The organism is Modestobacter italicus (assembly GCF_019799965.1).
GTDB lineage: Bacteria > Actinomycetota > Actinomycetes > Mycobacteriales > Geodermatophilaceae > Modestobacter > Modestobacter italicus_A.
Genome location: NZ_JABGCJ010000003.1, coordinates 455,242 through 512,365 on the forward strand (window position 1 = coordinate 455,242; position 57,124 = coordinate 512,365).

General features: G+C 74.7%; 55 protein-coding genes (2 of these 55 running past the window's edge). 13 read left to right on the plus strand and 42 right to left on the minus strand.

Annotated features, from left to right (window positions below; translation table 11 throughout):
• Together trpS and hisC are read right to left on the minus strand one after the other, a co-directional pair.
• Positions 1–297 carry the 5' end (the start) of a tryptophan--tRNA ligase gene (gene trpS / locus HLA93_RS09710; protein ID WP_439957972.1) on the minus strand. Its footprint begins 732 nt before the window's first position, so only the first 297 of its 1,029 coding nucleotides appear in the window; it begins with the start codon at positions 295–297; its stop codon lies beyond the left edge, outside the window.
• Positions 298–324: 27 nt separating this feature from the next.
• Positions 325–1,449: a histidinol-phosphate transaminase gene (hisC, locus tag HLA93_RS09715; RefSeq protein ID WP_222194171.1), complete on the minus strand. Its 1,125-nt coding sequence runs from the start codon at positions 1,447–1,449 to the stop codon at positions 325–327.
• Positions 1,450–1,509: 60 nt separating this feature from the next.
• Here hisC and galE point away from each other — a divergent pair, with 60 nt between their 5' ends.
• Positions 1,510–2,460 carry a UDP-glucose 4-epimerase GalE gene (gene galE / locus HLA93_RS09720; protein WP_222194172.1) on the plus strand — a complete coding sequence of 317 codons (951 nt, stop codon included), beginning with the start codon at positions 1,510–1,512 and terminating at the stop codon, positions 2,458–2,460.
• Between the two features lie 62 nt (positions 2,461–2,522).
• Here the strand turns inward: galE and HLA93_RS09725 are convergent, their stop codons facing one another.
• Complete coding sequence (locus HLA93_RS09725; protein WP_222194173.1) at positions 2,523–3,857, minus strand: hemolysin family protein; 1,335 nt, start codon at positions 3,855–3,857, stop codon at positions 2,523–2,525.
• A 200-nt stretch (positions 3,858–4,057) separates the two neighbouring features.
• Between HLA93_RS09725 and HLA93_RS20885 the strand changes: the two genes are divergently transcribed.
• A complete protein-coding gene (locus HLA93_RS20885) occupies positions 4,058–4,873 on the plus strand; it encodes a CAP domain-containing protein (RefSeq protein ID WP_308128040.1) in 816 nt (271 codons plus the stop codon).
• 76 nt (positions 4,874–4,949) lie between these two features.
• On the opposite strand, the gene HLA93_RS09735 is transcribed toward HLA93_RS20885, so the two are convergent.
• The 5 genes from HLA93_RS09735 to HLA93_RS09755 all read right to left on the minus strand — a co-directional run bounded on the left by HLA93_RS09735 (position 4,950) and on the right by HLA93_RS09755 (position 9,498).
• On the minus strand, positions 4,950–5,831 hold the full coding sequence (locus tag HLA93_RS09735) for an endonuclease domain-containing protein (RefSeq protein ID WP_222194174.1): 882 nt from the start codon (positions 5,829–5,831) through the stop codon (positions 4,950–4,952).
• Positions 5,832–6,038: 207 nt separating this feature from the next.
• A complete protein-coding gene (locus tag HLA93_RS09740; RefSeq protein ID WP_222194175.1) occupies positions 6,039–7,253 on the minus strand; it encodes an NADP-dependent isocitrate dehydrogenase in 1,215 nt (404 codons plus the stop codon).
• Between the two features lie 38 nt (positions 7,254–7,291).
• Positions 7,292–8,245 (minus strand): malate dehydrogenase, encoded by a 954-nt coding sequence (gene mdh, locus HLA93_RS09745; RefSeq protein ID WP_222194176.1) that lies wholly within the window; start codon positions 8,243–8,245, stop codon positions 7,292–7,294.
• 60 nt (positions 8,246–8,305) lie between these two features.
• On the minus strand, positions 8,306–8,632 hold the full coding sequence (locus HLA93_RS09750) for a DUF3017 domain-containing protein (protein WP_222194177.1): 327 nt from the start codon (positions 8,630–8,632) through the stop codon (positions 8,306–8,308).
• Positions 8,629–9,498, minus strand: a complete 870-nt coding sequence (locus HLA93_RS09755) for a bifunctional methylenetetrahydrofolate dehydrogenase/methenyltetrahydrofolate cyclohydrolase (RefSeq protein ID WP_222194178.1) — start codon at positions 9,496–9,498, stop codon at positions 8,629–8,631. Before HLA93_RS09755 ends, HLA93_RS09750 begins: the two co-directional genes overlap by 4 nt.
• Positions 9,499–9,593: 95 nt before the next feature.
• On the opposite strand from HLA93_RS09755, the gene HLA93_RS09760 reads away from it, so the two are divergent.
• Positions 9,594–10,328, plus strand: coding sequence for a hypothetical protein (locus HLA93_RS09760; RefSeq protein WP_222194179.1), 735 nt, complete (start codon positions 9,594–9,596; stop codon positions 10,326–10,328).
• A gap of 74 nt (positions 10,329–10,402) precedes the next feature.
• Here the strand turns inward: HLA93_RS09760 and purH are convergent, their stop codons facing one another.
• The 9 genes from purH to HLA93_RS09805 all read right to left on the minus strand — a co-directional run bounded on the left by purH (position 10,403) and on the right by HLA93_RS09805 (position 19,526).
• On the minus strand, positions 10,403–11,953 hold the full coding sequence (gene purH, locus HLA93_RS09765) for a bifunctional phosphoribosylaminoimidazolecarboxamide formyltransferase/IMP cyclohydrolase (RefSeq protein WP_222194180.1): 1,551 nt from the start codon (positions 11,951–11,953) through the stop codon (positions 10,403–10,405).
• Positions 11,950–12,603: a phosphoribosylglycinamide formyltransferase gene (gene purN, locus HLA93_RS09770; RefSeq protein WP_222194181.1), complete on the minus strand. Its 654-nt coding sequence runs from the start codon at positions 12,601–12,603 to the stop codon at positions 11,950–11,952. The genes purH and purN overlap by 4 nt, the downstream gene beginning before the upstream one ends.
• A 105-nt stretch (positions 12,604–12,708) precedes the next feature.
• Positions 12,709–13,902 (minus strand): cell division protein PerM, encoded by a 1,194-nt coding sequence (locus HLA93_RS09775; RefSeq protein WP_222194182.1) that lies wholly within the window; start codon positions 13,900–13,902, stop codon positions 12,709–12,711.
• Positions 13,903–13,963: 61 nt separating this feature from the next.
• Complete coding sequence (locus tag HLA93_RS09780; RefSeq protein WP_222194183.1) at positions 13,964–14,638, minus strand: hypothetical protein; 675 nt, start codon at positions 14,636–14,638, stop codon at positions 13,964–13,966.
• Entirely contained in the window at positions 14,625–15,692 is a 1,068-nt protein-coding gene (locus HLA93_RS09785) for a hypothetical protein (RefSeq protein ID WP_222194184.1), read from the minus strand. The genes HLA93_RS09780 and HLA93_RS09785 overlap by 14 nt, the downstream gene beginning before the upstream one ends.
• A gap of 175 nt (positions 15,693–15,867) precedes the next feature.
• A complete protein-coding gene (gene sucD / locus HLA93_RS09790) occupies positions 15,868–16,746 on the minus strand; it encodes a succinate--CoA ligase subunit alpha (RefSeq protein WP_222194185.1) in 879 nt (292 codons plus the stop codon).
• A gap of 29 nt (positions 16,747–16,775) precedes the next feature.
• Entirely contained in the window at positions 16,776–17,936 is a 1,161-nt protein-coding gene (gene sucC / locus HLA93_RS09795; RefSeq protein WP_222194186.1) for an ADP-forming succinate--CoA ligase subunit beta, read from the minus strand.
• 104 nt (positions 17,937–18,040) lie between these two features.
• Entirely contained in the window at positions 18,041–18,451 is a 411-nt protein-coding gene (locus HLA93_RS09800; RefSeq protein ID WP_222194187.1) for a cobalamin B12-binding domain-containing protein, read from the minus strand.
• Between the two features lie 34 nt (positions 18,452–18,485).
• The gene (locus tag HLA93_RS09805; RefSeq protein WP_308128041.1) at positions 18,486–19,526 is read right to left on the minus strand and encodes a hypothetical protein; all 1,041 of its coding nucleotides are present in this window, start codon (positions 19,524–19,526) and stop codon (positions 18,486–18,488) included.
• A 154-nt stretch (positions 19,527–19,680) separates the two neighbouring features.
• Here HLA93_RS09805 and HLA93_RS09810 point away from each other — a divergent pair, with 154 nt between their 5' ends.
• Both HLA93_RS09810 and HLA93_RS09815 read left to right on the plus strand, forming a co-directional pair.
• Positions 19,681–20,595 carry an esterase/lipase family protein gene (locus HLA93_RS09810; RefSeq protein ID WP_222194188.1) on the plus strand — a complete coding sequence of 305 codons (915 nt, stop codon included), beginning with the start codon at positions 19,681–19,683 and terminating at the stop codon, positions 20,593–20,595.
• A 278-nt stretch (positions 20,596–20,873) separates the two neighbouring features.
• Positions 20,874–21,845 (plus strand): M23 family metallopeptidase, encoded by a 972-nt coding sequence (locus HLA93_RS09815; RefSeq protein WP_246626157.1) that lies wholly within the window; start codon positions 20,874–20,876, stop codon positions 21,843–21,845.
• Positions 21,846–21,888: 43 nt separating this feature from the next.
• Here HLA93_RS09815 and HLA93_RS09820 read toward each other — a convergent pair whose 3' ends face one another.
• Together HLA93_RS09820 and pcrA are read right to left on the minus strand one after the other, a co-directional pair.
• A complete protein-coding gene (locus HLA93_RS09820) occupies positions 21,889–22,536 on the minus strand; it encodes a class I SAM-dependent methyltransferase (RefSeq protein ID WP_222194189.1) in 648 nt (215 codons plus the stop codon).
• Positions 22,537–22,544: 8 nt separating this feature from the next.
• Positions 22,545–24,836: a DNA helicase PcrA gene (gene pcrA, locus HLA93_RS09825; protein ID WP_222194190.1), complete on the minus strand. Its 2,292-nt coding sequence runs from the start codon at positions 24,834–24,836 to the stop codon at positions 22,545–22,547.
• 321 nt (positions 24,837–25,157) lie between these two features.
• Here pcrA and HLA93_RS09830 point away from each other — a divergent pair, with 321 nt between their 5' ends.
• From HLA93_RS09830 to HLA93_RS09840, 3 genes are all read left to right on the plus strand, one after another.
• Positions 25,158–25,448, plus strand: coding sequence for a chorismate mutase (locus HLA93_RS09830; RefSeq protein WP_222194191.1), 291 nt, complete (start codon positions 25,158–25,160; stop codon positions 25,446–25,448).
• 74 nt (positions 25,449–25,522) lie between these two features.
• A complete protein-coding gene (locus HLA93_RS22020; protein ID WP_222194192.1) occupies positions 25,523–26,611 on the plus strand; it encodes a GGDEF domain-containing protein in 1,089 nt (362 codons plus the stop codon).
• Positions 26,612–26,624: 13 nt separating this feature from the next.
• Positions 26,625–27,359, plus strand: a complete 735-nt coding sequence (locus HLA93_RS09840) for a PIG-L deacetylase family protein (RefSeq protein ID WP_222194327.1) — start codon at positions 26,625–26,627, stop codon at positions 27,357–27,359.
• Positions 27,360–27,383: 24 nt separating this feature from the next.
• Here the strand turns inward: HLA93_RS09840 and HLA93_RS09845 are convergent, their stop codons facing one another.
• Entirely contained in the window at positions 27,384–28,049 is a 666-nt protein-coding gene (locus HLA93_RS09845) for a response regulator (RefSeq protein WP_222194193.1), read from the minus strand.
• Positions 28,046–29,260, minus strand: coding sequence for an ATP-binding protein (locus tag HLA93_RS09850; protein ID WP_222194194.1), 1,215 nt, complete (start codon positions 29,258–29,260; stop codon positions 28,046–28,048). The genes HLA93_RS09845 and HLA93_RS09850 overlap by 4 nt, the downstream gene beginning before the upstream one ends.
• A 153-nt stretch (positions 29,261–29,413) precedes the next feature.
• Between HLA93_RS09850 and HLA93_RS09855 the strand changes: the two genes are divergently transcribed.
• Both HLA93_RS09855 and HLA93_RS09860 read left to right on the plus strand, forming a co-directional pair.
• The gene (locus HLA93_RS09855; protein ID WP_222194195.1) at positions 29,414–30,346 is read left to right on the plus strand and encodes a PspC domain-containing protein; all 933 of its coding nucleotides are present in this window, start codon (positions 29,414–29,416) and stop codon (positions 30,344–30,346) included.
• Positions 30,339–30,602 (plus strand): hypothetical protein, encoded by a 264-nt coding sequence (locus tag HLA93_RS09860; RefSeq protein ID WP_222194196.1) that lies wholly within the window; start codon positions 30,339–30,341, stop codon positions 30,600–30,602. The genes HLA93_RS09855 and HLA93_RS09860 overlap by 8 nt, the downstream gene beginning before the upstream one ends.
• 111 nt (positions 30,603–30,713) lie before the next feature.
• On the opposite strand, the gene HLA93_RS09865 is transcribed toward HLA93_RS09860, so the two are convergent.
• The 4 genes from HLA93_RS09865 to guaB all read right to left on the minus strand — a co-directional run bounded on the left by HLA93_RS09865 (position 30,714) and on the right by guaB (position 36,086).
• Positions 30,714–31,736, minus strand: coding sequence for a sodium:calcium antiporter (locus HLA93_RS09865; RefSeq protein ID WP_308128042.1), 1,023 nt, complete (start codon positions 31,734–31,736; stop codon positions 30,714–30,716).
• Between the two features lie 76 nt (positions 31,737–31,812).
• Positions 31,813–33,381, minus strand: coding sequence for a glutamine-hydrolyzing GMP synthase (gene guaA, locus HLA93_RS09870; protein ID WP_281425213.1), 1,569 nt, complete (start codon positions 33,379–33,381; stop codon positions 31,813–31,815).
• 8 nt (positions 33,382–33,389) lie between these two features.
• Positions 33,390–34,559 carry a GuaB3 family IMP dehydrogenase-related protein gene (locus tag HLA93_RS09875; protein WP_222194197.1) on the minus strand — a complete coding sequence of 390 codons (1,170 nt, stop codon included), beginning with the start codon at positions 34,557–34,559 and terminating at the stop codon, positions 33,390–33,392.
• A gap of 6 nt (positions 34,560–34,565) precedes the next feature.
• Entirely contained in the window at positions 34,566–36,086 is a 1,521-nt protein-coding gene (gene guaB / locus HLA93_RS09880; RefSeq protein WP_222194198.1) for an IMP dehydrogenase, read from the minus strand.
• 204 nt (positions 36,087–36,290) lie between these two features.
• Between guaB and HLA93_RS09885 the strand changes: the two genes are divergently transcribed.
• Positions 36,291–36,719, plus strand: coding sequence for a DUF5319 family protein (locus tag HLA93_RS09885; protein ID WP_222194199.1), 429 nt, complete (start codon positions 36,291–36,293; stop codon positions 36,717–36,719).
• A gap of 103 nt (positions 36,720–36,822) precedes the next feature.
• On the opposite strand, the gene HLA93_RS09890 is transcribed toward HLA93_RS09885, so the two are convergent.
• Positions 36,823–37,581, minus strand: coding sequence for a response regulator transcription factor (locus tag HLA93_RS09890; RefSeq protein WP_222194200.1), 759 nt, complete (start codon positions 37,579–37,581; stop codon positions 36,823–36,825).
• Positions 37,582–37,967: 386 nt separating this feature from the next.
• Here HLA93_RS09890 and HLA93_RS09895 point away from each other — a divergent pair, with 386 nt between their 5' ends.
• Positions 37,968–38,267 (plus strand): WhiB family transcriptional regulator, encoded by a 300-nt coding sequence (locus HLA93_RS09895; protein WP_246626158.1) that lies wholly within the window; start codon positions 37,968–37,970, stop codon positions 38,265–38,267.
• An 86-nt stretch (positions 38,268–38,353) separates the two neighbouring features.
• On the opposite strand, the gene HLA93_RS09900 is transcribed toward HLA93_RS09895, so the two are convergent.
• The 3 genes from HLA93_RS09900 to groES form a co-directional block, all read right to left on the minus strand.
• A complete protein-coding gene (locus tag HLA93_RS09900; protein WP_308128043.1) occupies positions 38,354–39,931 on the minus strand; it encodes a GGDEF domain-containing protein in 1,578 nt (525 codons plus the stop codon).
• A 217-nt stretch (positions 39,932–40,148) separates the two neighbouring features.
• Entirely contained in the window at positions 40,149–41,789 is a 1,641-nt protein-coding gene (gene groL, locus HLA93_RS09905; RefSeq protein WP_222194202.1) for a chaperonin GroEL, read from the minus strand.
• Positions 41,790–41,904: 115 nt separating this feature from the next.
• Positions 41,905–42,213, minus strand: coding sequence for a co-chaperone GroES (groES, locus tag HLA93_RS09910; protein ID WP_014742799.1), 309 nt, complete (start codon positions 42,211–42,213; stop codon positions 41,905–41,907).
• Positions 42,214–42,382: 169 nt separating this feature from the next.
• Here groES and HLA93_RS09915 point away from each other — a divergent pair, with 169 nt between their 5' ends.
• Entirely contained in the window at positions 42,383–43,651 is a 1,269-nt protein-coding gene (locus HLA93_RS09915) for a THUMP-like domain-containing protein (protein ID WP_222194203.1), read from the plus strand.
• A 69-nt stretch (positions 43,652–43,720) separates the two neighbouring features.
• Here the strand turns inward: HLA93_RS09915 and tsaD are convergent, their stop codons facing one another.
• The 13 genes from tsaD to rpsI form a co-directional block, all read right to left on the minus strand.
• Positions 43,721–44,755, minus strand: coding sequence for a tRNA (adenosine(37)-N6)-threonylcarbamoyltransferase complex transferase subunit TsaD (gene tsaD, locus HLA93_RS09920; RefSeq protein ID WP_222194204.1), 1,035 nt, complete (start codon positions 44,753–44,755; stop codon positions 43,721–43,723).
• Positions 44,752–45,204, minus strand: coding sequence for a ribosomal protein S18-alanine N-acetyltransferase (gene rimI, locus HLA93_RS09925; protein ID WP_308128044.1), 453 nt, complete (start codon positions 45,202–45,204; stop codon positions 44,752–44,754). The genes tsaD and rimI overlap by 4 nt, the downstream gene beginning before the upstream one ends.
• Complete coding sequence (gene tsaB, locus HLA93_RS09930; protein WP_222194205.1) at positions 45,201–45,830, minus strand: tRNA (adenosine(37)-N6)-threonylcarbamoyltransferase complex dimerization subunit type 1 TsaB; 630 nt, start codon at positions 45,828–45,830, stop codon at positions 45,201–45,203. Before tsaB ends, rimI begins: the two co-directional genes overlap by 4 nt.
• Before the next feature lie 48 nt (positions 45,831–45,878).
• The gene (locus tag HLA93_RS09935; RefSeq protein WP_222194206.1) at positions 45,879–47,723 is read right to left on the minus strand and encodes a family 43 glycosylhydrolase; all 1,845 of its coding nucleotides are present in this window, start codon (positions 47,721–47,723) and stop codon (positions 45,879–45,881) included.
• Positions 47,724–47,882: 159 nt separating this feature from the next.
• A complete protein-coding gene (tsaE, locus tag HLA93_RS09940) occupies positions 47,883–48,335 on the minus strand; it encodes a tRNA (adenosine(37)-N6)-threonylcarbamoyltransferase complex ATPase subunit type 1 TsaE (protein ID WP_222194207.1) in 453 nt (150 codons plus the stop codon).
• Positions 48,332–48,958 (minus strand): uracil-DNA glycosylase, encoded by a 627-nt coding sequence (locus HLA93_RS09945; protein WP_222194208.1) that lies wholly within the window; start codon positions 48,956–48,958, stop codon positions 48,332–48,334. The genes tsaE and HLA93_RS09945 overlap by 4 nt, the downstream gene beginning before the upstream one ends.
• Before the next feature lie 32 nt (positions 48,959–48,990).
• Complete coding sequence (locus tag HLA93_RS09950) at positions 48,991–50,190, minus strand: alpha/beta fold hydrolase (RefSeq protein WP_222194209.1); 1,200 nt, start codon at positions 50,188–50,190, stop codon at positions 48,991–48,993.
• The gene (gene alr / locus HLA93_RS09955) at positions 50,187–51,341 is read right to left on the minus strand and encodes an alanine racemase (protein ID WP_222194210.1); all 1,155 of its coding nucleotides are present in this window, start codon (positions 51,339–51,341) and stop codon (positions 50,187–50,189) included. Before alr ends, HLA93_RS09950 begins: the two co-directional genes overlap by 4 nt.
• A gap of 27 nt (positions 51,342–51,368) precedes the next feature.
• Entirely contained in the window at positions 51,369–52,805 is a 1,437-nt protein-coding gene (locus HLA93_RS09960; protein WP_222194211.1) for an NAD(P)H-hydrate dehydratase, read from the minus strand.
• Complete coding sequence (locus tag HLA93_RS09965) at positions 52,802–53,227, minus strand: holo-ACP synthase (RefSeq protein ID WP_222194212.1); 426 nt, start codon at positions 53,225–53,227, stop codon at positions 52,802–52,804. The genes HLA93_RS09960 and HLA93_RS09965 overlap by 4 nt, the downstream gene beginning before the upstream one ends.
• A gap of 116 nt (positions 53,228–53,343) precedes the next feature.
• Positions 53,344–55,206 (minus strand): glutamine--fructose-6-phosphate transaminase (isomerizing), encoded by a 1,863-nt coding sequence (gene glmS, locus HLA93_RS09970; protein ID WP_222194213.1) that lies wholly within the window; start codon positions 55,204–55,206, stop codon positions 53,344–53,346.
• 150 nt (positions 55,207–55,356) lie between these two features.
• The gene (gene glmM / locus HLA93_RS09975) at positions 55,357–56,700 is read right to left on the minus strand and encodes a phosphoglucosamine mutase (protein WP_222194214.1); all 1,344 of its coding nucleotides are present in this window, start codon (positions 56,698–56,700) and stop codon (positions 55,357–55,359) included.
• Positions 56,701–56,711: 11 nt separating this feature from the next.
• Positions 56,712–57,124, minus strand: the 3' portion of a protein-coding gene (gene rpsI / locus HLA93_RS09980; protein WP_368858260.1) for a 30S ribosomal protein S9. Its footprint extends 7 nt past the window's final position; the window shows 413 of its 420 coding nt (coding positions 8–420); its start codon lies off the right edge, out of view — the gene reads right to left on this strand; its stop codon occupies positions 56,712–56,714.

A 57,124-nucleotide genomic window follows, 5' to 3' on the forward strand; every position in this document is an offset into this window, starting at 1 on the left:
CACCCAGGCCAGCTGGGCGTGCTCGGGCACGTGGCTCTGCACGAAGAGCGCACTGCGGTCGGGGTCGACGCCCAGTGCGAGCGTCTGCGCCGCGGAGACCAGCGTGCGTCGGCGGAGCACCGCCGGGTCGGGCTGCTCCGCGGTGATCGCGTGCAGGTCGACCACGCAGTAGAACGCGTCGTGGTCGTCCTGCAGGGCCACCCACTGCCGTAGCGCACCCAGGTAGTTGCCGAGGTGGAAGGAGTCAGCCGTCGGCTGGATGCCGGACAGCACGCGGGGAGCAGGCACGCCCTCCATCGAACCACGCGCCCCACGCGGCCCTGCTCAGGCTCCGGTCGTCTCCGCTGCCCCGCTGGTCAGGACGGCGTCCAGCGCGCCGAGGAAGACGTCGTCCTCCTCGGGGGTGCCGACGGTCACCCGGATCCCCTCGCCGGCGAACGGACGGGTGATCACCGCGCGCGCCTCGAGGGCCGCGGCGACCTCCGCGGTGCGCTCACCGAGCGGCAGCCAGACGAAGTTGGCCTGGCTGTCGGCCACCGTCAGCCCCCGCTCACGGAGGGCGGTGGTGAGCCGGCTGCGCTCGGCGACGACGGCGTCGCACCGTTCGCGCACCTCGGCCTCGCTGGCCAGTGCGGCGACCGCGGCGGCCTGGGCGAGCATCGAGACGCTGAACGGCACGTGCGTGCGGCGCACCGCGTCGGCCACCGCCGGGTCCTCGGCCAGCAGGTAGCCCACCCGCAGGCCGGCCAGCCCCCAGGCCTTCGAGAAGGTGCGCAGCACGGCGACGTTGGGCCGACCGCGCATCAGCTCCACGCCGTCGGGCACGTCGGGGTCGGTGACGAACTCGCGGTACGCCTCGTCCAGCACGACCAGCGTCTCGGCCGGGACGGCGTCCAGGAAGCGCACGAGCTCGGTCCGCCGCACCGCCGTCCCGGTCGGGTTGTTGGGGTTGCAGACGAACACCAGCCGGGTGGTGTCGTCGATCGCAGCGGCCAGCGCGTCCAGGTCGTGGGTGTCGGCCGCGCCGCTGGGGGTGCTCGGCACCAGCGGCACCTGGCGGACCGGCGCCCCGGCGACCTGCCCCAGCAGTGGGTAGATCTCGAAGGACCGCCAGGCGAAGGCCAGGCCGGTTCCCGGCTCGGTGAACGCCTGGGCCAGCTGCTGGCACAGCATCACCGCGCCGCAGCCGGTGACCACCTGGGCCGCGTCGACGCCGTAGCGCTCGGCCAGCGCGGTGGTGAGCAGGGCCGCGCCGTTGTCGGGGTACCGGTTGGTCTCCCCCGCGGTCGCGGTGATCGCCTCGACGACGGCCGGCAGCGGCGGGAAGGCGACCTCGTTGCTGGCCAGCTTCACCGCCCGGGGCACGCCGATCTCGCGGGCCAGGTCGGCCGGGTTGCGGCCGGGACGGTAGGCCGGCATCGCGGCGACGGCGGGGCGTGCGCTGACCACCTGGAGCTCCTCCTCCGCGCGGGCGGCCGCCCCCGGCGGGGTGCTGGCTAGGCTCGCACCATGCGCGTTCTCGTCACCGGCGGCGCCGGGTACATCGGCAGCGTAGTCACCGCGGCCCTGCTGGAGGCCGGTCACGAGGTGACCGTGCTGGACGACCTGTCCACCGGCCACGAGGACGCCGTCCCGGCCGGGGCCCGCTTCGTCCGGGCCTCACTGCACGACTCCGCGCCGGTGCTCGCCGACGTGCGGCCGGAGGCCGTGCTGCACTTCGCGGCCAAGAGCCTGGTGGCGCAGAGCCAGGCCGAGCCGGAGCTGTACTGGCACAACAACGTGGGCGGCTCCCTGGCGCTGCTCGAGGCGATGCGCGCCGCCGGCTGCCGGCGGATCGTCTTCTCCTCGACCGCCGCGACCTACGGCGAGCCCGACGAGGTGCCGATCCCGGAGACCGCGCCGACCCGGCCGACCAACACCTACGGCGCCAGCAAGCTCGCCGTGGACGCGATGCTGACCTCCTACGCGGTGGCCCACGACTTCGCCGCGGTGAGCCTGCGCTACTTCAACGTCGGCGGCGCGGCCTACGGCGTCGGCGAGCGGCACGCCACCGAGACCCACCTCATCCCGATCGCGCTGCAGGTGGCCTCCGGCACCCGCGAGGCGCTCACCGTGTACGGCTCGGACTACCCGACCCCCGACGGCACCTGCATCCGCGACTACGTGCACGTCAAGGACCTGGCCGCGGCGCACCTGCTGGCGCTGCCGGCCCCGGCGCCGGGCGAGCACCGGGTCTACAACCTGGGCAGCGGCACCGGCTTCTCCGTGCAGGAGATGGTCGACGCCGTCCGCAAGGTCACCGGGCACCCGCTCCCGGTCGTCGTCGGCGACCGCCGCCCTGGCGACCCGGCCCGCCTGGTCGCCAGCTCCGCCCGGATCCAGGCCGACCTCGGCTGGGCGCCGGAGCACACCGACCTGACCGAGATCGTCGCCGACGCCTGGGACTTCGTGCAGCGCTGACGGCGCACCGCCCCGCTCCTCTGTAGGGGGCCGGCCGTGCGCCGGGGTGTCGTAGCCAGGTGCTAGCGGGCCTCGGCGTCGGCCGGGGTGTCGCTGTCGGCGTCCTCCGGCTGCGGAGCGGCGCTCACCGTGATCCGGGCGATCCGGCGTCCGTCGAGCTCGAGCACGGTCAGCGTGCGGCCCTCCACGGTCACCGTGTCGCCCACCACCGGCAGCCGGCCCAGGTGGGCCAGCACGTAGCCGGCTACCGTCTCATAGGGCCCCTCGGGCAGCTGCAGCCCGGTGGCCTCGGCGAAGTCGTCCAGGTTGAGCAGGCCGTCGACCTCGTGCGGGCCCTCGGCGGGTTCGTCGGACTCGGCGGTGACGTCCTCGTCGTACTCGTCGTAGATGTCCCCGATGACCTCCTCGATGAGGTCCTCCAGGGTGACGATGCCGTCGGTGCCGCCGTACTCGTCGACGACCAGCGCGAAGTGCCGGTTCTCCTTGCGCATCTGCGACAGCGCGGTGAGCACCCCCGCCGTGCCGGGCAGCTGCTTGACCTCGCGGGCGAGGTCACCCACGGTCGCCGCCCGGCCGGCCGGGTGGTTGGGCAGGAACAGGTCGCGCACGTGCACGAAGCCGACGACGTCGTCCTCGTTGCGGCCGACGACCGGGTAGCGCGACCAGTTGGACTCCGCGACCTGCTTGGCCGCGCGACTGGCGGTCATGCTCGCCTCGAGGAAGTGCACCTCGGTGCGCGGCGTCATCACCTCGCGCACCTCGCGGTCACCGGCCCGGAACACCTCGTCGATCAGCCGGCGCTCGTCGCTGGACAGCGACTCGTGCGCCGCCACGAGGTCACGCAGCTCCTCCTGGCTGATCGACTCCCCGCTGACCTTCGGGTCACCGCCCAGCACCCGCACCAGCAGGTCGGTGGAGCGGGACAGCAGCCAGATGACCGGGCGGAACAGCTTGGCGATCGCGTTCAGCGGTGCGGCGACCACCAGCGCGAAGCCCTCGGCCCGCTGCAGCGCCAGCCGCTTGGGGGTCAGCTCACCGACGACCAGTGACAGGTAGCTGATCGCGATGGTGACGGCGACGAAGGACAGCGGGTCGGCCAGGCTGCGGGAGAGCCCCAGACCCTCGACGCCCCAGTCGGCCAGCGGCGCGGAGAGCGTGCTGGCACCGAACGCCGCGGAGAAGAAGCCGGCCAGGGTGACCCCGACCTGGACGGCGGCGAGGAACTGGTTGGGGTTGCTGACCAGCTTGTTGAGGGCCTGTCCCCGCCGCCCGGTCTCGGCGAGCGCTCGCACCTGGGACTCGCGGAGGGAGACCAACGCGATCTCGGCACCGGCGAACGCCCCGCCGATCAGCACGAAGGCGAAGACCATGACGATGTTGAGCCATACGTCGCTCACGAGCGGCGTGCTCCTCCAGATGTGGTGCGCAGCGGGGCTGTCCCGTGACCCACCACGGTAGTGGCTGCGCCGGTGTGCGGATCGCTGGTGGCGAACAGCGCCGCCCGACCGGGTGTTCCCCGAGAAGCCCACCGCTGACCCTCCGCACACGGCTACTCTCGCTCGGGTAACGAACCGTGACCTGCCCTGAGGATGACGCCGTGCCGCACCGCCCGACCCCGCCGTCCGCCGCCCGGACCCGGCGCGACCGGCCGTTGTGGGCGCCCCTGCTGCTCGCCGTCGTCGTCGCCGCCGTGGCGCTGACCGCCGCGCTCAGCGGCGGCACCCTGCCCGGGCTCGCCGATGCGGCGAGCACCACCGAGGTCGACCCGCGCGCCGACGGGACCCCGCCCGCCACCGGGTCCGCGGACCCCGCGACGACCTCCGCGACGGCACCGGCCACCAGCAGCTCGGCCGCCGCACCGGTGGAGACCACGACCGCCGTCCCCTCGCCGGTGAGCACGCCCGCCCCGTCCCCGGAGCCCGATCCGGCTCCGGCCCCGCCGTCGGTGGTCACACCGTCGCCCCGCGCCCCCGCGCCGTCCGTCGCCCCGGCCCCGGCGCCCGCCCCGCCGCCCGCTGCAGCGGCCGCACCGGCCGCGCCCGGTCCCGAGGGCCAGGTGCTCACGCTGGTGAACACCGAGCGGGCCGCCGCCGGCTGCGCGCCGGTCAGCGCGGACGCCGGCCTGGCGGCGGTGGCCCGGGCGCACAGCGCCGACATGCGGGACCGCGACTTCTTCGACCACGTCAACCCCGACGGGGTCGACCCGTTCGCCCGTGCCGAGGCAGCGGGGGTCGGGTACGCGCGGGCGGAGAACATCGCCGCCGGCCAGCCGGACGCCGCGGCCGTGATGGCCGACTGGATGGCCAGCCCGGGCCACCGCAAGAACATCCTCAACTGCGACCTGCGCACCCTCGGCGTCGGCGTCGCCACCGGCCCCGGGGGCCCCTGGTGGACCCAGCTCTTCGGCAGCTGACGCCGCGCTGCACACCGGTCGAGAACGGGCTGGTGGCTGCATCCGCCTCGCGGAGGCGACCACCAGCCCGAGGTGATCACCGCAGAGCCGCTCGCAGCCTGGCGATCAGCTCTGCGGGGGTCCTCAGGTCGGCTGCGGTGATGACCAGCACCCGCCAGCCGGCCGCGGCCAGTGCGCTGAGCCGCTGCCGGTCCCGCACGAACTGGCCGGGCGCGTCGTGCCACACCCCGTCGTACTCCAGCGCGACGCGGTGATCGGGCCAGCCGAAGTCGACCCGGACCAGAAGGCGCCCACCGGTGGTCACCTCGTACTGCGCCACCGGCGCCGGGAGGCCGGGCACGGACAGGAGGAGCCGCCGCACCCGGGTCTCCTGGGGCGACTCGGCCCGCCCGTCCGCGGCTGCCGCGGCCCGGCGGGCTCGCGCCGACCCGCGGCACACCGGCAGGGCGCTCACGGCCGCCCGGACCGCTGCAAGGTCCACGACCCGCGCGTGCACCAGCTGGTCGAGCAGGACCACCGCGTCGTCCAGAGGTGCGAACCGGGCCAGGTCGACCGCTGTCCGCACGCCCGTCGTCCAGCGGAGGAAGGGTCCTCGGGCCACCACTGCACCGTCGAGGTCGGCCGTGCGGACGACGATGCCCGGCGCCGGGTCCCAGCGCACGCCCCGTGGGACCACCACCTCGACGGGGTCGGCCGGCCCCGCTGCGCCGTGGATCCCGTGCAGGTCGGCCGCACTCCGCCCCCCGAGGGCCGCACCGCGGGGCATCTGCAGTGCCACGCCGCGCAGGTGCAGCCGATGGGTGTCGGGCAGCGCAGCGTCGGCGTACACGTCCTCGCGCAGCCGGCGCCAGGCAGTGCTGCGCAGCTGCGCCCGGGTCACCAGGCCCGCGTCCGTCGCCCAGGTGCCACGGAAGACCCGCCCCTGCAGCACGGCGGGGCGGTGTGGCGGACGGGACACCCGGGCAGACTGCCGCGACCGGCCCACCCGGCGCTGGCGCCGTCCACAGGGCGGTGATCACCTCGGGCTGGTGGCTGCCTCCATGGGATCGAGCCAGCCACCAACCCGATCTGGACACCGCTCGGAACGCAGACCGGCCCCCTCGCCCGGTGGGCGAGGGGGCCGGTCGGTGGTGCGGCTGTCAGGCCATTGCTACGACAGCTGTCGTCAGGCCATGGCCTTCTGGAGGTTGCTGTCGATGGCGGCGAGGAAGTCCTGGGTGGTCAGCCAGGGGGCGTCCTTGCTGATCAGCAGGGCGAGGTCCTTGGTCATCTGACCGCTCTCGACGGTCTCGATGCAGACCCGCTCGAGGGTCTCGGCGAACCGGGTGACCTCGGGGGTGCCGTCGAGCACGCCGCGGTGGGCCAGGCCCCGGGTCCAGGCGAAGATCGACGCGATCGGGTTCGTCGAGGTCTCCTTGCCCTGCTGGTGCTGGCGGTAGTGCCGGGTGACCGTGCCGTGCGCGGCCTCGGCCTCGACGGTCTTGCCGTCCGGGGTGGCGAGCACCGACGTCATCAGGCCGAGCGAGCCGAAGCCCTGGGCCACGGTGTCGGACTGCACGTCACCGTCGTAGTTCTTGCAGGCCCAGACGTAGCCGCCCTCCCACTTGAGGGAGGCGGCGACCATGTCGTCGATGAGGCGGTGCTCGTAGGTGATCCCGGCCTCGTCGAACTTGGCCTTGAACTCGGCCTGGAAGACCTCCTCGAAGATGTCCTTGAACCGGCCGTCGTAGGCCTTGAGGATCGTGTTCTTCGTGGAGAGGTACACCGGGTAGCCGCGGTTGAGCCCGTAGTTGAGCGAGGCCCGGGCGAAGTCGCGGATCGAGTCGTCGAGGTTGTACATCGACAGCGAGACGCCGGCGCCGGGGGCCTGGAAGACCTCGTGCTCGATCGGCTCGGAGCCGTCGGTCGGCGTGAAGGTGACGGTCAGCGTGCCGGCGGAGGGGAACTTGAAGTCCGTCGCCCGGTACTGGTCACCGAAGGCGTGGCGGCCGACGATGATCGGCTTGGTCCAGCCCGGCACCAGCCGCGGCACGTTCTGCATGATGATCGGCTCGCGGAAGATGACGCCGCCGAGGATGTTGCGGATCGTCCCGTTCGGGGAGCGCCACATCTTCTTGAGGCCGAACTCCTCGACCCGCGCCTCGTCCGGGGTGATGGTGGCGCACTTGACGCCCACGCCGTGCTTCTTGATCGCGTTGGCCGCGTCGACGGTGACCTGGTCGTCGGTCGCGTCGCGGTTCTCCATGCCGAGGTCGTAGTACTCGAGGTCGACATCGAGGTACGGGAGGATCAGCTGGTCCTTGATGAACTGCCAGATGATCCGAGTCATCTCGTCGCCGTCGAGCTCGACGACCTTGCCCTCGACCTTGATCTTGCTCACGTGTCTTGGTTCCCCTTCTGCAGCTCTGACCGTCGTGGTCAGAGGTCGGCTACATCGGCCTGCTTGGCGCGAACCGCCTCGGCGGCCTCGCGCAGGCCGGCCAGCTCACTGTCGGACAGGTCGCCCTCGACGACCGCCCGCACACCCTGTCGGCCGATCTCGGCCTCGACCCCCAGGTAGACCCCGGAGATGCCGTACTCGCCGTCCACCCAGGCGCACACCGGCATGACGGCGCCGCTGTCGGTGATGACCGCGCGGGCCATCCGGGCCGCGGCCGCGGACGGCGCGTAGTAGGCCGACCCGGTCTTGAGCAGCGCCACGACCTCGGCCCCGCCGTTGCGGGTGCGGTCGACGAGGTGGGCGATCCGGTCGGCGGGCAGCACGTCGGACAGCGGCCTGCCGTCGACGGTGCAGCGGGAGGGGACGGGGACCATCGTGTCGCCGTGCGACCCCAGGGTCAGCGTGCGCACCGAGGAGACCGGGACGCCCAGCTCCTCGGCGACGTTGTTGGTGAAGCGCGCGGTGTCCAGCATCCCGGCCTGGCCCATCACCCGGGCCTTCGGGAAGCCGGTGGCCAGCTGCGCCAGCGCCGTCATCTCGTCCAGCGGGTTGGACACGACGATGACGACGGCGTCCGGTGAGGTCTGCGCGACGTTCTCGGCGACCTGGCGGACGATCCCGGCGTTGGTCTCGATCAGGTCCATCCGGCTCATGCCGGGCTTGCGGGGCAGGCCGGCGGTGATGACGACGACGTCGGAGCCCTCGGTGCCCGCGTAGGAGCCGCCCCCGACGCCGACCACCCGGGTCTCGAAGCCCTCGATGGCGCGGGACTGGTTGATGTCCAGCGCCAGCCCCTCGGGCTTGCCCTCGACGATGTCGGTGAGCACCACCGTCTCGAACAGGTCGTACTCCGCCAGCCGCAACGCGGTGGTCGAGCCGTAGAAACCGGCACCGACCACGGTCACCTTGCCGTTCCGGGCCCGCTCTGCCATGCCCGCCAACCTAGCCCCGGGCGGCCCCGGACGGCCATGCGGGGCCGCCGCCTCCTCCGATCAGGTGGGCGGTGTGGCCAGCGCGATGGCGACGACGGCCACCCCGACCGCGCCGGTGAGGGTGACGTCGACCGCCCGGCTGCGGACGGCGAGGAAGCCCACCCGGCGGACCGGCAGCAGCAGCCGCAGCAGGCCGGCCACCAGCACCGCCACCCCCATCAGGACCAGCCCGGTGCGCCACTGGGCGGCGGCGACGAGCAGCAGGCCGACGCCGACCACCACGATGACCAGGAACAGCGGCCACTGCCGCAGGAAGCCGGCCAGCAGCGGCCGGCGCAGGTACAGCGGCGGCCGCCCTGGCGCCGGACCGCCCGCGGGCCTGGTCACGCGGTGAGCACCTCGGCGCCGACCGCCTGCTCCGCGGCGAGGACGACGTTGGCCAGCAGCATCGCCCGGGTCATCGGCCCGACGCCCCCGGGGTTGGGCGCGACGAAGCCGGCCACCTCCCGGACGTCGGCGGCCACGTCACCGGCGATCTTCCCGTCGACCCGGCTGACGCCCACGTCCAGGACCGCTGCCCCGGGCTTGACCATGTCGGCGGTGATCAGGCCGGGCACCCCGGCCGCGGCGACCACGATGTCGGCGTCCCGGGTGTGCGCGGCCAGGTCGCGGGTGCCGGTGTGGCACAGGGTCACGGTGGCGTTCTCGGTGCGGCGGGTGAGCAGCAGGCCCAGCGGCCGGCCGACGGTCACCCCGCGGCCGACGACCACGACCTCCGCACCGGCCAGCGGGACGTCGAAGCGGCGCAGCAGCTCGACGATGCCCACGGGCGTGCAGGGCAGCGCCCCGGGGACGCCCAGCACCAGGCGGCCGAGGTTCACCGGGTGCAGCCCGTCGGCGTCCTTGGCCGGGTCGATCCGCTCGAGCACTGCGCTCTCGTCGATGCCGCGGGGCAGCGGGAGCTGCACGATGTAGCCGGTGCACGCCGGGTCGGCGTTGAGCTCGTCGACGACGGCGATCACGTCGGCCAGCTCGGCGGTGGCCGGCAGCTCGCGCTCGATGCTGGCGATGCCGACCTCGGCGCAGTCCTTGTGCTTGGCCGACACGTACCAGCGGCTGCCCGGGTCGTCGCCGACCAGCAGGGTGCCCAGGCCCGGGCGCCGTCCGGCCGCGGCCAGCGCCGCCACCCGTTCGGTCAGCTCCGCCCGGATAGCCGCCGCCGTCGCCTTGCCGTCCAGAGTCGTCGCCGTCACGTGCTGCAGTCTGCCCGACGCAGCGGCCGGCCCTAGGCTCGACGGCACGGACAGCGGCGCGGGGGCGAGGCGCCCGCGCACGGAGGGAGCCCCCGATGAGCCAGCCCGACAACCGGTCCGCGACGGGCCCCGGTGACGCCCCGCACGGCAGCACGGCCTCCACCGGTCAGCCGTTGGCCGACCAGCCGACCGAGGTCGTGCACCGGCCGGAGCCGGAGGCCGACTGGCAGTCCCGGCAGGAGACGGTGGTCGTGGGCCCGCCGGTCGGTTCCGGCGCGGCCCCCGCGGCGCCGGCTCCCTGGCTGCTGGACGACGAGGCGGCCGGCGGGCGGCACGCGGACCTGGACGACGAGCGCACCACCACCCCGGAGCACCGGGACGCCCCGGTGCGGGTGCGCTGCGCCGACAACGTCGCCGGGCTGCTGCTCCTGCTCGCCGGGATCGCCGCCGGGGTGAGCCTGCTGCTGGTCTGGGTGAACGGCGGGGACACCGGGCTGGACCTGGTCCGCGACGGCTTCGACGACCTGGCCGACGACCCGCAGGGGCTGGTCGACCGGGACACCTGGCAACCACTGGCGGTCGCGCTCGGCGGCGCCGCGCTGTTCGTCCTCGGCCTGCTCGTGTTCGTGCCGGCGAAGACCCACCGGTTCTTCGGCGCGCTGGCGCTGCTGGTCAGCCTGGTGGTCGCTGCCGCGGTGCTGGTGCCGCTGGCCGACGCGAACTGGGACCTGGAGCGGTGGGCGGTGGGCGCCTGGTTCACCGCCGCGGTCGCCGTCCTGGGCTTCCTCGGCGCGCTCAAGGCGCTGATGACCGGCCCCCGCCACCGCTGAGCCCCCACCGCCCCCCGGCCCCCTCGCAGGGGCCCGCCGCGAGCCTGCGAGCGGTGGGGGGCGAGGGGGCCCTTTCAGTGCGCGAAGTGCCGGGTGCCGGTGAGGTAGAGGGTGACCCCGGCGGCCTCGGCGGCGGCCACGACCTCGGCGTCGCGCACCGAACCGCCGGGCTGGACGACGGCACGCACGCCGGCGTCCAGCAGCACCTGCAGCCCGTCGGCGAAGGGGAAGAACGCGTCGGAGGCGGCGACCGACCCGGCCGCCCGCTCCCCCGCCCGGGCCACCGCCAGCCGGGCGGAGTCCACCCGGTTGACCTGGCCCATGCCGACCCCGACGGTGGCCTTGTCGCTGGCCAGCAGGATCGCGTTGCTCTTCACCGCGCGCACCGCACGCCAGGCGAACACCAGGTCGTCGAGGCCCGCGGCGTCCAGCGGGGAGCCGGTGGCCAGGGTCCAGCTGGTCGGGTCGTCGCCGGGGGCGTCGAACCGGTCGGCGGTCTGCAGCAGCAGGCCGCCGCTGATCGCCCGCAGCTCCACCGACAGCCGCGGCGCCTCCGGCATGCGCAGCAGCCGGATGTTCTTCTTCGCGGTCAGCACGGCGAGCGCGTCCTCGGTGAAGGAGGGGGCGACGACGACCTCGGTGAACACCTCGGAGATCTGCTCGGCCAGGGTCAGGTCGACCTCGCGGTTGGCCGCGATCACCCCGCCGAAGGCCGAGACCGGGTCGCAGGCGTGCGCCTTGCGGTGGGCGGCGGCGATGTCGGCGCCCACGGCGATGCCGCACGGGTTGGCGTGCTTGATGATCGCCACGCACGGGTCGGTGTGGTCGTGGGCGGCCCGCCAGGCGGCGTCGGTGTCGACGTAGTTGTTGTAGGACATCTGCTTGCCGTGCAGCTGGTCGGCGTCGGCGAGCCCGGACTGCCCGCTGCGGTACAGCGCTGCGCCCTGGTGCGGGTTCTCGCCGTAGCGGAGGACGTCGGTGCGCTCCCAGCTCCCGCCGACCCACTCGGGGAAACCGCTCTCGTCGTCCGGGGAGAGCACGTTGCCCATCCAGGAGGCGACGGCGACGTCGTAGGCCGCGGTGTGCCGGAACGCCTCGGCGGCCAGCTGCTGGCGCTGGGCGAGGGTGAAGCCGCCGGCGGTGACGGCCTCGACGACCTCCTCGTAGCGGCCCGGGTCGACGACCACGGCGACCGAGGGGTGGTTCTTCGCCGCCGCGCGGACCATGGCCGGGCCGCCGATGTCGATCTGCTCGATGCACTCGTCGGGTGAGGCACCCGACGCCACCGTGTCGCTGAACGGGTAGAGGTTGACCACCACCAGGTCGAAGGCGGCGATGCCCAGCTCGTCCAGCTGGGCGACGTGCTCGGGCTTGCGCCGGTCGGCGAGGATGCCGGCGTGCACCGCGGGGTGCAGGGTCTTGACCCGGCCGTCCAGGCACTCGGGGAAGCCGGTGACCTCCTCGACCGGCGTCACCGGGACCCCGGCGGCGGCGATCCGGGCGGCGGTGGCCCCCGTGCTCACCAGCTCCACCCCGGCCGCGGCCAGCCCGCGGGCCAGCTCCTCGACGCCGTTCTTGTCGTAGACCCCGAGCAGGGCGCGGCGGACGGGGGTGCGGTCGCTCATCGGGTGGTCTCCTCGGTTCGTCCAACGGTCGGCTCGGTGCGGGCCCGGGTCACCAGGCCGGTCAGGGTCTGCACCAGGAGCTCGCGCTCCACGGTCTTGATCCGCTCGTGCAGGCGCGTCTCGTCGTCCCCGGGCAGCACCGGGACCTCGCGCTGGGCCAGCACCGGCCCGGTGTCGAGGCCGGCGTCCACCAGGTGCACGGTCGCGCCGGTCGTCGTGACCCCGGCGGCGAGGGCGTCGCGGACGGCGTGGGCGCCGGGGAAGGCCGGCAGCAGCGCGGGGTGGGTGTTGACCACCCGGTCGGTGAACGCGCCGAGCACCGCGGGGCCGAGGAGCTTCATGAAGCCGGCGCAGACCACCCAGTCCGGCCGGTGGGCGACGAGCTCGGCGGCCAGCGCCCGGTCCCAGGCAGCGCGGTCGGGGTGCTCGGTCAGCGTGGTCACGAAGGTGGGGACGCCGTGCTCGCGGGCATGGTCCAGCCCGGCGGCACCGACCCGGTCGGAGCCCACGGCGACGACCTGGAAGGGGGCCTCACCGCCGGCCGCGGCGGCCAGCAGGGCCGCGCAGAGGCTGCCCGCGCCGGACAGCAGGACGACGACCCGGGACGGCACGGGACCGGACCGCGGGACGGCGGGTGCGTCGGCGGACACGGGTAGGACCCTAGCCCGCCGGGCGCCGGCCCCCTCGTGGGTGCCCGCCCGAGGTGGGCTCGGCGGACGCCCCCGGCGCGCGGACGACTGGCCCGCCGGCCTCCCTCAGCCCCGGGACCGCCAGCGGCTGACCGCCGCCGCCAGGGCCGCGGCGAGGCCCGCCTGGGCCGCGATCGCCAGGCCGGTGGCCAGCGCGGGCGCGCCCACCTCGGCGAGCGCTCCGTCGCCCAGTCGGCCGCTGGCCACCAGCACGAACAGCCCCGACGACACCCCGACCCCGACGCCGGCCACCACGCCCCACAGCGCAGCGGTGACCGTGCCGCCGTCCGCGTCGCCCAGCCGCCGGCCGAGGACCGCTCCGGTGACCAGCCCGGCCAGCGCCGGCAGGACCTGGGAGACGAACGCCAGCAGCGGGACGGCCTGGGTGTCGGGGAGCGCCGCCATCAGCGGCAGGGCCGGCACGCTGCCCAGCGTGACCCCGCCGACCGAGACCAGGGTCCCCGCCCCGACCAGGAAACCGGGCCCGGCGGCCAGCCCCATCACCGCGGCGGTGGCGTTGGGCAGCACCAGCAGGCTCAGGCCCACCTGGCCTGCCGCCCCGGCGCTGGCCCCACCGAGCCCGGTGATCAGCCGGCTCACCCCGGCCACGTCGTCGACGAGCGCGACGGCGACCACCGCGGTGCAGCAGGCGGCGAGCGTCAGGGTCCCGGCGACGACGGCCCGGGCCAGCGCGGAGCCGGGTCCGGGGAACCGGTCGGCGACCTCGGCACTCAGCCCGGAGTCGCGCAACGCGCCCCAGCCGGCCGCCACCAGCGCCAGCACCAGCGACGCGAGGAGGGTGCGCGGCAGCCCGACGTCGGCGCCCGGGGTGTCCACCAGCAGCGCCAGGGCCAGGGTGCCCGCGACGTGCACACCGACGACCACGCCGAGGACCGACGCGACCTCGGCCACGGTGCGCAGCTCCCGGAGGGTCACCACCGAGCCCGCGGCACGACTGAGCCCCCAGGCGATCAGCAGGGTCAGCAGCAGGGGCGCCAGCCGCAACGGCCCGGAGGCCAGCTGCAGCTCGCCCCCCTGGGCGAGCAGCCAGAGCTGACCGGCCAGGCGGGCGGAGGAGCCGACCGGCATCCCCCCGTCGGGGTCCAGCGTCTGGACCACGACGAGGGCGAGCCCCAGCCCGAGCAGCCCCAGGAGCGAGACGGCGACGGCGGCCCCTCCGGCCAGCCAGCCGACCGGACGACGCCGGGCACCCGCCCCGGGACCCCCCAGCGAGGGCAAGCGCGTCAGCAGCGAGGTCACCTCCCCACTCTCGCAAGCCCGGCCACCGGGTGTGCGGTGCACGCGCCGACGTGGTGCCGGGTCACTCCCGGGCCTCGACGGCCCACGGCCGGCCCAGTCCGGGACCGGCGATGACGACCTCCCCATCGGGGACCGTCTCCGCCGGCTGCCCGGCGCCCCCGTCCCCCTCCGGACCAGCGGCCCCCTCCTCCACGCCCTCCGCGGCGGGGCCGGCGGCCGACCGCGGAGGCGCCGGCGGCCAGGACCGGACGGCGGCCACCGCGGCCGTCAGCGCCGCCGCAGCCGCGGCCGCGGCGCTCAGCACCGTCAGCAACCCGGCCCAGGTGAAGCCCCGGTCGGAGGTGGTGAGCCACTCGGGCACGGTGAGCAGCAGACAGAGCACCGTCAGCCCGGCCGTGACGAGCGGGGCGGGGAACGGCAGGCGAGGGAGGACGCGGCCGGGCAGCACTGCCCACACCGCGGCCAGCCCCAGCGCACCGGCCGCGGCGACCAGCATCCCGGCGTCGAAGCCGTTGACCGTGAGGGCGGCCCGGCCGCCGGACCCCGGCATCCGGAACCAGGGCAGGCTCATCCCGACCAGGTACAGCAGGGCCGCCGCCGGCACCACCAGCCGGGGCCGGGACAGCACCCGCCGCCCGAGCCGTCGCGCCCGGGTCACCCGCCCGACCGGCCGCGGCGCACCACGGGCCGGCCCGGGGGGCAGGTGGACCGGCCGGCCGGGCTCAGCCCCGGTCATGGGGCTGCGGCCCGCCCGGCGCGCCGTCCTGGTCCGGTTGCCGCCAGGCGCTGGCACCGCCGTGCGGCGGCTGGCCGGCGGTCCAGCCCTGCGCGCCGGGCGGGGACCACGGCGGCTGCTGGGGGGCCTGCCAGCCGGCGGCATGGGGCGGCTGCCACCCGGTGCCCTGGGGCGGCTGCCACCCGGCACCCTGGGGCGGCTGCCACCCGGCACCCTGGGGCGGCTGCCACCCGGCGGACCGGGGCGTCGCCCCGGCCCCGGCTGACCCCGGCCCCGGCTGGTTGGCCCACGCGGCGGCCTGGCCCAGCTGGCCGGTCAGCGCCGGGCGGGCGCGGAGCTCCGGCAGCAGGCCGAGCACGGCGAAGGTCGCAGCCGTGGTCACCGCCAGCAGGGTGAGGAACGCGGGCACGCTGAACCCGTCGGCGAAGGTGCGGAGCCAGGCGATCAGCGTCATCAGCAGGGCCAGCCCGGTCAGGCTGACGGTGACCACGCCCCGCGGCACCTGCGGCCGGAGATCGGCCCCCGCGGCGACGACCGTCCAGGCGGTGGCCAGCAGGAGCAGCAGGAACCCGAAGGTCATCGGTGAGACGTCGAACCCGTTGTAGGCGTAGAAGAACCCGTCGCTGTCCCAGTTCGGGACCATGAACACCAGGGTCAGCAGGGTGGCCGCGGCCACGGCGTGGTCGGCGATCCGCAGACGCCGGATGTCGAAGCCGACCGACGGCCGCGCCGGCAGCCCGTGACCCGGGGCCGGTCCGTACGCCGGTCCCGGCCCGTAGGAGGGCGGGGCGCCGTACGACGGCTGCCCGTACGTCGGCGGGCCGTAGGACGACGAGCCGAACGGCGGCTGACCGTACGGCGACTGACCATGGGCCGGGTCGCCGTGCCCGGTCGGCTGCCCCTGCTGCCAGGACGGCGGCTGGGCCGCCTGCCAGGGCTGCGCGTGCTCGGGCCGGCCCGGTCCGCTGGGCGGCCATGCCCCGGGCGCCGGCTGCCCGGCGGCCCACGGGGCCTGCTCGGGGTGTCCCGACTGGTCCGGACCACTCGGGGTCATCGTGTCGCCCTCCTCCTGCTCGATCCGCTCACCTGGCCGACGGCGCCGCGCGGGCCCACCGGGTGACTCGGTGCGTCCCCTCCAGCATGCCCGCTCAGACACCGCTGCCCGGCACCTGGACAGGTGCCGGGCAGCGGTGTGCGTGCGCGTCGCGGCGAGGGCCGCGGGTGGGGCGTCAGCCGACGACGATCTCCCGCATGAGGCGGGCGGCCTCCGAGGGGGTCTTGCCGACCCGGACGCCCGCGGCCTCGAGGGCCTCCTGCTTCGCCGCGGCGGTGCCGGCGGAGCCGGAGACGATGGCGCCGGCGTGGCCCATCGTCTTGCCCTCGGGAGCGGTGAAGCCGGCGACGTAGCCGACGACCGGCTTGGTCACGTTGGCCTTGATGAAGTCCGCGGCCCGCTCCTCGGCGTCGCCACCGATCTCACCGATCATCACGATCGCCTCGGTCTCCGGGTCGTCCTGGAAGGCCTGGAGGCAGTCGATGTGCGTGGTGCCGATGACCGGGTCGCCACCGATGCCGACGGCGGTGGAGAAGCCGATGTCCCGGAGCTCGTACATCATCTGGTAGGTCAGCGTGCCCGACTTGCTGACCAGGCCGATCTTGCCGGCCTGGGTGATGTTGGCCGGGATGATGCCGGCGTTCGACCGCCCGGGGCTGATCAGCCCGGGGCAGTTCGGGCCGATGATCCGGGTGGAGCCACCCTGGGCGTGCGCCCAGAAGTAGGTCGAGTCGTGCACCGGGATGCCCTCGGTGATGACCACGGCCATCCCGATCTGGGCGTCGACGGCCTCGAGGACGGCGCCCTTGGCGAACTTCGGCGGCACGAAGACGACGGTGACGTCGGCCCCGGTCTCCTTCATGGCGTCGGCGACGGAGCCGAAGACGGGCACGGAGGCGCCGTCGAAGTCCACGCTCTGGCCGGCCTTGCTGGGGTTGACGCCCCCGACGACGGCGGTGCCGGAGGCGAGCATCCGCTGGGTGTGCTTGCGCCCCTCGGAGCCGGTCATGCCCTGGACGATGACCTTGCTGTTCTCGGTGAGGAAGATCGACATCTCTGGTGTCCTGTTCTCAGCTGGGGCGATCAGGCGGCGAGTTCGGCGGCGCGGCGGGCGGCGCCGTCCATGGTGTCCACCACGGTCACCAGCGGGTGGGCGGCCTCGGCGAGGATCCGCCGGCCCTCCTCCACGTTGTTGCCGTCGAGCCGGACGACCAGCGGCTTGCTGGCCTCGTCGCCGAGCTGGCCCAGCGCCGCGACGATGCCGTTGGCGACGGCGTCGCAGGCGGTGATCCCGCCGAAGACGTTGACGAAGACGCTCTTGACGTCGGGGTCGGACAGGATGATGCCCAGCCCGTTGGCCATGACCTCGGCCGAGGCGCCACCACCGATGTCGAGGAAGTTGGCCGGGCGGACGCCGCCGAACTCCTCACCGGCGTAGGCGACTACGTCCAGGGTGCTCATGACCAGGCCGGCGCCGTTGCCGATGATGCCGACCTCGCCCTGCAGCTTGACGTAGTTGAGGTCCTTCTCCTTGGCCGCGGCCTCGAGCGGGTCGGCGGAGGCGACGTCCTCGAGGGCGTCGTGCTCGGCGTGCCGGAAGGAGGCGTTCTCGTCCAGGGTCACCTTGGCGTCCAGGGCGAGCACGGTGCCGTCGGGGGCCTTGGCCAGCGGGTTGACCTCGACCAGCGTCGCGTCCTCCTTGGCGAAGACGTCCCACAGCTGGACGGCGATGGCGATGACCTGGTCGCGCACCTCGGCGGGGAAGCCGGCGGCGTCGACGATCTCGGCGGCCTTCTGGGCGTCGACCCCGACGGAGGCGTCGACGGGGACGCGGGCCAGCGCCTCCGGGCGCTCGACGGCGAGCTGCTCGATCTCCATGCCGCCCTCCTTCGAGGCCATGGCCAGGAAGGTGCGGTTGGACCGGTCGAGCAGGTAGGAGAAGTAGTACTCCTCGGCGATGTCGCTGGCCTGGGCGACCATCACCTTGCGGGTGATGTGTCCCTTGATGTCCAGGCCGAGGATGTCCTGGGCGCGCGCCTTGGCGCTCTCGGGGTCGTCGGCGAGCTTGACGCCGCCGGCCTTGCCGCGGCCACCGGTCTTCACCTGCGCCTTGACGACGACGGGAGCGGCGATCTCCCGTGCGATCGCCTCGGCCTGCTCCGGTGTCTCGGCGACGCCGCCGGGGAGCACGGGCACGCCGTGGGAGGCCAACAGGTCACGGGCCTGGTACTCGAAGAGATCCACGAGCAGGGACCGTAGCCCGCCCCCGGTCGGCGCGCGTCACGTGCCCTCCGAGCGAGGGGGACGTCTCACCCGTCTCTTCCGCTGGACGGCACCCAGGGGCGCGGTCAGGCCTCCGCGCCGACCCCGACGTGGTCGCGCACCCAGCCGACGATCTCCTCGGTGGTCGCGCCGGGGGTGAACACCCGGGCGACGCCCAGCCGGGCCAGTTCGGGCAGGTCGGCGTCGGGGATGATCCCGCCGCCGAAGACGACGACGTCATCGACCCCGCGCTGGCGCAGCAGCTCGGCGAGCCGGGCGAACAGGGTCATGTGGGCACCGGAGAGGACCGAGAGGCCGACCGCGTCGGCGTCCTCCTGCACCACCGTCTCCACGATCTGCTCGGGCGTCTGGTGGAGCCCGGTGTAGACGACCTCCATGCCGGCATCGCGGAGCGCGCGGGCGACGACCTTGGCCCCGCGGTCGTGGCCGTCCAGACCGGGCTTGGCGATCACCACACGGATGCGTTCGGTAGCCACGCCGGGGACTCTAGGGGTCCGGGCGTGGTCTGCGTCACCCCTCGGTCGGAGGGTCGCCGGCGCGCCACCGCCACGCCAGCAGGGCCAGCGCGGTCACGCCCACCGCGAGCACCAGCAGCCCGGCGCCGGGGACGGTCCACTCCAGGGCGTCGCCGTGCACGGCGTCCCGGAGCCCGGCGAGCGCAGTGGCCAGCAGGAACACCGCGAGGGCGAGGAGGCCGCCCACCGCACCCAGGCGGGGCCGCAGCGACGGGGCGATGACCGCACAGAGCACCAGGGCGCCGGCCAGCAGGAGGCCGCCGAGCAGGGCCAGTCCCGGTCGCTCCAGCAGCGCCTGCGGCCCCTCGGTGGCCACCACCGTCTCCAGCCCGGTGGTCGGGTCGGTGACCACCCGGTCCGGGACGTCGGCCGCCGGCAGGGCCAGGCAGAGCACGGCGGCCACCGAGAGCAGCACGGCCGCACCGGCCAGTGTCGGGCGGACGGGGTCCAGCGAGCCGCCGTCCTCCATGACCGTGCGCCCCCATGCGGCGATCGCGACCAAGCCGGCGAGCACGGTCAGTGCCAGTGCGACCACCCCCAGCACCCAGCCGGCACCGGTCTCCACGGAGCTGGTGAGCACCCGCTCGCCGGCGAGCACCTCGATCGCCGGCCGGGTCGTCGACCCGTTGCCGCGGTACAGCTCGATCAGCAGCCGGCCGGCCGCGAGGGCGGCACTGATCGCGGCGAAGGCCAGCCCCAGGCGCGGGACCCGGCCCAGCAGCAGGCCGACCCCGACCAGGAGCGTGGCCACCGGCTCCACCAGGGCGACCAGGGCGTCCAGCGGCCCGGTGGCGAACCGCAGCGCCTGGCCGCCGACCACGAGGTAGGTCGGGAAGACGGCGACCGCGCCGACAGCGCCGGCCAGCACGAGCAGCAGCCCCGCGAGGCGGGCCAGCACCGGGACGGTGCCCACCACGAGCTGGTCGGTGGCCGGAGCGGGGGTGACCGCGCGGGCACGCCCACCGCCACCCCGGCGCGCGGACGTCGCCCCTCCGCCCTCGGCGGGAGTGGCGGGATCACGGTCACGGGCGGGCACGGTCGTCTCCTCGAGGGGTCGTCTGGTCGCGGGGCGTGTCGTGTGTCCGGTGTGTGACGTCCAGCACAACGGGGCATTACCGTCCCGGCAGCGAGCACACCACGTGCACGGCGCACCGCCCAGCGCGGTGCCGAGGCGGAACGGGGAGGACGGCGTGCACGGAACCGTTCTGCCCTCCGCACCAGCGTGGCACGCGCCGACCGCTCCGGCAGGGAGCGACGTCCCGGAGGCGCCGCTCACCGCCGTCCGCAAGGGCCTGCGCTCCCTGGTCTCCCCCGCAGCGCTCACCGGCAGCCTGACCGAGCTGGCCTGGGTGGGCGCCCACGCGCTGCTCTACCCGCTGGGCACGCGCACCGAGCGGCTGCGGCTGGACGGCCGCTTCCGCCCCGGCACCCAGCCGCCGGCGGCCCGGGCGCTGTTCGCCGCCGATCCGCTGGCCGCCCGGATCCCGGTCGTGCTCGTGCACGGCCTGGTCGACAACCGGTCGGTGTTCGCGGTGATGCGCCGCAGCCTGCGCCGGCGGGGCTTCGCCCAGGTGTGCTCCTGGAACTACAGCCCGCTGCTGCGCGACGTCGAGAGCGCGGCCGAGGCGCTGGGCCGGCACGTCGAGCGCATCTGCCGGGAGACCGGCCACGACCGGGTGCACGTCGTCGGCCACAGCCTGGGCGGCCTGGTCGCCCGCTACCTGGTGCAGCGACTGGGCGGTGACCAGCGGATCGAGTCCCTGGTGACCCTCGGGACGCCGCACGGGGGCAGCTGGTGGGCACACGCCCTGCCGACCCGGCTGGTCCGGCAGCTGCGCCCGGGCTCGGCACTGTTCCAGGAGCTGGCGATGCCGGCCCCGGACTGCCGGACCCGGGTCACCGCCGTCTACAGCGACCTGGACCAGATGGTCGTGCCGTCCGCGGCCGGCCGCTGCGACCACCCCGACCTGCAGGCCCGCAACGTGCTCGTCCGCGGGGTCGGGCACATGTCGTTGCCGATCCACCGGGGCGTGGTCGACGAGGTGGCCGCCACGCTGGCGGGGCTCCGCACCGACGGCGACGAGCCCGTCCCCGCCGCTGCCTGACCCGTGGTCGCCGGCCCGTCCTGCTGACCTTTGCTCCGGTGGCATCTGAGGCCTGAACGTCGCCCCTGTGACGGGTGTCGTCACTCAGTGACGACATGGCGACACGTGCTGTCAGGTGGTTGAACCCCGCACGGGCCGTCCGTAGCGTCCGCGAATGACACCGATGGGATTACTCCCGCCGGGGTCACCGAACCACTGCGCACGCACCGGCCGCTCCCCCGACCGGTGCCCGTCAGACCCGCGACCCCGTCGCGGAGTCGCCGCCGGAAGGTGTCCCGTTGACCAGTCTCCGTGAGCCCGTGGGCCGCACCCGGGCCGAGGACGACCGCGTCCGCGACGCCGCGCCCGCGACCGGCGACTGGGCCGGCGACGACTGGGACTGGGACGACGCCTGGGCCGCTACCCAGACCGGTGACGGCCCGGACGCCGCCGACCCGGGGCGGGCCGAGGACGAGCCCCGCCGTGCCCGTCGGGTGCTGCTCTCGCGCCGTCCGCGCACCACCGCAGACGACACCACCACCGACCGCGTCACCACCGACCGCACCGCCACCGACCGCACGGTCGCCGGTCCCGCCGCTGTCGACCGCGAGCCCCGACGCTCCCTGCCCCGCCCGCCCGGTCGCCGCGCCCCGCTGCTGCTCGCCGTGGCCGTGGCCGGCGCGCTGGCCGCGTCGCTGCTGGGCACCGGCGGCTCCGACGTCGCCCCGGTCGCCTCCGGGCAGGACTACGGACTGGGCATGGCCGACGCCAGCTTCTCCGGCGGCGTGGACGTGGCCGGGGCCCGCGGCGAGATCAGCCAGGCCGAGGCACAGGCCCGGCTCAGTGAGATCGCGGCCTCCCGGGCCGCCCGCGAACCGGACTTCGTGGTGCCCACCGACGGCCGGCTGACCACCTGCTTCTGCCAGCGCTGGGGCACCATGCACTGGGGCCTGGACCTGGCCGCCCCGCTGGGCACGCCCATCCTCGCCGCGGCCGACGGGGTCGTGCTCCGCGCCGGACCGGCCTCGGGCTACGGCAACGCGGTCTACATCCAGGACGCCGACGGCAACGTCCAGATCTACGGGCACATGAAGTACTACAGCGTCTCCGCCGGGGACGTGGTGTCCGCCGGTGAGCAGATCGCCAAGGTCGGCAACCAGGGCCAGTCGACCGGGCCGCACCTGCACTTCGAGATCCACAGCGGCGGCATGAACGGCAAGCCGATCGACCCCGAGGCGTGGCTGGGCGACCGGGGCCTCTCCGTCGGCTGACGCCGCGCCGTCGCACGGCCGCACCGCTGTGCCCGTCGGTGCCTCAGGGCATCCGCAGCAGGCACCACTGGTAGACGGTCTCCGGCGCCCCGTCCGGTGACCAGGTGTCGAACCGCTCGATCTCCCCGTGCGGTGCGAGCAGCCGCCGCAGGTGCGGCTCGGACCGGAAGCTGAAGGACCGGGGCGGGTCGTGGGGGTCGTCCTCGCGGGGGCCCTCCCGGTCGTCGCCGGCCCACAGCCCGATCGCCAGGGGTGCGCCGGGCCGCAGCACCCGGCGGACCTCCGCGAGCGCGGGGCCGAGCTCGGCGTCCGGGACGTGCAGGAGCGTGCTCATCGTCCATCCGGCGTCGAACGAGTCGTCGGCGAAGGGCAGCGCCCGCGCCGTTGCCTGGTGGACGTCGAGGCCGGAGGCCCGGCACAGCGCCACGTGGGCGGCAGACAGGTCGACCCCCGCGACAGTGGACCCGGCATCGCGGAAGGCGACGGCGTCCCGTCCGGGGCCGGTGCCGACCTCCAGGACACGCTGTCGCCCCTCGGTGGCCAGCAGCGCGCAGAACTCCGCCCGGCGGCGCACCCGTTCGGGGTCGATCGCGCGGGTGCTGCGCCCCTCGGCGTCCCGGTCGTACCAGTCGGCCAGCTCGGTCTCGATCCGGCGAACGACGTCGTCCGCCGACCCCGGACCTCCGCTCACCGGCCCGGTCAGAGCTTGACGAGCGGGGCGTACCGCAGCACGAGGCGCTTGGTGCCCCCGGACCCGAAGTCGACGGTCGCCTGGGCCTTGTCGCCGGCGCCGTTGATCTCCACCACCGTGCCCAGCCCGAACGCGTCGTGGCTGACCCGGTCACCGATCTCCACGTTGATCACCGGCCGGTTGCCGGCACCACCTCGGAGCCCGCCGGTGGACAGCCCGGTGGAGGCGACCCGCGCCTGCGCCGAGCCCATCGCCTTGGTGGGCGCCGGCTCCAGCCGCTCCCAGTGGACGGCGTCGGTGGGCAGCTCGTCCAGGAACCGGGACGGCGGGTTGTAGGCCGGCTGCCCCCAGCTGGTGCGCACCGTCGCCCGGGAGAGGAACAGCCGCTGCCGGGCCCGGGTGATGCCCACGTAGGCCAGCCGGCGTTCCTCCTCCAGCTCCCGCGGGTCGCCCAGCGCGCGCATGTGCGGGAAGACGCCGTCCTCCAGGCCGGTGAGGAAGACGACCGGGAACTCCAGCCCCTTGGCGGTGTGCAGGGTCATCAGCGTGACCACCCCGGCCTCGTCGCCGGTGACCGGGATCTGGTCGGCGTCCGCGACCAGCGACACCTGCTCCAGGAAGTCGGTGACCGTGCCCTCCGGGGAGGCGGCCTCGAACTCGGCGGCCACCGAGATCAGCTCGTTGAGGTTGTCGACCCGCCCCTCGTCCTGCGGGTCGGTGCTGGCCTCCAGCTCGGCGAGGTAGCCGGTGCGGTCGAGGATGCTCTCCAGCAGCGCGGCCGGGCCGGAGCCGGTCTCGACCAGCTGCTCGAACTCCTCCAGCAGCGCGACGAACTCCTGGATCGCCTTGAGCGACCGGGTGGCGAGCTCGCCCACCTCCGAGGCCCGGCGCAGCGCGCTGGCGAACGGGATGCGCTCCCGGTCGGCGAACCGCTCGATCGCGGACTCGGCGCGCTCGCCGATGCCGCGCTTGGGGGTGTTGAGCACCCGGCGCAGGCTGACCACGTCGGCCGGGTTGGCCACCACCTTCAGGTAGGCGACGGCGTCGCGGACCTCGCGCCGCTCGTAGAAGCGCACCCCGCCGACGACCTTGTAGGGCATGCCGACCCGGATGAACACCTCCTCGAAGACCCGGGAGGCGTTGTTGGTGCGGTAGAAGACCGCGATGTCCTTCGGCTGGGCGGTGCCCTCGTCGGTGAGCGCGTCGATCTGCTCGGCGACCCAGGCGGCCTCGTCGTGCTCGTTGTCGGCGACGTAGCCCTCGATCAGCTCGCCGTCGCCGGCGTCGGACCACAGGTTCTTCGGCCGGCGGGCGGTGTTGCGGGCGATGACCTGGTTGGCCGCCTTGAGGATGCGCTGGGTGGAGCGGTAGTTCTGCTCCAGGACGATCGTCCTGGCCTCGGGGTAGTCGCGCTCGAACTCGTCGATGTTGCGGATCGTGGCGCCGCGGAAGGCGTAGATCGACTGGTCGGCGTCGCCGACGACGCACAGCTCGGCCGGCGGCACCGGCCCGCCGTGCGTGCCCACCAGCTCACGCACCAGCACGTACTGGGCGTGGTTGGTGTCCTGGTACTCGTCGACCAGCACGTGCCGGAACCGGCGGCGGTAGTGCTCGGCCACGTCGGGGAAGGCCTGCAGCAGGTGCACCGTGGTCATGATCAGGTCGTCGAAGTCCATCGCGTGCGCCTCGCGCAACCGCCGCTGGTACAGCGCGTACGCCTCGGCCAGCACCTTCTCCGGTGCCGTCTGCGGGGCGTAGGACTCCTCGTCGATCAGCTCGTTCTTGAGGTTGGAGACCTGGTTGGCCAGGCTGCGGCCGGGATAGCGCTTGGCGTCCAGGTCGAGGTCGCGGGCGACCATCGTCATCAGCCGGACCGAGTCGCCCTGGTCGTAGATGGTGAACGAGCTCTTCATGCCGAGCTTGGCGGCCTCGGCGCGCAGGATGCGCACGCACATCGAGTGGAACGTGGACACCCACATGGCCCGGGCCCGCGGGCCGACCAGGGCGGCGACCCGCTCCTTCATCTCCCCGGCGGCCTTGTTGGTGAAGGTGATCGCCATGATCTCGCCGGGCTGCACGCCCCGGGCGCCCAGCAGGTAGGCGATGCGGTGGGTGAGCACCCGCGTCTTGCCGGAGCCTGCGCCCGCGACGATGAGCAGCGGGCTGCCCTCGTGCACCGTGGCCTCCCGCTGCGGGCCGTTGAGGCCGGCGAGCATCCGGTCGAGCTCGCGGCCGACCTGGCCGGGGGTCTGCCGGGTGAGCGCGGCGGTGCCGGGGAGGGTGTGCTGGGGGCTGCTCACTCCGGGGCTCCCGCGGGATCGTGGAGCGCCGGCGGAGCGGTGTGCTGGGGTGAGTTCATGGCCCCGCCACTCTAGGCCGGGACACCGACACCGCCGGGGGCCCGCGTGTCGCCTGGGGACGGCGTGACCTGGCCGCGCGGTCCAGGCTGTGGCAGACTCCTCGGCGTGCTGATGCATCGCGAGTTTCACTACGGCCACCGGGTTCCGGTGTCCGTACTCGCTGGCTGATCAGCCACCGCACACGACGCCCCGGGCCCAAGGCCCCGGGGCGTTTTCTGTCTCTCCGGGTCCGACGGCCTCCCGCCCACCCCGGAGGACCCGATGAGCACCGCCCTCTCCCCCAGCGTCGCCACCGAGAACGCCGCCGACCCGGCCGAGCGCATCGACGCGCTGCGCGCTGAGATCGACGCCTGTGACGCACAGATCATCGAGCTGGTCCAGCGCCGGCTGGCCGTCTCCCGGGAGATCGGCGAGCTGCGCACCGCCTCGGGCGGCATGCGGCTGTCGCTCTCCCGCGAGCAGCGGGTGCTCGCCCGCTTCCGCACCGCGCTCGGTCCGGACGGCGCCGCGCTCGGGATGATGCTGCTCCGCCAGGGCCGCGGCCGCCTCTGAGCCGTTCCACCCGTCCGGGGGGACGACGCCGGGTGGTGCGTCAAGCTCGGCTCAGCGCGGTCGATGTCCTCACCGTGACCGCCCGCTCCGTCTCGACCGAGGGACCTCTCTCGCGGTGGTTGCGCGGCGACCTGGCCGACCAGGCCCGGTACGCGGACATGCACACGCGATTCCGCAACGCCCAACCCATCGGTGCCCTGGTCGGTGGGACGACGCTGCTGGTCGCCTGGTGGCACGGTCCGGCGCTGGTGGGGCTGGTCGTCCTCGGTGGGCTGACGATGATCGGCGGCGTCCAGCTGCACCGGAGGCTGCCCGACGCCGAGGCCATCGGTGCCGTCGCCTTCCTGCTCCTTGAGGTCAACGCCGCTGCGGCGGTGGTGGTCAGTGGTGGTGCGACCAGTCCGCTGCTGCCCCTGATGGTCGTCCCCGTCTTCAGCCAGGCCGTGGCCTTCCGGCTGCCCCTGTTCATCACCGGCATGCTCACCTCGATGGTGCTGGCCGTCCTGGCCGTGGTCCTCGCGCCACCGGCCGTGCCGGCTCCGGACTGGCTGCACGTGGTCGCGTACCTGGCGCTGCTGGGTTGCCTCGCCCTGGCGGGCCACTGGTTGCTCAGCGCCGACCTGCACTCCCGCGACGAGGCGGTCGTCGACCCGCTGACCGGGCTCTACAACCGGGTCACGCTCAACGCCCGGTTCGACGACCTGCAGCGCCGGGCCGCCGACGCCGGCACCTGCATCGGGCTGGTCATGCTCGACGTCGACCACTTCAAGCAGGTCAACGACGAACACGGACACGACCGCGGCGACCTCGTCCTCCGAGAGCTGGCCGACCGGCTGCGCCAGGAGCTGCGCGTCTCCGACATCGCCTACCGGATCGGTGGCGAGGAGTTCGTCGTCCTCCTGCCGGGCCGGGACGCCCGGGGCACCCTGCAGGTGGCCGAGCGGCTCCGCCGGTCAGTGCAGGGCGAGCCGCTGTCGGGCCTGCCGGTGACCCTGTCTGCCGGCGTGGTGTGCGGCGCCGGTGGCACCGACAGCCTGACCGACCTGCTCCGGGCCGCCGACGGCGCGCTCTACCGGGCCAAGCGCGGCGGACGCAACCAGGTCGTCGCGGCCGAGCCGGTCCCCGACTCCCCCCGGCAGCCGGTCCCCGGCGCCCACACCTAGGCTGCCGCGCGTGATGCCGCTGCCCACCGCCCCTGCCGAGCACGTCGAGCGTGTCCTGTGCGTGCTCGCCCACCCCGACGACGTCGACTTCGGCAGCGCCGGCACGGTCGCCACGTGGACGGCGGCGGGCACCGAGGTGACCTACTGCATGGTGACCGACGGGGACGCCGGCGGCTTCGACGACACCCCACGCGACCGGATGGGCCCGTTGCGCCGCGAGGAGCAGCGAGCTGCGGCCGCGGCGGTCGGCGTCACCGACGTCCGGTTCCTCGGGTACCCCGACGGTCGCCTGGAGCTGACCCTGGACCTGCGCCGGGACATCAGCCGGGTGATCCGCCAGGTGCGCCCGCAGCGGGTGCTCACCAGCTCCCCGGAGCGGTTCTACGAGCGGATCGGCGCCAGCCACCCCGACCACATGACCGTCGGCGAGTCGACCCTGCGCGCCGTGTACCCCGACGCCCGCAACCCCTTCGCCTTCCCCGAGCTGCTGGCCGACGAGGGCCTCCAGGAGTGGACCGTGTCCGAGGTGTGGCTGGGCGGCGGACCGCACTCCGACCACGCCGTCGACGTCACCGACGTCCTCGACCGCAAGCTCGCCGCGCTGCGCTCGCACGCCAGCCAGGTCTCGCACTGGCCCGAGGGCCAGCTGGAGGAGTTCCTGACCGGCTGGATGCGGCAGAACGCCCGCTCCCACGGTCTGCCCGAAGGCCGCCTGGCCGAGGCGTTCCAGGTCGTCCACACGGCCTGAGCCCGGGTCCCCTCCCCGGGAGGACTACAACAACCGGTTGGTGGCCGCCCAGCGGGTGAGCTCGTTGCGGTTGGACAGCTGGAGCTTGCGCAGCACGTTGCTGGCGTGGGACTCGACCGTCTTCACCGAGATGAACAGCCGGCCGCCGATCTCCCGGTAGGTGTAGCCGCGGGCCAGCAGCTGCATCACCTCGCGCTCCCGGGCCGACAGCAGGTCCAGCCCCGGGTCGGTCGCCGGGTCCTCCGCCGCCGGGGTCGGTGCCGCGGGCCCGGCGGCGGCGAAGGCGTCGAGCACGAACCCGGCCAGCCGGGGGCTGAACACCACGTCGTCCTCGGCGACCCGGCGGACGGCGTCGCGCAGCTCCGCGCCGGAGATCGTCTTCGTGACGTAGCCGCGGGCGCCGGCCCGGATCACCGCGATGACGTCCTCGGCGGCGTCGGAGACCGACAGCGCCAACCAGCGGGTGCCGGGCAGCTCGGCGCGCAGCGTCTCCAGCACGGCGTGCCCGCCACCGCCGGGCAGGTGCACGTCGAGCAGCACGACGTCGGGGGTGCTGGCCCGGATGCCGGCGACCGCGCTGGCGACGTCGGCCGCCTCCCCGACGACCTCGACCTCCGTGCCGAGCTCGGCGCGCACGCCGGCGCGCACCATCGCGTGGTCGTCGACGAGGAAGACCCGGGTGCCGCTCATGCGGAGGCCTCCATCTGCTCACGTGGGAGGCAGAGCTCCACCTCGGTCCCCTCTCCTGGTGCCGAACGCACCGTCGCCGTGCCCTGCAGCCGGGTGAGCCGGCCGACCACCGAGTCCCGCAGGCCGCGCCGGTCACCCGGCACGGCGGCCGGGTCGAACCCGGTGCCGCGGTCGCGCACGAACACCGTCACCGACGTCGGGGTGACCTCGCTGTACAGCGAGACGTTCGCCGCGCCGGAGTGCTTCGCAGCGTTGACCACCGCCTCCTTGGCCGCCTGCCCGAGGGTCGCCACCGCGTCGTCCACCGGCACGTCGCCGACGACGACGGGGTCGACGGTGACGGCGTGGTCGGCCTCGACCTCGGCGACCAGCCGGGCGACCAGCCCGGCCCACGTGCCCCCGGTGGCCACCGTCGGCTCGTAGAGCCAGGCCCTCAGCTCCCGCTCCTGGCTGCGGGCCAGCCGGCCGACCACGGTCGGGTCCTCGGCGTGCCGCTGGATGAGCGCGAGGGTCTGCAGCACCGAGTCGTGCAGGTGGGCGGCGACCGCGGCGCGTTCCTCCGACCGGATCCGCGCGGCCCGCTCGGCGGCCCGCTGGTCGAGCAGCCGGCGCCACAGCGGCGCGGTGGCCAGCACCAGGCCGACGAGGATGACCACGGTGGCGGTGAAGCCGTTGCGGGCGTTGGCCAGCTGCCCGGTGGTGGCCAGCAGCAGCACGACGCCGACCACGCCGACCACGACGCCCGCGGCCAGGCCCCAGCGGCCGGTGCGGCGGGACAGCGTGGCGTCGGTCTCGGTCTGCCGCCAGATCAGGGCCAGCCCGATGCCGGCCAGGACCAAGGGCAGGACGACGTCGTAGCCACCGAAGGTGAGCAGCTGGGAGACCAGCCCGAAGACGGCGAAGGAGAGCAGGGCCAGCAGGATCAGCTGGCGGCGGCTGGGGCGCTGCCCGAGGACCGCGGTGGCGGTCCCGTCGCCGTCCGGGTCGGCGACCGGCATGGTCAGCCACAGCAGTGCGTAGGCGACGACGCCGACCCCGGTGAAGGCGAGCCCGACCACGACGACCCGGACCACCAGCGGGTCCAGGCGCAGGTGCGCGGCCGTCCCGGCGGCGACGCCGGCCAGCAACCGGCCGTCGGCCGGCCGCGCCAGCGGTGGCCGGGCGCTCCTGCCGGTGGGCGGCCGGGCGGCCGGCGCGGTGCTGGTGGTCACGCATCGATCGTGTCACCGTCCGCCGCGCAGGCACACCGGTGATCACCCGGAGTGCGGGTGTCGCCGCTGCTGGTCGGACGGTCGGGTGAGATCAGGGTCGGTCCAGGGGGTTCCCTGATACCGCCGGCGCCGCCGGGTCGGCAGGCTCGTGGCATGACCTCAGCACTCCCCCCGTCCGCCCCGCCGCCCGCGGCCGAGCAGCCCCCGGGCTCGTGGCCGCCACCGCCGCCCACCCCGGGGCCGGCACCCCGCCCGCAGCTGCGGCGCAGCCGCTCCGACAAGGTGATCGGTGGCGTGGCCGGCGGCCTCGCCGAGTACACCGGCATCGACGCCCTGCTCTGGCGGGTCGGCGCGATCGCCCTCACCCTCGCCGGCGGCAGCGGCATCATCATCTACCTGCTGCTCTGGCTGCTCATGCCCGCCGCCCCCGCCGCGCAGCCGGGTGACCCGGCCCCCCGGACGCCGTCCGGACCGCGCTCGCCGGTGCCCGGGGTGACCGTCGCCGCCCTGCTGATCGTGCTCGGGCTCGGCGTGCTGGTCACCCAGTTCACCGACCTGGACCTGGGCCCCCGCGGGTTCCTGGGCAGCGCGCTGCTGGTCGTCGGCGTCGGGCTGGTGGTCGGCGCGCTCACCGGTGTGGGCCGCGGCGCCAAGGGCGGGCTGATCACCCTCGGGTTGTTCCTCTCCGCGGCACTGCTGGTGGCCTCCAGCGTCCACCTGCCCTCCGGGGAGATGGGCGACCGCACCTACCGGCCCACGACGGCCGCGGGGGTGCAGTCGGTGTACGAGCACGGCGCCGGCGACTTCACCCTCGACCTCACCGAGATCGACCTCGACGGCGTGAGCCGGACGATCACCACCCGGATCGACGCCGGTTTCGGGGACGTCGACGTGCTGGTGCCCTTCGCCGCCGACGTCCGGGTGACGGTCGACAACGGCCTCGGCCAGACGGAGCTGTTCGGCGACGTCGTGGACGAGGGCTTCTTCCCCGGCAGCGGCACCGCGGACCGGAGCGGTGACGACGACCCGGAGATCGTCCTCACGATCTCCTCCGGCATCGGAGACGTGGAGGTGTCCCGTGGCTGAGCACGACCCCTACGCCCGGCAGCAGACCGAGGCCTTCCCGGCCGGGCTGTCGTCCACCGACCCGACACCCCGCCGGGACGTCGACGCGGTGCCGCTGGTCGCCGGCATCTTCTTCATCGGGCTGGCCGTCCTGCTGATGACCGGGGTGACCCTGCCGCTGGACTGGTTCAGCCACGGCTTCTCCTGGGTGCTGCTGATCGGTGCCGGCATCGCGCTGCTGGTCAACGAGCTGCGCAGGGCCCGCCGCCGTCGCTGAGCCGCGCCCACCAGCGGGCCGGTGGCGGGCCGGGTCACCCGGCACCGGCCCGGGGCGCGACGAGGGCGGAGCACGAGGGGCCCGGGGAGCGGACGCTCCCCGGGCCCCTCGTCAGCGACTGATGACCGCCAGGCCCACCGTGCCCAGGTAGATCAACGGCAGCAGGACACCCTCGAAGCCGATGCCCTTGCGGTCGCGCATCACGAGGCCGGCGGTCAGCACGGTGGTGAGCAGCACGGTGCCCCCCAGCAGCACCAGGCTGATCGGCCCGGCGTCCCGGTAGACCGGCCCGTCGGTGTAGGCGACGTCGGCCACCGCGATCATCAGCGTGTCGAAGACGTTGCCGCCGATCACGTTGCCCACGCCCAGGGTGAGCGCGCCCATCCGCACCGCGGTGATCAGCACGACCAGCTCCGGCAGCGAGGTGACCGCGGTGGTCAGCGTGAAGCCCACGACGCCGCTGGGCAGGCCGGTGGCCTGGACGACGCCCAGCCCGGCCTGGCCGATCACCCAGCCAGAGGCGCCCACGACCAGCCCGAGCGAGGCCAGCAGCGCCCAGAGCCGTCGGGTGGAGCGGTCCGACGGCTCCTCCTCGGGGTCCTCCTCCACCGTCGCCGAGGTGTGCGTGGGGATCCACATCGGGTGGTCGTGCATCCGGCGCAGCAGCACCAGCCCGTAGGCGTACAGCGCGGGGATCAGCAGGGTCAGCGGGTGGATCCAGCCGAGCCGGAGGCCCGGCGTGGCGTACGCCATCACCGGCACCGCCAGCAGCGCCACCAGCAGCAGCGACTGCATCACGTTCTCCAGCGACGCCGCGGCGTGCTCGAGGTTGGCCCGGCGGTAGACCAGGTCCGCGATCGCCAGCCACACCGTCTGGATCGCCACCCCGCCGATGGGGTTGGCCAGGCCGAAGCCCGGGTCGCCCTCCAGCGCGCCGGTCGCCGTGGTCACGATGCCCGGCAGCGAGGTCACCGCGCCCAGCAGCAGCGCACCGCCGACGGCGTCACCGAGGCCGGTGCGGTCGGCCAGCTCGTCGGCGACCCTGGTCAGCCGGACGCCGGCGAACACGATGACCAGGGCCATCGCCGCCAGCAGCAGCACGCTGGGCAGGAGTGGCCACACTCCGGCGGTCACTCCGGCACCTCCAGCAGACGACGATCAGGCCGACGGCCACCTGATCACGAGGTGCGGGGCGCCGCCACTCGGACGGCTACTCCCACTCGATGGTGCCCGGCGGCTTGCTCGTCACGTCGAGCACGACCCGGTTCACCTCGGCCACCTCGTTGGTGATCCGGGTGGAGATCCTCGCCAGCACGTCGTAGGGGAGCCGGGTCCAGTCCGCGGTCATCGCGTCCTCGCTGGACACCGGGCGCAGCACCACGGGGTGGCCGTAGGTGCGCCCGTCGCCCTGCACGCCCACGGAACGGACGTCGGCCAGCAGCACCACCGGGCACTGCCAGATCTCGGTGTCCAGGTGCGCCGCGGTGAGCTCCTCGCGGGCGATCGCGTCGGCCTGGCGCAGCACGTCCAGCCGGTCGCGGGTGACCTCGCCGATGATCCGGATGCCCAGGCCCGGGCCGGGGAACGGCTGGCGCTGCACCAGCGTGTCCGGCAGCCCCAGCTGCCGGCCGACCTCGCGCACCTCGTCCTTGAACAGCGTGCGCAGCGGCTCGACCAGGGTGAAGGTGAGGTCCTCGGGCAGCCCGCCGACGTTGTGGTGGCTCTTGATGTTCGCCGTCCCGGTGCCGCCACCGGACTCCACGACGTCGGGGTAGAGCGTGCCCTGCACCAGGAAGTCGACGGTCTCGCCGTGCTCCTTGGCGTCGGCGATCACGTCCAGGGCGGCCTGCTCGAACACCCGGATGAACTCGCGACCGATGATCTTCCGCTTGGTCTCGGGGTCACTGACCCCGGCCAGCGCGGTGAGGAACTGCTCGCTGGCGTCGACGACGCGCAGGTCGGCGCCGGTGACGGCGACGAAGTCCCGCTCGATCTGCTCGGTCTCGCCCTCGCGCATCAGCCCGTGGTCGACGTAGACGCAGGTGAGCCGGTCGCCGATGGCCCGCTGCACGAGCGCCGCGGCCACCGCGGAGTCGACCCCGCCGGACAACCCGCAGATCGCCCGCCGGTCGCCGATCTGCTCCCGGATGGCGGCGACCTGCTCGTCGACGACGTTGGCCATCGTCCAGCTCGGCTGCAGCCCGGCGATGTCGAACAGGAAGTGCTCCAGCACCGTCTGCCCGTGCGGGGTGTTCTTCACCTCGGGGTGGAACTGCACACCGGCCAGCCGACGGTCGACGTCCTCGAACGCCGCCACCGGGGCGCCGGTGCTGGTGGCGGTGACGGTGAACCCGGGCGGGGCGGCGCTGACCGCGTCGCCGTGGCTCATCCAGACCGACTGCTCGTTCGGCGTGGCGCCGAACAGCCGTCCCGGGGTGGTGACGGTCAGCGGGGTGCCGCCGTACTCCCGGTCGCCGGTGCGAGCGACGGTGCCGCCGAGGCTGGCGGCCATCGCCTGGAAGCCGTAGCAGATGCCGAACGCCGGCACGCCGGCCTCGAAGACCGCCGGGTCGACCTGCGGCGCGCCCTCGGCGTAGACGCTGGAGGGCCCACCGGACAGCACGATCGCCGCGGGCTCGCGGGCCAGCAGCTCCTCCACCGGGACGTCGGAGCCGACCAGCTCGGAGTAGACGCCCGCCTCACGGATCCGCCGGGCGATCAGCTGGGCGTACTGGGCACCGAAGTCGACGACCAGCACCGTCGGGAAGTCCATGCTCATCGGTGCGGTCAGCCCGCCCGGTGGCCGGGCAGGTCGGCCACGTCGCCCCGCCCACCCAGGACCAGGTCGACCCGCTGGAACTCCTTGAGGTCCCGGTAGCCGGTCTTGGCCATCGTGCGGCGCAGCGCACCGAAGAGGTTGGTGCGCCCGTCCGAGGCCTCGGCCGGGCCGAACAGCACCTGGTCCAGCGTGCCGCGGGGGGCCGCGGGGGCCGACGTGCCGCCGCGGGGCAGCCGCGGGTGCGCAGCCACCGAGTCCCACCAGACGCCGCCGCCCGGGGCCTCCGCGGCGACCCGCAGCGGCTCACCGAGCTGGACGGCGTCCGCGCCGCAGGCCAGGGCCCGGGCGATGGCGCCGCTGGTCTCGATCCGGCCGTTGGCGATCACGTGCACGTACCGGCCGCCGGTCTCGTCCAGGTAGTCGCGACGGGCCGCGGCGGCGTCGGCGATGGCGCTGGCCAGCGGCACGCGGATGCCCATCACGGCGTCCGCGGTGGACCAGCTGTCGGCCCCGACGCCGACGATGACGCCGGCCGCGCCGGTGCGCATCAGGTGCAGCGCGGTCTGGTAGTCCGCCGCCCCGCCGACGATCACCGGGACGTCGAGGTCGGCGATGAACTCCTTGAGGTTCAGCGCCTCCCCGGCGGTGGTGACGTGCTCGGCGGAGACGATCGTGCCCTGGATGACCAGCAGGTCGGCGCCGGCGGCCAGCACGGTCGGGGCCAGCCCGACGGTGTGCTGCGGGGAGACCCGGACCGCGGTGGTCACCCCGGCGTCCCGCATCTCCTTGACCCGGGCGCTGATCAGGTCGGGCTTGACCGGCTCGGCGTAGACCTCCTGCAGCAGCGCGGTCGGCGGGCCGGCGTCGGGGCCGGCGGCCTCGCGCAGCCGGCGCAGCACGTCGGTCGGGTCGTCGTAGCGGGTCCACAGGCCCTCGGCGTTGAGCACGCCCAGGCCGCCGGCCTGGCCGACCGCCACCGCGGTGGCCGGGCTGACCACCGCGTCGCTGGGGCTGGTGACCAGGGGGATGTCGAACCGGAAGGCGTCGATCTGCCAGGCGGTGGAGACGTCGTCGTGGTCGCGGGTGCGCCGCGAGGGGACGATCGACACCTCGTCCAGGTCGTAGCCCCGGCGGGCGAAGCGGTTCAGGCCGATCTCGACGTTGTCGCGTACGGGCATATCGGGTCAGCGGCCTCGGTAGTTGGGGGCTTCGACGGTCATCTGGATGTCGTGCGGGTGGCTCTCGGTCAGCCCGGCCGAGGTGATCCGGGTGAGCTGGCCACGGTCCTGCAGGTCGGCGACGGTGGCTGCGCCGGCGTAGCCCATCCCGGCGCGCAGCCCGCCGACCAGCTGGTGGGCTACCCCGGACAGCGGGCCACGGTAGGGCACCTGGCCCTCGATGCCCTCGGGCACGAGCTTGTCGTCGGAGAGGACGTCGTCGGCGAAGTACCGGTCACGGCTGAAGGACTGGTTGCCGCGCTTCTGCATCGCGCCCAGCGAGCCCATGCCGCGGTAGGTCTTGTACTGCTTGCCGTTCATGAAGACCAGCTCGCCCGGCGCCTCCTCGACCCCGGCGAACAGCCCGCCGATCATCACCGTGTCGGCGCCGGCCACCAGGGCCTTGGCGATGTCACCGGAGTACTGCAGCCCGCCGTCGGCGATGACCGGGACGCCGGCCGGGCGCGCGGCGAGCGCCGCCTCGTAGATCGCGGTGACCTGCGGGACGCCGACCCCGGCCACCACGCGGGTGGTGCAGATCGAGCCGGGGCCCACCCCGACCTTGACCGCGTCGACACCGGCGTCGATCAGCGCCTGCGCACCCGCCCGGGTGGCGATGTTGCCGCCGACGACCTGCACGCCGTGCCCGACGTTGGCGAAGTCCTTCTTGACCCGGGCGACCATCTCCAGCACGGCCCGCTGGTGGCCGTGCGCGGTGTCGACGACGAGCACGTCGACACCGGCGTCCACGAGCAGCCCGGCACGCTTGTAGGCGTCCTCGCCGACGCCCAGCGCGGCGCCGACCGACAGCCGGCCGTCGACGTCCTTGGTGGCGTTGGGGTACTGGTCGCGCTTGACGAAGTCCTTGACCGTGATCAGGCCCCGCAGCCGGCCGGCGTCGTCCACCAGCGGCAGCTTCTCGATCTTGTGCTGCTTGAGCAGCGCGAGCGCCCGCTCGGGGTCGACGCCGACAGGTGCGGTGACCAGCGGCATCGGCGTCATCACGTCGCGGACGAGCCGGTTCTGGTCGGTCTCGAAGCGCATGTCGCGGTTGGTCACCATGCCGACGAGCACGCCGTCGGCGTCGACCACCGGGGCGCCGGAGATGCGGTACCGGCCCGACAGCGCGTCGACCTCGGCCAGGGTGTTGTCCGGGGAGCAGGTGACCGGGTTGGTCACCATGCCGGCCTCCGACCGCTTCACCAGGTCGACCTGGCCGGCCTGGTCCTCGGCAGCGAGGTTGCGGTGCAGGACGCCGATGCCGCCGGCGCGGGCCATGGCGATCGCCATCCGCGACTCGGTGACGGTGTCCATCGCCGAGGAGACCAGCGGGATGGCCAGCCGGATGCCGCGGGTGAGCCGGGTGCTGGTGTCCACGTCGGTCGGGACGATGTCCGACGGGCCGGGGACCAGCAGGACGTCGTCATAGGTGAGCCCCAGCGGGGCGAACTTGGCCGGCAGTTCAGGTGTGCGCTCGTCGGGCTGCATGTGCCGCCACCCTCTCGACTTCTTCGGTGGGAGCGCCTCCGAGGCGCACGGGAACCCACTTCATGTTAGGCGGACCCCCGCGGGGGGCCTCGGCCCCGTTACGGTTGGCCGGCGGCCGGGGCAGCCCGGCCACCTGCTGACTGACCAGCAACGGCACAGCCAGCAACGTCGGAGAAGGCCGGTGCACACCGGCGAGGAGGACACGTGGACGCGTGGGACGAGTTCGGCGCACAGCCGGACCGCGACCCGGACTTCGGGGGCGAGCTCGGCTCGGGCGACCACTCCGGACAGCCGCCGCTGACCATGGAGGAGCGGGCCGGGGTGCTCGACGACCTGGCCGAGCTGGAGGTGTTCCGCACCCTGCTGGAGCCCACCGGCGTCAAGGGCATCGTCGTCGACTGCCCGGACTGCCAGGAGGAGCACCACGTCGACTGGGCGCTGATGCAGGCCAACCTGCGTCAGCTGCTCGACGAGGGGCAGACCGGCCGGCACGAGCCGCCGTTCGACCCGGACCCCGACGACTACGTCAGCTGGGACTACGCCAGCGGCTACGCCGACGGGGTGGCCGCGCTGGCCGAGCGTGAGGAGCCCACCGGCCGCCACGGCGCCGGCCGGCACGCCCGCGAGGAGTAGGCGCACGAGGTCGACGTCCGGCCCAGGGCTGGACGTCGAGAAACGCCTGAGCGCGGTGTCCGAGGGGTCGGACACCGCGCTCAGCCGCTTCTCGGTGCTGGGATCAGGTCATCATGCCGCGGCGGAAGCCGGTGGCCACGGCCTCGGCGCGGTCCTTGGCACCGAGCTTGCGGAACAGCCGCCGGGCGTGGGTCTTGATGGTGTCCTCGGACAGGTAGAGCTCCCGGCCGATCTGGGCGTTGCTCTTGCCCTGGCTCATCCCGGTGAGCACCTGCATCTCCCGCGCGGACAGCGCGACGTGCGGCGTCTCGGGCACCGTGGAGCGGACCGTGGTGGGGGCCAGGCCGGCCAGCGGGCTCGCACCGCCCCACGGCGAGCCTCCGGGGGCACCGGCCAGGGCGACCGCGTGCTGCGGGCTGCGCGGCTGCGGCGCCAGCTGCGGCGCCGGCCGGCTGCCCTCCGGGCGCATCCCGGTGCGGGACAGCCCCAGGCCGAGCTCGACCGGGCTGGCGTCCCAGCGCAGGTAGCCGCGGGCCCCGAAGGCCACTGCGGCGCGGACCGTCTCCGCGTCGTCCGGTGCGCCCAGCATCAGCACCGGCAGCGAGGGGTGCGACCGGAGCACCTGGGTGGCCACGGACAGTCCGCTGTCGGTGGCCCGCTGGGTCCCGACGAGCAGGACGTCGGGGAGCCGGTTGTCCAGCCGGGCCATCAGCGAGGCGGGGTCGCCGACCGCCTCGACCCGACCGACGAAAGGCAGGGCGAGCAGCCGCCCGGCGACCTCGTCGCGGACCCGGCGCCGCTCGTCGAACACCCAGACCACGGCCCCACTGCTGCCGTTGCCGCGCATCCTGTCCTCGATCACCGCTGCTCCCGTCTGCGCCGGCGGGGCCGGCGACCTGCCGCCCGGGCACGGCCCGGGCAGGTGCCGGAGCGAGGCGAGCCCCCGCTCCTGGGGTGCCGCACCCCCGGTGTCCCCGGACGGGTGGCGGGTGTCCCCCACCCGGTGGTCGGCACTCCCTGTGACCACCTTGATCCGCACGGTGGTACGGCGACAGGCACCGTCACCCCCGCGGGTGAGTGACGCGGGACGCGCCCCGTGCCACGTCGGCACGCCGCGACGCCCCAAGCACACCTCGGCCGATCTCGCAGAACGAGCGCGGGCGGGAGTGTTTGCGGCCGCTCGGCAGCGGGCATCGGCCCGGAAGTGACCGGGTAGACCCCCCGGTGCACCCGAGCCGAGGAGGTCCAATGGCTGACATCCGCCGACTGCCCACCCCCGTCGCCGAGGTCTGGGACTGGCAGTTGCACGGTTCCTGCCGGGGTGAGAGCACGTCGCTCTTCTTCCACCCTGACGGCGAGCGCGGGCCGGCCCGGGCTCGGCGCCAGGCCGCCGCCAAGGCCGTCTGCGGGACCTGCCCGGTCGTCCAGTCCTGCCTGCAGCACGCGCTCTCGGTGCGTGAGCCCTACGGCGTCTGGGGCGGCATGAGCGAGGAGGAGCGGGCCCGGCTCATCGCCGCCGAGCCCGCGGCCATCGCAGCCGGGGTCTGATCGTCCGGCGGGGAGGACCTCACCCGCCGAGCAGCACGTGCGAGAGGGCCGGCCCGACGTCGTCGGGCCGGCCCTCTCGCACGTGCTCACCCCAGGTCGCTGACCACCCGGTCGCGGCCGCCGGTCTTCGCGCCGTACAGGTGCTCGTCGGCCCGGCTCAGCAGCTCCGCCGGAGTGGACGCCGGCCGGCCCACCGCGCCGGTCACCCCGATGCTGACCGTGACCGCCAGCCCGTCGGCGAGTTCGCCCCACGGGTGGGCCGACACCGCCTGCCGCAGGCCCTCCAGCCGCCGGACGGCGCCGGCCAGGTCCCCACCGACGAGGACCAGCAGGAACTCCTCACCGCCCATCCGCGCGGCGAACGTCCCCGGGTGGGCGACTCCCGCGGCCGACGCCGTCGCCTCCAGCAGCGCGGCCACCGCACGCAGCACCTGGTCACCGACGTCGTGGGACCAGCGGTCGTTGACCTGCTTGAAGTGGTCCAGGTCCAGCAGCGCCACCGCGACGCCCACGCCCTCCCCGGCCGCGCGCTCCAGCAGCCGCGGGAACTCGTCGTCGACGTGGCGCCGGTTGTAGAGGCCGGTGAGCGGATCTCGCAGCGAGAGCTCGCGGTACCGCCGGGTCTGCCGCCGCGCCTCGGTCGTCTCGTGCATCGCCTGCAGTGCGCGCGCCCGGGCATCGCGCTGGGCGGACTGCAGGTCCAGGGCCTCCTGGCAGTACGTCTTGTGCTCGGTGAAGGCCGCCCGGAAGTCCCCCGCGGCGGCGTGCAGCTCGGCCTGCTCGCGCCGGGCGCGCACCCGGATCGAGGTCAGCCCGTGCCGGTCGCACCGACGCACGCACTCCTCGAGGGTCTGCCGGGCCCGCGCCAGGCTGCCGCGGCGACGCTGGACCTCGGCCAGGGTGAGCAGGAAGTCGGCACCGGCGTCGCCGTCCGGCGAGGCGTCCAGCGCCTCCCGGGCCGCACCCGGTGCCAGCGCGGCCTCTGCCTCCGCCAGCCGGCCCAGCCCGATGAGGGCGCGCGCGATCGTGTCCAGACGGCCGACGTGCAGCGGGACGCCGTGCGCCGCGGCGAGGGCCTGCAACCGGGTGCTGAGCGCCAGCGCGCTGTCGTACCGGCCGGCGACCGTCTCGACGTAGGCGTGGTTGTTCAGCACCAGCAGCTGGCGGTCGACGTCGCCGAGCTCCTCGGCCAGCAGCAGGACCTCGGCGTACCGCTCCCCGGCTCCCCGGTCGCCCTGCAGACCGAGGCAGTCGGCCAGCCGGGCCAGGTGGTCGATCCGCTGCGCCGGGGGCCCGTCGGGGTCCAGCAGCTCGACGGCCAGGACGGCGTGCTCCAGCGCCAGCGAGAGGTCACCGAGCTCCTGGAGGACGGCGGCCAGGAGGAAGTGGCTGCGGGACAGCAGGTGCCGGGCGCCGTGCTCGGTGGCCCAGCGCTGCACCTCCTGGGCGGTCCGGCCGGCACCGGCGACGTCGCCACGCCGGCGCGCCAGATCGGCCTGGACCAGCCGGGCCCGCAGTTCCAGCGTCGCGTCACCGAGCCCGCGGGCGGCCTCGGCCGCCTGCTCGGCCTGCGTCGCGGTGTCCGGGCGGTCGAACCGGGACAGCGTCTCGAGCTGGTCGAGCACGACGGCCAGGGCAGCAGCGCCGGCCGGTTCCGGACACACCTCCGGCCGGCTCGGTCTCTCCACCTCCACGTCCCGCACACCGACGCATCGACGACTCGGGAACGATCTTGAGCGGGCCCCCGTCGGCCTGCCCCGGAAGGGTGGGGCTAACGGACGGGTCCGCCCCCGTCACCGGAGGGTGACGGGGGCGGACTCAGGACCTGCTCAGCGGGTCACTGCCGGCCCCGCTGCCCGACGGGCAGGCGGGGCGCCGCGGTCAGTGGCTGTGGCCGTGGCCGTGCGAGTGGCCGTGGGTGTGGTGCCCGCCGTCGGCGTCCTCCTCCTCGGCCGGCTTGTCCACGATCGCCGAGTCGGTGGTCAGGATCATCGTGGCGATCGACGCGGCGTGCGCCAGGGCCGCCTTGGTCACCTTGACCGGGTCGATGACGCCCTGGGCGGCCAGGTCGCCGTACTCGCCGGTGGCGGCGTTGAAGCCCTGCCCGACGCCCAGCTCGCGGACCCGGCCGACGACGACCGGCCCCTCGAAGCCCGCGTTGGAGGCGATCAGGGCCAGCGGCGAGTCGATCGCCTTGCGCAGCGACCGCGCGCCGATGAGCTCGTCGCCGGACAGGTCCAGCTCGTCGATCGCGGTGGCCGCGTGCACCAGCGCCGAGCCACCGCCGGGGACGACGCCCTCCTCCACCGCGGCACGGGTGGCGTTGATGGCGTCCTCGATGCGGAACTTGCGCTCCTTCATCTCCACCTCGGTCGCCGCGCCGACCCGGATGACGGCGATGCCGCCGGCCAGCTTGGCCAGCCGCTCCTGCAGCTTCTCCCGGTCCCAGTCGGAGTCGGTGGCCTCGATCTCGTTGCGGATCTGCGCGACCCGCTCCTCGATGCCGCCCTTCGTGCCGCCACCGTCGACGACGGTGGTGTCGTCCTTGGTGACGGTGACCCGGCGGGCGGTGCCGAGCACCTCGAGGCCGACGTTGTCCAGGGTCAGGCCGACGTCCTCGCTGACCACCTGGCCGCCGGTGACGACGGCGAGGTCGGCCATGAACGCCTTGCGGCGGTCGCCGAAGTAGGGCGACTTCACCGCGACGACCTTGACGGTCTTGCGGATGGAGTTGACGACCAGGGTCGACAGCGCCTCGCCCTCGACGTCCTCGGCCACGATCAGCAGCGGACGGCTGCCGGTGGACAGCACCTTCTCCAGCAGCGGCAGCAGGTCGGCCAGCGCGCTGATCTTGCCCTGCACCAGCAGCACGAGGGCGTCCTCGAGGACGGCCTCCATCGACTCCTGATCGGTGACGAAGTAGGGCGACAGGTAGCCCTTGTCGAACTGCACGCCCTCGGTGACGTCCAGCTCGGTGGACATGCCGTTGGCCTCTTCGACGGTGATGACGCCGTCCTTGCCGACCCGCTCCATCGCCTCGCCGATCAGCTCGCCGACCTCGGCGTCCTGGGCGGAGATGGTGGCGACCCCGGCGATGGCCTTGCGGTCGTCGACCGGGATGGCGACGGCGTCCAGCGCGGCGGAGACCGCGTCGACAGCGGCGCGCATGCCGGCGCCCAGCGCCATCGGGTTGGCCCCGGCAGCGACGTTGCGCAGGCCCTCGTGCACGAGGGCCTGGGCCAGCACGGTGGCGGTGGTGGTGCCGTCACCGGCCACGTCGTTGGTCTTGGTGGCGACGTTCTTCGCCAGCTGCGCGCCGAGGTTCTCGTACGGGTCCTCGAGCTCGATCTCCCGGGCGATGGTCACGCCGTCGTTGGTAATCGTCGGCGGACCGAAGTTCTTGTTGATGACCACGTTGCGGCCGCGGGGGCCGAGGGTGACCTTGACGGCGTCGGCGAGCTTGTCGACGCCGCGCTCAAGGGCGCGGCGGGCGTCCTCGTCGAACAGGATGATCTTGGCCATGCCAGACCTCTCTCAGGTGGTGCGGAGGAAGAACGGGGGCAGACGACGACCGCCCCGGGACCCGGTGGTTCGGGTCGCCGGGGCGGTGTCGTGCTGGTCTAGCGGAGAGGTGAGGTCACTTCTCCACGACGGCGAGCAGGTCGCGCGCGGACAGCACGAGGTAGTCCTCGCCGCCGTAGCGCACCTCGGTGCCGCCGTACTTCGAGTAGATGACCACGTCGCCGACGTTCACGTCGAGCGGGACCCGGTTGCCGTTGTCGTCGACGCGGCCGGGGCCGACAGCGATGACGGTGCCCTCCTGGGGCTTCTCCTTGGCGGTGTCCGGGATGACCAGACCGGAGGCCGTGGTGGTCTCGGCCTCGTTGGCCTGGACCACGACACGGTCCTCGAGCGGCTTGATGTTGACCTTGGTAGCGGTCGTCACGTCGTGACGCCCCCTTCGGTGTCGGACGGGTGTTCGGAGGTGGTGCAGATGCTGTGGCACGGGGGCTGTGCCTGCCGTCGCGGGGGTCAGGCCCAACCCGTGTCGATTGGCACTCTACCCATGCGAGTGCCAGCCACTCAACCGGGTCGCCCACCCGGGGGACGGGCCGATGGACCAGGCTGTCGGGGTGCCCATCCCCGACCCCGCCGGCGCCTCCGGCGACCAGGCGGCGGAGACCGTGCGACAGCTGCGGGACATGGCGACGCCGGCCGGTACGGCGGCGCTGAGCCGGGCCGGCGCCCTGCTGGCCGAGCGCACCGACGCGGTCACCGCACTCTCCCGGCTGCGCGCCGAGGTGGGCGTCGCACTCGCCGGCCCCGCGTGGGGCTTCGCCCGCCAGCGCGACCGGGCGCGGGCGGTCTTCGGCGCCGACGCCGACCGGCTCCTCTTCACCGCCGACGCCCTCGAGCAGGCCGGCCGGCCGCGGCTGGCCGACCGCCGGGCCGCCCGGCTGCTGGCCGGTGGCGCCGACTCGGTCGTCGACCTGGGCTGCGCCGCCGGCACCGACACCATCGCCCTGGCCCGGGCCGGCGCCCGGGTGGTCGCGGTCGACCTCGACCCGGTCGCCCGGGAGCTGACCACGGTCAACACCGCGGCGCTCGGGCTCGCCGACCGGGTCGAGGTCGTCGCCGGGGACGCCGTCGAGCTGGTGGCCGCGGCCACGGACGGCCGGGTGGCCGGGTGCGCCGCCGCCGTCCTGGACCCGGCGCGGCGGGCCGGCGGACGACGACAGCTGGACCCCGACCGGTGGTCACCGCCCTGGTCGACGGTGCGGGCGCTGCTGGACGCCGTCCCCACCTGCGCGGTGAAGGTCGCTCCGGGGCTGGACCACGACCGGGTGCCGGCGGGCGTGGAGGCGGAGTGGGTGTCGGTCGGCGGCTCGATCGTCGAGGCGCTGCTCTGGGGCCGGGAGCCCTCCCGCACCTGGCGCCGGGCCACCGTCGTCGACCGGGACGGCGCGCTGCACGAGCTCACCGCCGCCACCGACCCCGGCACCGCAGACGCCGGCCCGGTGCGCAGCTGGCTGCACGAGCCCGACCCGGCGGTCATCCGCTCCGGCCTGGTCGCCCTGGTGGCCGGGCAGCTGGGCGGCACGCTCGTCGACCCGACGATCGCCTACCTGACCTCCGACGACCCGGCCGACTCCCCCTGGGTCTCGTCCTACCCGGTGGTCGAGGTGCTGCCGTTCAACCTCAAGAAGCTGAAGGCGCTGCTGCGGGCGCGCGGCGTGGGCCGGGTGACGGTGAAGAAGCGCGGGTCGGCGATCGAGCCGGAGACCCTCGCCCGCCAGCTGCGCGGCCCGGGCGAGGGCAGCGCGGTCGTCGTCGTCACCCGCGTCGCCGGCGCCCCCACCACCATCGTCTGTGGTCACCCCTGACCGCCCGGCCATGTTCGCCAACATGGCCGCCTCGTCCGGCCATGTTGGCGAACATGGCCAGGACAGGGGTCAGCGGCTGACGACCTCGATCGGCAGCGAGCTGTCGGCCCCCAGGTCGATCCGTGACGCGGTGACGCCGGCCTCGACGAGCCGGGAGCCGAGCGCGGCGACCATCGCGCCGTTGTCGGTGCACAGCCGGCGACTGGGCACCCGCAGCACGATGCCGGCCGCGTCGCAGCGCTCCTGGGCCAGCGCCCGCAGCCGGCTGTTGGCCGCGACCCCGCCGCCGATCACCAGGTGGTCGACCCCGTGGTCGCGGCAGGCGCGCACCGCCTTGGCGGTGAGCACGTCGACCACCGCCTCCTGGAACGAGGCCGATACGTCGGCCACCGGCACCGGCTCACCGGCGCGCTCCCGGGCCTCCACCCAGCGGGCCACCGCCGTCTTCAGGCCGGAGAAGGAGAAGTCGTAGGGGGCGTCGCGCTGCCCGGTGAGCCCGCGCGGGAAGGCGATCGCCCGCGGGTCGCCCTCGGCTGCGGACCGGTCGATCGGCGGGCCGCCGGGGAAGGGCAGGCCCAGCACCCGGGCGACCTTGTCGAACGCCTCCCCGGCCGCGTCGTCGATGGTGCGGCCCAGCTCCTGCACGTCCTGGGCGAGGTCGGGCACCAGCAGCAGCGAGCTGTGCCCGCCGGAGACCAGCATCGCGATCGAGGGCTCGGCCAGCCGGCCGTGCTCCAGCTCGTCGACGGCCACGTGCGCGGCCAGGTGGTTCACCCCGTACAGCGGGACGTCGAGGGCGAGCGCGTAGGCCTTGGCCGCGGCCACGCCGACCAGGAGTGCCCCGGTGAGCCCGGGGCCGGCGGTCACCGCGACCGCGTCGACGTCGTCGATCGACACCCCGGCGTCGGCCAGCGCCCGGTGCACGGTCGGCACCATGGCCTCCAGGTGGGCCCGCGACGCGATCTCCGGGACGACGCCGCCGAACCGCTCGTGCTCGGCCATGCTCGTGGCCAGGGCGTCGGACAGCAGCGTCTGACCGCGCACCAGCCCGATGCCGGTCTCGTCGCACGAGGTCTCGAACCCCAGCACCAGCGGCTGGCTCATGACCGCACCTCCCGTTGCATGACGACCGCGTCGGCCCCGCTCAGCGGGTAGTAGTGCGGTCGCCGGCCGATCTCGGCGAAACCGCGGCGACCGTAGAACGCCTGGGTGGCCGCGTCGTCGGCGCGCACCTCCAGCAGCACCGGGGTCGGCCGCCGGTCGGCCTCGGCGAGCAGGGTGTCCAGCAGGAGTGCGCCGATCCCCTCACCCTGCCGCGCGCCGGTGACGCCGATGGTCGCGATGTGCGCCTCGTCGGCGTAGGCGATCAGCCCGGCGTAGCCGACGACCGAGTCGTCGTCGGCCACCGCGACCAGGTAGTGCCGGGTGTCGGGGCGGGCGAGCTCGTCGCGGTACATCCACTCGGTCCAGGTGTCCGGGGCGAACAGCTCCTCCTCCAGCTCCATCACCCGGGGCAGGTCGGCGACGGTCATGTCCCGCAGCCGGACGGTCACTGGGACACCGGCTTGCGGGTCACCGACGGGACGGCGTCGGGACGGCGGAGGTACAGCGGCTCCAGCGGTGCCGGCGGGCGGCCGAACGACGGCGCGGCGGCGCGCAGCAGCCCCGCCGTCGTCACCTCGGCGGCGGTGACCGCACGGCCCAGCCGTTCGGCGAACCGGGCGTCGCCGACCACCGGGTCGGTGACCGGGGCGTCCTCCGGCCGGTCCACCCCGGGGCCGGCGACCCGGGCCCCGGCCTCGTCGTAGGTGGCCCAGTGGACCTCCTTGCGGCGGGCGTCGGTGACCACCGAGCGGGCGCCGGAGCCGATCGCGTCGAGCGAGCAGACGCCGTGCACCGGCAGGCCGCGGGCGTCCCCGAGCGCCGCCGCGGTGACCACCCCGACCCGCAGGCCGGTGAAGGGCCCGGGCCCCAGCCCCACCACGACCGCATCCAGCTCGCGCATGGCCAGCCCGCTCTCAGTGAGCACCTCGCGCACCGCGGGGGTCAGCAGCTCGGCGTGCCGGTTGCCCGACGCGACGGCCCGCTCGGCGAACACCTCGATGCCCTGCTCGGGCGACCAGCGCGCCAGCCCGACGACGAGGGTCGGGGTGGCGGTGTCGAGCGCGAGGACGAGCACGGGAGCCCAGGGTAGTTGCCCCGGGCCCAGCCCCCGCAGCAGCCGACCTCAGGAGACGTCGACCGCGTCCACCTCGGCGAAGAACGTCGCCCGGGTCAGCGTGACGGTGTTCCAGCCCCGGGACAGCCGCACCTCGTGCTCGACGGTCGTCCAGTTGCCCCAGGTGGTGTGGGCGTAGGTGACCACCCCGGCGTCCCGGCCGTCGACGGTGACCGTGTGGGTCGCCTCGACCGGCCAGCCGCCGCGCTCGGACCCGTTGGCGAACCGGATGCCCAGCGTGGCCCGGCCGTTGCGCTCGGCGTAGACCCGCACGGTGACCGAGCTGTCGGCGAAATCGAGCCCGCCCACCACGGCGCCGGCGGAGGCGGTGGGGTCCGGGCGGACGGTCGCGTTCGTGACCACGCCGGCCTCCGCCTCGTACCGGGTCGCGTCCGCGGGGTCCGTGGTCGGGGCGACCGGTGGCGTCGTCGGCCGGCCGGGGTGCACGTCGACCGCGTCGATCTCGGCGAAGGCGGTCAGACGGGTCAGCGTCACCGTGTTGACGCCCGGGCGCAGCCGCACCTCGTGCTCGACCAGCTGCCAGTTGCCCCAGGTGGTGTGGGCGAAGGTGACCACCCCGGCGTCCCGGCCGTTGACCGTCACCCGGTCGGTGGCCAGCAGCCGCCCGGTTGCGTCCGTGGAGCCGTTGGCGTACCGGATCGCCAGGGTCGCCCGCCCCGGCCGGTCCGCGGTCACCTGCAGTGTCACGGAGCTGTCCGGGAAGTCCATCCCGCCGACCTTCGCCCCACCCGAGGCGGTCGGGTCGGGGACGACGGTGGCGCGGGTGAGCACGCCGTCCTCGGCCTGGTACCGGTCCCCGGCGGCTGCCACCGACGGGACGCCGTCGGCGTCCCACTCCAGCTCACTGAGGTACACGGCGCGGTAGCTGTACGTCGGGTCCCAGCCGTGGAACAGGATCGCCGTCCCGCCCCGCCGGTCGGTCACCACGTCCTGCCCGCCGGGGCCGCGCACGTCGCCCCGGAACCGGTCGGTGGTCATCAGCTCGGTCGTCGCCTTGGTGTACGGACCGGTCAGGCTGGGCGAGGTCGCGTACGCGGTGCGGTAACCCCCGCCCCCGAAGTCGTTGGCCGAGTAGAACAGCGTGTAGGTGCTCCCCCGCTTGACCAGCGTGGGCGCCTCCACGACGTTGCCCTCGAAGGCCCGGTCGCGGCGGATCAGCTCCTGCGGCGGCCCGGTGAGCCTGGTGCCGTCGGCCGACAGCGGCTGCAGGTAGATGATCGCCGTCAGCCCGGGGCAGCAGTTGCCGTCGGCCTTCCACAGCAGGTACAGCTGGCCGTCCTCGGTGTACGTCGCGGCGTCGATGGCGCCGCCGAGGTCGGTGGTGCCGCGTGCACCGTCCGGGCAGACCAGCGGCTGGTCGCCGACCGGGGTGAACGGCCCGTCCGGCGACGCTGCGACGGCGACCCCGATGCACTGGCGCGGGGCCAGCTCGTCGCGCGCGGTGTAGTAGAGCGCGTAGCCACCGCCCGGGACCGCAGACACCTCCGGCGCCCAGATGCACCGGTCGGTGGCCCCGCCGGGGGCGAAGCTGCACTCCCCGACCCAGTTCCCGAGCACGGGCAGCACGTCGGCCTGCGCCCGCCAGTGCACCAGGTCCCGCGACGTCCGGTGCTGCACGTTCTGGCCATCGGAGTTGGTGGCGTAGGCGTGGTACACCCCGTCGACCAGCAGGACGTCGGGGTCCGGGAAGTTGGCGTCGATGACCGGCTCGACGGTCGGCGCCCCGGGTCGGGCGTCGGCCGGCGCTGCCTGGGCGGAGGCCGGCGCGAGCACGCCGATCCCGAGCAGCAGCCCGCCGACCCAGGCTGCGATCCGCGTCCTCGTCGATGCCACGGTCTCCTCCTCGGGCCCGGAGCGGGTGACCCCAGGAGCGTGACCCCCGTCACTCGCGACGTCAACCGTCCTGGTGGCGGCGGCGAGGCCGGACAGCCCCCTCCGGCCCGGACGGCGCCCCGCCGCTGGACCGGGCGTCCCGCCGTGACGCCGGCGCGCTCAGCCCTCGGTGAGCCGCTGCTCCCAGCCCGGGCCGACGGGCACCAACCGGGCCGTGCGGACGTCGTCGTCCCGGCGGTCCAGCTCGACCACGAGGTGCTCGTCGGCCAGCTGCTCGACCAGCCCGTGCCCCCACTCGACGACGGTGACCGCCTCCTCGGTGGTCGCGTCCAGGTCAAGGTCGTCGACGTCGGCCATGCCGGTGAGCCGGTAGGCGTCCACGTGCACCAGCGGCACCCGGCCGCCGCGGTGCACCCGGGCGAGCACGAACGTCGGCGAGGTGACCGGGCCGGGCACCCCGAGGCCGGCACCGATGCCCTGGGTGAGCGCGGTCTTGCCCGCACCCAGCGGCCCGGCCAGCACGACCAGGTCGCCGGCCCGGAGCAGCCCGGCCAGCTCGCGGCCGAACGCCTGGGTGTCGGCGACGGTGGGCAGCTCGTGCTCGCGCCTCACAGCGCGCCCGCCACGGCCTGCAGGTCGGCGGCCAGAGCCGCCCGCGGCGCCCCGTTCGGGCCGAACCGGATCGCCGCCGAGGGGTGGTAGGTGACCCACACCGCACGCCCGTCGACGTGGTGCGGCCGGCCGCGCACCTGGCCGAGCACCGTCCTCGGGCCGAGGAACCACTTCGCCGAGGACAGCCCGAGGGCGACCACGGTGCCCGCGTCGAGCAGCTCCAGCTGGCGGCGCAGCCACCCACTGCAGCGGGCGACCTCCGCGGCCTTGGGCGTCCGGTTGCCCGGCGGCCGGCACTTCACGATGTTGAGCACCGCGACCTCCTCGCGGGCCAGCCCGGCCTCGGTCAGCAGCAGGTCCAGCAGGGCACCGCTCTTCCCCACGAAGGGCCGGCCGGTCTCGTCCTCTGTGGCCCCCGGGGCCTCCCCCACGATCACCAGCCGCGGCCGGCCACCGTCCGGCCGGTCCCCGATCACCACGTGCTGGCGGGTGGCGGCCAGCTCGGGGCAGGCGACGCAACCACGGGCGACGTCCGCCAGGCCGGTCCAGTCCGCGGTGGCCGCGGCGGTGCGGGCCACCTCCTCGGCGGCCGCGTCCAGGCGGGGCGGTCGGGGTGCGGCCACGGCGCCACCCTACGGCGCGCCGCCGGGGACGCTCAGCCGGTGGTGTGCTGCTCGGCGGCGACCCGTCGGATGAGGTCCGCCAGCGCCGCCGTCACCTGGGCCGGGTGCTCCAGCAGCACCAGGTGCCCGGCATCGGGTACCTCGACGTAGTCGACGCCCCCCTCCCCCGACTCCTCGAACCGCGCCACGATGCGCTCGCTGTGCTCCTTCGGGATCAGCTTGTCCGCGTCGCCGGTGAGCACCAGGGTGGGCACCCGGCGCAGCGGCTCGACCGCCCCGCCGACGTCCAGGCCGGCGATCGCCGGGTAGAACTCGGCGACCACGTCGACCGGCGTCCCGGCGATCATCGCGTCCACGTACCGGCCCAGCGCCGGGTCGACGTCGGTGGAGGCGAACGACAGCGACCAGGTCGCGGCCGAGACGACGTCCTTGGCCAGCCGCCGGGTCCGCTCGGCGATCCCGGGACGGCGGCGCATCGTCCACACCGCGACCGGCAGGACGGCGGCGCGCACCCGGGTGAGCAGCGAGGGCAGCCCGAAGTCCAGGTCGGCGAGGTTGCCGCTGGACGTCGAGACCAGGGCCACCCCGGCGATCCGGGTGCCGAACAGGTCCGGCCGGCGCTGGGCGAGGGAGAGCACCGTCATCCCGCCCATGGAGTGCCCCACCAGGACCACCGGGCCGCGCGGCGCCCGGGCGGTGAGGACCGTCTCCAGGTCCGCGCCGAGCTGGTCGATCGTCGAGCGGTCGGCCGCGCCCCGGCCGGAGGAGCCGTGCCCCCGCTGGTCGTAGAAGACCAGGCGCGCGGCGGGCCGGTGGCCGTTGGCGGTGGCCAGCCGGGCGCCCAGGTCGCGCCGTTGGAAGGTCCAGGAGCGCATCGACAGCGCGTAGCCGTGCACGAAGACGACGGTCAGCGGGGCGTCGGTGGGCCCGACCTCCTCCACCGACAGCGGCACCCCGTCGTCGGCCCGCACGACCAGGGCGCGGTCGGCGGGGCGGGTGCCCGCGCCCAGCGGGTCCTCCTCGCGCAGCTCCGCGGTCGGCACGTCGGCGACCGGACGGCCGTCCGCCCCGCCCTGGCCGGCCAGCTGACCGGCCCGCACCCGGGAGGTCGCCGTCCGGGTGACCGCGACGCCGACGGCGGTCCCGGCCGCGGCCAGACCGACCGCGGCGCCGATCAGGCCGGCCGTGCGTCCGAGGTGGTGGCTGCCGTGCGGAGCCGCGCCGCGGGTCATCGGGGCACCCCGGCGGTGCCGACGTGGCGGCGCCGGAAGCGGCCGCCCACCCGGGTGACGAGCTCGTAGTGGATGGTGTCGACGGCGTCGGCCCACTGCTGGGCGGTGGGCTCGCCGTCCTCGCCCGGCCCCCACAGCACCACCGTGTCACCCGGGGTCACCGGGTCGTCGCCGACGTCGAGCACGAACTGGTCCATGCACACCCGCCCGGCGATCGTGCGCTGCGCACCGGCCGCCAGCACCGGCGCGCGATTGCCGGCCGCGCGCGGGACGCCGTCGGCGTACCCGACCGGCACCAGCGCGAGGGTGGTCTCCCGCGCCGTGGCGTAGGTGTGTCCGTAGGAGACGCCGACGTGGGCCGGCACCCGCTTGGTCAGCGCGACCCGGGCCCGCACCGTCATCGCCGGCCGCAGCCCGTACTGCGCGGGGTCACCGCCGAGCGGGTCCAGGCCGTAGACCGCGACGCCCGGCCGGACCATGTCGTACCAGGTGTCCGGCAGCGCGATCGTCGCCGCCGAGTTGGCCAGGTGCCGGCGCGCCTCGGTGAGCCCGGCCGCCCGGGCGAGGGCCACCGCCTCCTCGAACACGTGCACCTGCCGGCCGATCGTGGGGTGGGTCGGGGCGTCGGCGTAGGCCAGGTGGCTCCACAGTCCGGTGACGGTCAGCACGCCGTCGGCCTGGGCGCGGGCCGCGGCGGCCACCAGGCCGGGCCAGGCCTCCGGGGTGGCGCCCTCCCGGGACAGCCCGGTGTCGGCGAACAGCTGCACCCGGGCGGCCGTGCCGGTGGCGCGTGCGGCGTCGACCACCTCGGCCAGCGCCCACTCCGCGTTGACCGACACCTCGACGTCGGCGGCCAGCGCCGCGGCGTAGTCCTCCCCCGGTGCGTGCTGCCAGGACAGCAGCGGCGCGGTGACCCCGGACGCGCGCAGTGCCAGCGCCTCCTCCAGCACCGTCACCCCGAGGGCGTCCGCCCCGCCGGCGAGCGCGGCCCGGGCGGCGGGCACCAGGCCGTGGCCGTAGCCGTCGGCCTTGACCACCGCCATCAGCGGGCGGCCGACCCGCTCCCGCAGCGCCGTGGTGTTCGCGGCGATCGCGTCCAGGTCGACCACGACCTCCGCCCGGCTGTCCAGCGCCTGCTGCAGCTGCGTCACGCCGTCCACTCTCCCAGGCGAGGCGGGTCAGGCCGCGCTGCCCCGCAGCCGGGCCACCGTCTCGGGCAGCCGGCGCACCAGGTCACCGGCGATCAGCGGACCCCGCTCGGCGGCCAGCTGGCCGGCCCGGCCGTGCAGGTGCGCGGCCACCGCGGCGGCCTCCGCCGCCGGGACGCCGGTGGCCAGCACCGCCCCCAGGATGCCGGCGAGCACGTCACCGGTGCCGGCGGTGGCCAGCCAGGGCGTGCCGGTGCCGTTGACGAAGGTGCTCCCCGCCGCGTCCGCCACCACGGTGGCCTCGCCCTTGAGCAGCACGGTGCAGCCCAGGTCGGCGGCGCCCCGGCGGGCGGCGGCGAGCCGGTCGGTGCCGACCTCGCCGAAGACGCGGGCGAACTCCCGGTCGTGTGGGGTCAGCACGGTGGGCGCCGACCGGTCCCCGACCAGCTCCCGGTGCTGGGAGAGCAGGGTCAGCGCGTCGGCGTCGAGCACCACCGGCAGGTCGGTGGCCAGCACCTCGCGCAGCACGCTCAGCGCGTCGTCGTCGGTGCCCATGCCCGGCCCGACCACCCAGGCCTGCACCCGGCCGGCGTCCCCCGGGCGGCCCGCGGTGACGATCACCTCCGGCCAGGCGGCCCGCACGCCGTCCGCCGCCGTGCCGGCGTAGCGGACCAGGCCCGGGCGGGTGCGCAGCGCGGCCCCCGTGCAGAGCACCCCGGCACCGGGGTAGGTCGCCGAGCCCGCGAGGACGCCGACCACACCGCGGGAGTACTTGTCGTCCTCGGCGTCGGGCGCCTCCAGGTGGCCGGCGACGTCGGCGTCGGTCAGCTGCACCGCGTCCGGCGCGGGCAGTGCGTCGGCCAGGCCGATGTCGACCAGGTGCAGCGTGCCCGACCGGCCCCGGCCGGCGCCGACGACCAGCCCGGGCTTGACCGCCCCGAACGTCACCGTGTGCTGGGCGGGGAACGCCTCACCGGGCACCTCACCGGTGTCCGCGTCGACCCCGCTCGGGACGTCGACGGCCACCAGCAGGCCAGGCCCGGCGGTGGCGCGTCGCACCAGCTCGCCCGCCGCGGGGCGCAACGGACCGGACCCGCCGATGCCGACGATCCCGTCGAGCACCAGGTCGGCACGCTCCAGGCCGGCCGCGTCGGCGTCGACCACCCGGCCGCCGGCCCGCCGCAGAGCGCCCAGGCCTGCGGCGTGCGCCCGCTCCGGGTCCAGCAGGACGGCGCGGACCTGCGCCCCGCGGGCCGCCAGCCGGGCGCCGGCCAGCAGCGCGTCCCCGCCGTTGTCACCGGAGCCGACCAGCAGCACCACCCGGACGCCGTGCGCCCGGCCCAGCAGACCCAGGCAGGTCGTGGCCAGGCCGGTGGCGGCGCGCTGCATCAGCACGTCGGGACGGGCGCCGGCCAGCACCTGCTGCTCCGCGGCGCGCACCTGCGCAGCGGAGAACAGCCCGATCACGCCCGACCTCCCTCGGGCCGGTGCACCGCCGCCGACCGGCCCTGCGGGTGCACCCCGCCCTCTGCGATGACCACGGCCGAGGCGATGCCCCCGTCGTGGCTCAGCGACACGTGCCACGAGGTCACGCCCAGCTCGGCCGCCCGCCGGGCCACCGTGCCGCGCACCTCCAGGTGCGGTCGGCCGCGCTCGCCGACGACCACCTCCGCGTCGTGCCAGTGCAGGTCGCCGGGGGCACCGAGCGCCTTGGCCAGCGCCTCCTTCGCCGCGAACCGGGCGGCCAGCGACTCCCCGGTGCGCGCAGCACCCGAGGGCGTGCGCTGCTCGTCCGCGGTGAACAGCCGGTCCCGCAGCCCGGGGGTGCGGGCGAGGGAGGCGGCGAACCGCTCCACCGGGCAGACGTCGATCCCGACCCCGATGATCACCGGGTCAGTCTGCCTGCCGCCCTCGTCTTCCACCTACGGCCGTCCCCCGCACCGACGCTGGTGCAGGGGGACGGCCGTCGATCAGGTGGCCTGTGCAGAGCCGAGGAGCCGGGCGGTCACTCGACGGTGACGGACTTGGCCAGGTTGCGCGGCTGGTCGACGTCCAGGCCGCGGGTGCTGGCGATCTCGCAGGCCAGCACCTGCAGCGGCACGGTGGTGACCACCGGGGCGAGCAGGGTCGGCGTGCGCGGCACCCGGATCACGTGGTCGGCGTAGGGCAGCACGTCGTCGTCGCCGTCCTCGGCGATCACGATGGTGCGGGCGCCCCGGGCGCGGACCTCCTGGATGTTGGAGACGACCTTGCCGTGCACCGACTCCCGGCTGCGCGGCGACGGGACGACCACGACCACCGGGGTGCCCTGGTCGATCAGCGCGATCGAGCCGTGCTTGAGCTCGCCGGCGGCGAAGCCCTCGGCGTGGATGTAGGCCAGCTCCTTTAGCTTGAGCGCGCCCTCCAGGGCCACCGGGTAGCCGACGTGCCGGCCGAGGAACAGCAGGGTGTTCTCCGTGGCCAGCGAGCGGGCGAGCTCCCGCACCGGCTCCATGTCGGCGAGCACCCGGCTGACGGCCTCGGGCAGGCCGCGCAGGTCCTCGACGATGGCGGCGACCTCGTCGGCGTACTTGACGCCGCGCACCTGGGCGAGGAAGAGGCCGACCAGGTAGCAGGCCACGACCTGGGTGAGGAAGCCCTTCGTCGACGCGACGGCGACCTCCGGCCCGGCGTGGGTGTAGAGGACCGCGTCGGACTCCCGCGGGATCGTCGATCCGTTGGCGTTGCAGATGGCCAGCACCCGGGCCTTCTGGTCCTTGGCGTGCCGCAGCGCCATCAGGGTGTCCATCGTCTCGCCGGACTGGCTGATGACGACGACCAGCGTCGAGCGGTCCAGCACCGGGTCCCGGTAGCGGAACTCGCTGGCCAGCTCCACCTCGACCGGGATGCGGGTCCAGTGCTCGATGGCGTACTTCGCGATCAGCCCGGCGTGGTAGGCGGTGCCGCAGGCCACCACGAAGACCTTGTCGATGTCCCGCAGGTCCTGGTCGGAGAGCCGCACCTCGTCCAGCACCAGCTCACCGGCCTCGCCGAGGCGGCCGAGCAGGGTGTCGGCCACCGCCTGCGGCTGCTCGGCGATCTCCTTGAGCATGAACCAGTCGTAGCCGCCCTTCTCGGCGGCCGCGGCGTCCCAGTCGACGGTGTAGGCGGTCGGCTCGACCGCGGCGCCGTCGAAGTCGGTCACCGTCACCCCGCGGGTGCGGTGCAGCTCGACGACCTGGTCCTGGCCCAGCTCGAGGGCGTTGCGGGTGTGCGCGATGAACGCGGCGACGTCCGAGCCCAGGAAGTACTCGCCCTCACCGACACCGACGACCAGGGGGCTGTTGCGGCGCGAGGCCACCACGGTGTCCGGCTCCGCGGCATGGGTGGCCACCAGGGTGAAGGCGCCCTCCAGCCGGCGGCTGACCGTGCGCATCGCCTCGGCGAGCCGGCCGGGCCCCTCGGCGGTCTCGGCGTAGACGGCGGCGAGCAGGTGCGCCACCACCTCGGTGTCGGTCTCGGAGGCGAACTCGACGCCGGTCGCCTCGCACTCGGCACGCAGCGGGGCGAAGTTCTCGATGATCCCGTTGTGGATCACCGCGACCGACCCGTCGGCCGAGACGTGCGGGTGGGCGTTCCGGTCGGTAGGGCCACCGTGCGTCGCCCACCGGGTGTGGCCGATGCCGATGGTGGAGGCCGGCAGCCCCGCCTCGGCCAGCTCCTTCTCCAGGTTGGCCAGCTTGCCGGCCTTCTTCGCGGTGGACAGCCGACCATCGGCCAGAACCGCCACACCTGCCGAGTCATACCCTCGGTACTCGAGCCGGCGCAGACCCTCCAGGACGACGTCCAGTGAGTCCTTCGGGCCGACGTACCCCACGATTCCGCACATTCACCCGAGGGTACCGGCTGTCCAGTACCGACCCGTCACATCCGGGAGGACATGCACCATCGCCACCCACCGGCCCCAGCTGACCCACCCGCCACCACTCAGCGGCTGGGTCAGGTGGCAGCGGGCAGAGCACGCCGAGGGGACCCGACGTCAGCTGGTGGCGGCGACGACCTCGGCCAGTCGCGCAGCGACCTCGTCGGCCTGCTCCTGGGTGGGCGCCTCCACCATGACGCGGACCAGCTGCTCGGTGCCCGAGGGCCGGAGCAGCACCCGGCCGGCGTCGCCCAGCTCCTCCTCGACCTGGTTGACCGCTCGGGCCACCTCGTCGCTCTCGGCGACCGCGAGCCGGTCGGTCACCGGCACGTTGACCAGCGTCTGCGGCAGCCGCTGCACCACGGAGGCGAGCTCGGCCAGCGAGGCGCCGGTGGCGCTCATCCGGGAGAGCAGGGCCAGGCCGGTGAGCAGGCCGTCGCCGGTGGTGGCCCAGTCCAGGAAGACCAGGTGCCCGCTCTGCTCACCACCGAGGGACAGCCCGCGCGAGCGGAGGGCCTCCAGCACGTACCGGTCGCCGACCGCGGTGGTGTGCACCGTGATCCCGGCCGCGCGCATGGTGTGGTGGAAGCCGAGGTTGCTCATCACGGTGGCGACCACCGTGTCGTTCGTCAGGCTGCCGCTCTCGTGCAGCGCGAGGGCACAGATGGCCAGGATGGCGTCGCCGTCGACGACGTCACCCTCCGCGGTGACCGCGAGGCAGCGGTCGGCGTCGCCGTCGTGGGCGATGCCGATGTCCGCGCCGTGCGCCGCGACGGCCTCGATCAGCGGGCCCAGGTGGGTCGAGCCGATGCCGTCGTTGATGTTCCAGCCGTCGGGCTCGCCACCGATGACGTGCACCTGGGCGCCGGCCCGGCGGTAGACCTCGGGCGCGGCGCGGGCGGCGGCGCCGTGCGCGCAGTCGACGACGACGCGCAGGCCGCGCAGCGGCTCGCGCAGTGCCGACAGCACGTGCGCGGTGTAGTCCTCGGCGGCGCCGGCCAGGTCGCGGACCCGGCCGATCCCCCCGCCGGTGGGCCGGTGGTCGGCCTCGTCCTGGCCGGCGACCCGGCGTTCGATCGCGGCCTCGACGGCGTCGGGCAGCTTGTGGCCCCCGCGGCTGAACAACTTGATGCCGTTGTCGGGCATCGGGTTGTGGCTGGCCGAGATCATCACGCCGAGGTCGGCGTCGGTGCGGCCGGTGAGGTGGGCGATCGCCGGCGTGGGCAGCACACCCACGCGCAGCACCTCGGCCCCGGCGCTGGCCAGGCCGGCGACCACGGCCGCTTCGAGCATCTCCCCGCTGGCGCGAGGGTCGCGGCCGACGACCGCGACGGGACGCGAGGTCCCGTCGCGGTCGGCGAGCACGCTGGCGGCGGCACGCGCCACCGAGAGGGCCAACTCCGGCGTGAGGTCGGCGTTGGCCCGACCCCGGACGCCGTCGGTCCCGAACAGGCGACCCACAGACGTACCGGTCAGCGCTTGGAGTACTGAGGGGCCTTGCGGGCCTTCTTGAGGCCGTACTTCTTGCGCTCGGTGACGCGGGGGTCACGAGTGAGGAAGCCGGCCTTCTTCAGCGCCGGACGGTCGTCCGGCTCGATCTCGATGAGGGCGCGGGCGATGGCCAGGCGGAGCGCACCGGCCTGGCCGCTGACGCCACCACCGTTGAGGATGCCGACGACGTCGTACTGCTCGGCCTTCTCCAGGATCACCAGCGGCTCACGGATGAGCTGCTGGTGCACCTTGTTGGGGAAGTACTCCTCGATGGTGCGGCCGTTCAGCTTGAACTGGCCGGTGCCGGGGAGCAGACGCACGCGGACGACGGCCTCCTTGCGGCGGCCGACGGTCTGGATGGGACGCCCGTCGGCGTCGGTCACGGTCAGTGCGC

What these genes read in the sequence shown, in the direction of transcription:
- galE (WP_222194172.1), top strand. Translation starts at nt 1,510, where the DNA reads ATGCGCGTTCTCGTCACCGGCGGCGCCGGGTACATCGGCAGCGTAGTC.
- mdh (WP_222194176.1), bottom strand. Translation starts at nt 8,245, where the DNA reads ATGGCAGAGCGGGCCCGGAACGGCAAGGTGACCGTGGTCGGTGCCGGT.
- HLA93_RS09760 (WP_222194179.1), top strand. Translation starts at nt 9,594, where the DNA reads ATGAGCCAGCCCGACAACCGGTCCGCGACGGGCCCCGGTGACGCCCCG.
- purH (WP_222194180.1), bottom strand. Translation starts at nt 11,953, where the DNA reads ATGAGCGACCGCACCCCCGTCCGCCGCGCCCTGCTCGGGGTCTACGAC.
- HLA93_RS09780 (WP_222194183.1), bottom strand. Translation starts at nt 14,638, where the DNA reads ATGACCGGGGCTGAGCCCGGCCGGCCGGTCCACCTGCCCCCCGGGCCG.
- HLA93_RS09785 (WP_222194184.1), bottom strand. Translation starts at nt 15,692, where the DNA reads ATGACCCCGAGTGGTCCGGACCAGTCGGGACACCCCGAGCAGGCCCCG.
- sucD (WP_222194185.1), bottom strand. Translation starts at nt 16,746, where the DNA reads ATGTCGATCTTCCTCACCGAGAACAGCAAGGTCATCGTCCAGGGCATG.
- HLA93_RS09830 (WP_222194191.1), top strand. Translation starts at nt 25,158, where the DNA reads ATGAGCACCGCCCTCTCCCCCAGCGTCGCCACCGAGAACGCCGCCGAC.
- HLA93_RS09840 (WP_222194327.1), top strand. Translation starts at nt 26,625, where the DNA reads ATGCCGCTGCCCACCGCCCCTGCCGAGCACGTCGAGCGTGTCCTGTGC.
- HLA93_RS09845 (WP_222194193.1), bottom strand. Translation starts at nt 28,049, where the DNA reads ATGAGCGGCACCCGGGTCTTCCTCGTCGACGACCACGCGATGGTGCGC.
- HLA93_RS09855 (WP_222194195.1), top strand. Translation starts at nt 29,414, where the DNA reads ATGACCTCAGCACTCCCCCCGTCCGCCCCGCCGCCCGCGGCCGAGCAG.
- guaA (WP_281425213.1), bottom strand. Translation starts at nt 33,381, where the DNA reads ATGAGCATGGACTTCCCGACGGTGCTGGTCGTCGACTTCGGTGCCCAG.
- HLA93_RS09875 (WP_222194197.1), bottom strand. Translation starts at nt 34,559, where the DNA reads ATGCCCGTACGCGACAACGTCGAGATCGGCCTGAACCGCTTCGCCCGC.
- guaB (WP_222194198.1), bottom strand. Translation starts at nt 36,086, where the DNA reads ATGCAGCCCGACGAGCGCACACCTGAACTGCCGGCCAAGTTCGCCCCG.
- HLA93_RS09895 (WP_246626158.1), top strand. Translation starts at nt 37,968, where the DNA reads ATGGCTGACATCCGCCGACTGCCCACCCCCGTCGCCGAGGTCTGGGAC.
- groL (WP_222194202.1), bottom strand. Translation starts at nt 41,789, where the DNA reads ATGGCCAAGATCATCCTGTTCGACGAGGACGCCCGCCGCGCCCTTGAG.
- HLA93_RS09915 (WP_222194203.1), top strand. Translation starts at nt 42,383, where the DNA reads ATGGACCAGGCTGTCGGGGTGCCCATCCCCGACCCCGCCGGCGCCTCC.
- tsaD (WP_222194204.1), bottom strand. Translation starts at nt 44,755, where the DNA reads ATGAGCCAGCCGCTGGTGCTGGGGTTCGAGACCTCGTGCGACGAGACC.
- HLA93_RS09950 (WP_222194209.1), bottom strand. Translation starts at nt 50,190, where the DNA reads ATGACCCGCGGCGCGGCTCCGCACGGCAGCCACCACCTCGGACGCACG.
- glmS (WP_222194213.1), bottom strand. Translation starts at nt 55,206, where the DNA reads ATGTGCGGAATCGTGGGGTACGTCGGCCCGAAGGACTCACTGGACGTC.